This window comes from Streptomyces sp. NBC_00328 (assembly GCF_036139655.1).
Classification (GTDB): domain Bacteria; phylum Actinomycetota; class Actinomycetes; order Streptomycetales; family Streptomycetaceae; genus Streptomyces.
Genome location: NZ_CP108013.1, coordinates 3,853,704 through 3,910,797, shown reverse-complemented (window position 1 = coordinate 3,910,797; position 57,094 = coordinate 3,853,704). Strand labels below are relative to the sequence as shown.

The 57,094-nt window shown below is 71.9% G+C and carries 47 protein-coding genes and 2 pseudogenes (1 of these 49 running past the window's edge); 26 read left to right on the top strand and 23 right to left on the bottom strand.

Annotated features, from left to right (window positions below):
• Positions 1 to 184 precede the first annotated feature (184 nt).
• Both OG485_RS17080 and OG485_RS17075 read right to left on the bottom strand, forming a co-directional pair.
• Positions 185 to 1,120, bottom strand: coding sequence for a bifunctional helix-turn-helix transcriptional regulator/GNAT family N-acetyltransferase (locus OG485_RS17080; RefSeq protein ID WP_328669226.1), 936 nt, complete (start codon positions 1,118 to 1,120; stop codon positions 185 to 187).
• 541 nt (positions 1,121 to 1,661) lie between these two features.
• A complete protein-coding gene (locus tag OG485_RS17075; protein ID WP_328669225.1) occupies positions 1,662 to 2,711 on the bottom strand; it encodes a LacI family DNA-binding transcriptional regulator in 1,050 nt (349 codons plus the stop codon).
• Between the two features lie 319 nt (positions 2,712 to 3,030).
• Here OG485_RS17075 and OG485_RS17070 point away from each other — a divergent pair, with 319 nt between their 5' ends.
• Genes OG485_RS17070 through OG485_RS17060 form a run of 3 tightly spaced genes read left to right on the top strand, consistent with a single transcriptional unit; the run spans position 3,031 to position 6,166 of the window.
• Positions 3,031 to 4,182, top strand: coding sequence for a Gfo/Idh/MocA family protein (locus OG485_RS17070; protein WP_328669224.1), 1,152 nt, complete (start codon positions 3,031 to 3,033; stop codon positions 4,180 to 4,182).
• Positions 4,179 to 5,336, top strand: coding sequence for a dihydrodipicolinate synthase family protein (locus tag OG485_RS17065; protein ID WP_328669223.1), 1,158 nt, complete (start codon positions 4,179 to 4,181; stop codon positions 5,334 to 5,336). The genes OG485_RS17070 and OG485_RS17065 overlap by 4 nt, the downstream gene beginning before the upstream one ends.
• Positions 5,333 to 6,166, top strand: a complete 834-nt coding sequence (locus OG485_RS17060) for a sugar phosphate isomerase/epimerase family protein (protein WP_328669222.1) — start codon at positions 5,333 to 5,335, stop codon at positions 6,164 to 6,166. The genes OG485_RS17065 and OG485_RS17060 overlap by 4 nt, the downstream gene beginning before the upstream one ends.
• A 99-nt stretch (positions 6,167 to 6,265) precedes the next feature.
• On the opposite strand, the gene OG485_RS17055 is transcribed toward OG485_RS17060, so the two are convergent.
• Positions 6,266 to 7,486: an esterase/lipase family protein gene (locus tag OG485_RS17055; protein ID WP_328669221.1), complete on the bottom strand. Its 1,221-nt coding sequence runs from the start codon at positions 7,484 to 7,486 to the stop codon at positions 6,266 to 6,268.
• 465 nt (positions 7,487 to 7,951) lie between these two features.
• Between OG485_RS17055 and recD2 the strand changes: the two genes are divergently transcribed.
• Positions 7,952 to 10,207, top strand: coding sequence for an SF1B family DNA helicase RecD2 (gene recD2, locus OG485_RS17050; protein WP_328669220.1), 2,256 nt, complete (start codon positions 7,952 to 7,954; stop codon positions 10,205 to 10,207).
• A gap of 285 nt (positions 10,208 to 10,492) precedes the next feature.
• Positions 10,493 to 11,782: a citrate synthase gene (locus tag OG485_RS17045; RefSeq protein ID WP_328669219.1), complete on the top strand. Its 1,290-nt coding sequence runs from the start codon at positions 10,493 to 10,495 to the stop codon at positions 11,780 to 11,782.
• Positions 11,783 to 12,362: 580 nt separating this feature from the next.
• Here the strand turns inward: OG485_RS17045 and OG485_RS17040 are convergent.
• The 4 genes from OG485_RS17040 to OG485_RS17025 form a co-directional block, all read right to left on the bottom strand.
• Positions 12,363 to 14,606, bottom strand: coding sequence for a heavy metal translocating P-type ATPase (locus OG485_RS17040; RefSeq protein ID WP_328669218.1), 2,244 nt, complete (start codon positions 14,604 to 14,606; stop codon positions 12,363 to 12,365).
• Positions 14,607 to 14,696: 90 nt separating this feature from the next.
• On the bottom strand, positions 14,697 to 14,936 hold the full coding sequence (locus OG485_RS17035) for a heavy-metal-associated domain-containing protein (protein ID WP_328669217.1): 240 nt from the start codon (positions 14,934 to 14,936) through the stop codon (positions 14,697 to 14,699).
• Positions 14,937 to 15,031: 95 nt separating this feature from the next.
• Complete coding sequence (locus OG485_RS17030) at positions 15,032 to 15,982, bottom strand: PrsW family intramembrane metalloprotease (RefSeq protein ID WP_443048715.1); 951 nt, start codon at positions 15,980 to 15,982, stop codon at positions 15,032 to 15,034.
• Positions 15,983 to 16,185: 203 nt separating this feature from the next.
• Positions 16,186 to 16,860, bottom strand: coding sequence for a TetR/AcrR family transcriptional regulator (locus OG485_RS17025; RefSeq protein ID WP_328669215.1), 675 nt, complete (start codon positions 16,858 to 16,860; stop codon positions 16,186 to 16,188).
• Between the two features lie 165 nt (positions 16,861 to 17,025).
• Here OG485_RS17025 and OG485_RS17020 point away from each other — a divergent pair, with 165 nt between their 5' ends.
• Positions 17,026 to 19,395, top strand: coding sequence for an MMPL family transporter (locus tag OG485_RS17020; protein ID WP_328669214.1), 2,370 nt, complete (start codon positions 17,026 to 17,028; stop codon positions 19,393 to 19,395).
• A gap of 42 nt (positions 19,396 to 19,437) precedes the next feature.
• Positions 19,438 to 20,481 (top strand): zinc-dependent alcohol dehydrogenase family protein, encoded by a 1,044-nt coding sequence (locus tag OG485_RS17015; protein WP_328669213.1) that lies wholly within the window; start codon positions 19,438 to 19,440, stop codon positions 20,479 to 20,481.
• On the opposite strand, the gene OG485_RS17010 is transcribed toward OG485_RS17015, so the two are convergent.
• From OG485_RS17010 to OG485_RS17000, 3 genes are all read right to left on the bottom strand, one after another.
• Positions 20,462 to 21,055, bottom strand: a complete 594-nt coding sequence (locus OG485_RS17010; RefSeq protein WP_328669212.1) for a GNAT family N-acetyltransferase — start codon at positions 21,053 to 21,055, stop codon at positions 20,462 to 20,464. The genes OG485_RS17015 and OG485_RS17010 overlap by 20 nt on opposite strands.
• Positions 21,056 to 21,171: 116 nt before the next feature.
• Positions 21,172 to 21,372 (bottom strand): helix-turn-helix transcriptional regulator, encoded by a 201-nt coding sequence (locus OG485_RS17005; RefSeq protein ID WP_328669211.1) that lies wholly within the window; start codon positions 21,370 to 21,372, stop codon positions 21,172 to 21,174.
• 406 nt (positions 21,373 to 21,778) lie between these two features.
• Entirely contained in the window at positions 21,779 to 22,756 is a 978-nt protein-coding gene (locus OG485_RS17000) for a sugar phosphate isomerase/epimerase family protein (protein WP_328669210.1), read from the bottom strand.
• Positions 22,757 to 22,886: 130 nt separating this feature from the next.
• Between OG485_RS17000 and iolC the strand changes: the two genes are divergently transcribed.
• The 6 genes from iolC to OG485_RS16970 all read left to right on the top strand — a co-directional run bounded on the left by iolC (position 22,887) and on the right by OG485_RS16970 (position 30,914).
• On the top strand, positions 22,887 to 23,900 hold the full coding sequence (iolC, locus tag OG485_RS16995) for a 5-dehydro-2-deoxygluconokinase (RefSeq protein WP_328669209.1): 1,014 nt from the start codon (positions 22,887 to 22,889) through the stop codon (positions 23,898 to 23,900).
• 56 nt (positions 23,901 to 23,956) lie between these two features.
• Positions 23,957 to 24,838, top strand: coding sequence for a Cgl0159 family (beta/alpha)8-fold protein (locus tag OG485_RS16990; protein ID WP_328674505.1), 882 nt, complete (start codon positions 23,957 to 23,959; stop codon positions 24,836 to 24,838).
• 7 nt (positions 24,839 to 24,845) lie between these two features.
• The gene (iolB, locus tag OG485_RS16985; protein WP_328669208.1) at positions 24,846 to 25,688 is read left to right on the top strand and encodes a 5-deoxy-glucuronate isomerase; all 843 of its coding nucleotides are present in this window, start codon (positions 24,846 to 24,848) and stop codon (positions 25,686 to 25,688) included.
• Entirely contained in the window at positions 25,685 to 27,601 is a 1,917-nt protein-coding gene (iolD, locus tag OG485_RS16980) for a 3D-(3,5/4)-trihydroxycyclohexane-1,2-dione acylhydrolase (decyclizing) (protein ID WP_328669207.1), read from the top strand. The genes iolB and iolD overlap by 4 nt, the downstream gene beginning before the upstream one ends.
• A 14-nt stretch (positions 27,602 to 27,615) precedes the next feature.
• Positions 27,616 to 29,118: a CoA-acylating methylmalonate-semialdehyde dehydrogenase gene (mmsA, locus tag OG485_RS16975; protein WP_328669206.1), complete on the top strand. Its 1,503-nt coding sequence runs from the start codon at positions 27,616 to 27,618 to the stop codon at positions 29,116 to 29,118.
• Between the two features lie 386 nt (positions 29,119 to 29,504).
• Complete coding sequence (locus OG485_RS16970; protein WP_328669205.1) at positions 29,505 to 30,914, top strand: APC family permease; 1,410 nt, start codon at positions 29,505 to 29,507, stop codon at positions 30,912 to 30,914.
• A 58-nt stretch (positions 30,915 to 30,972) separates the two neighbouring features.
• On the opposite strand, the gene OG485_RS16965 is transcribed toward OG485_RS16970, so the two are convergent.
• The gene (locus tag OG485_RS16965) at positions 30,973 to 31,383 is read right to left on the bottom strand and encodes a GNAT family N-acetyltransferase (RefSeq protein ID WP_328669204.1); all 411 of its coding nucleotides are present in this window, start codon (positions 31,381 to 31,383) and stop codon (positions 30,973 to 30,975) included.
• Positions 31,384 to 31,499: 116 nt separating this feature from the next.
• Here OG485_RS16965 and OG485_RS16960 point away from each other — a divergent pair, with 116 nt between their 5' ends.
• From OG485_RS16960 to OG485_RS16940, 5 genes are all read left to right on the top strand, one after another.
• Positions 31,500 to 34,184: an alpha/beta fold hydrolase gene (locus OG485_RS16960; RefSeq protein WP_328669203.1), complete on the top strand. Its 2,685-nt coding sequence runs from the start codon at positions 31,500 to 31,502 to the stop codon at positions 34,182 to 34,184.
• Positions 34,181 to 35,044, top strand: coding sequence for an ABC transporter permease (locus OG485_RS16955; RefSeq protein WP_328669202.1), 864 nt, complete (start codon positions 34,181 to 34,183; stop codon positions 35,042 to 35,044). The genes OG485_RS16960 and OG485_RS16955 overlap by 4 nt, the downstream gene beginning before the upstream one ends.
• Before the next feature lie 153 nt (positions 35,045 to 35,197).
• Positions 35,198 to 36,826: a vWA domain-containing protein gene (locus OG485_RS16950; protein ID WP_328669201.1), complete on the top strand. Its 1,629-nt coding sequence runs from the start codon at positions 35,198 to 35,200 to the stop codon at positions 36,824 to 36,826.
• 419 nt (positions 36,827 to 37,245) lie between these two features.
• Positions 37,246 to 37,500, top strand: coding sequence for a chaplin (locus OG485_RS16945; RefSeq protein WP_328669200.1), 255 nt, complete (start codon positions 37,246 to 37,248; stop codon positions 37,498 to 37,500).
• A 160-nt stretch (positions 37,501 to 37,660) separates the two neighbouring features.
• Positions 37,661 to 38,608: a chaplin gene (locus OG485_RS16940; protein WP_328669199.1), complete on the top strand. Its 948-nt coding sequence runs from the start codon at positions 37,661 to 37,663 to the stop codon at positions 38,606 to 38,608.
• A 333-nt stretch (positions 38,609 to 38,941) separates the two neighbouring features.
• On the opposite strand, the pseudogene OG485_RS16935 reads toward OG485_RS16940, so the two are convergent.
• Positions 38,942 to 39,295 (bottom strand): annotated as a pseudogene (locus OG485_RS16935) (ATP-grasp domain-containing protein); the annotation flags it as partial.
• 130 nt (positions 39,296 to 39,425) lie between these two features.
• On the opposite strand from OG485_RS16935, the pseudogene OG485_RS16930 reads away from it, so the two are divergent.
• Positions 39,426 to 40,757: pseudogene (locus OG485_RS16930) on the top strand (glycosyl hydrolase); the annotation flags it as partial.
• Between the two features lie 403 nt (positions 40,758 to 41,160).
• On the opposite strand, the gene OG485_RS16925 reads toward OG485_RS16930, so the two are convergent.
• The 9 genes from OG485_RS16925 to OG485_RS16885 form a co-directional block, all read right to left on the bottom strand.
• Positions 41,161 to 42,291, bottom strand: a complete 1,131-nt coding sequence (locus tag OG485_RS16925) for a GNAT family N-acetyltransferase (protein WP_328669197.1) — start codon at positions 42,289 to 42,291, stop codon at positions 41,161 to 41,163.
• Complete coding sequence (locus OG485_RS16920) at positions 42,288 to 42,944, bottom strand: lipopolysaccharide biosynthesis protein (RefSeq protein WP_328669196.1); 657 nt, start codon at positions 42,942 to 42,944, stop codon at positions 42,288 to 42,290. The genes OG485_RS16925 and OG485_RS16920 overlap by 4 nt, the downstream gene beginning before the upstream one ends.
• A gap of 16 nt (positions 42,945 to 42,960) precedes the next feature.
• On the bottom strand, positions 42,961 to 44,073 hold the full coding sequence (locus OG485_RS16915; RefSeq protein WP_328669195.1) for a glycosyltransferase: 1,113 nt from the start codon (positions 44,071 to 44,073) through the stop codon (positions 42,961 to 42,963).
• Entirely contained in the window at positions 44,070 to 44,834 is a 765-nt protein-coding gene (locus OG485_RS16910) for a polysaccharide deacetylase family protein (protein WP_328669194.1), read from the bottom strand. The genes OG485_RS16915 and OG485_RS16910 overlap by 4 nt, the downstream gene beginning before the upstream one ends.
• Complete coding sequence (gene murJ, locus OG485_RS16905) at positions 44,818 to 46,584, bottom strand: murein biosynthesis integral membrane protein MurJ (protein WP_328669193.1); 1,767 nt, start codon at positions 46,582 to 46,584, stop codon at positions 44,818 to 44,820. Before murJ ends, OG485_RS16910 begins: the two co-directional genes overlap by 17 nt.
• 212 nt (positions 46,585 to 46,796) lie before the next feature.
• Complete coding sequence (locus OG485_RS16900; RefSeq protein ID WP_443048713.1) at positions 46,797 to 48,212, bottom strand: O-antigen ligase family protein; 1,416 nt, start codon at positions 48,210 to 48,212, stop codon at positions 46,797 to 46,799.
• 4 nt (positions 48,213 to 48,216) lie between these two features.
• Entirely contained in the window at positions 48,217 to 49,653 is a 1,437-nt protein-coding gene (locus OG485_RS16895; RefSeq protein ID WP_328669192.1) for an exopolysaccharide biosynthesis polyprenyl glycosylphosphotransferase, read from the bottom strand.
• A complete protein-coding gene (locus tag OG485_RS16890) occupies positions 49,650 to 50,849 on the bottom strand; it encodes a glycosyltransferase family 4 protein (RefSeq protein ID WP_328669191.1) in 1,200 nt (399 codons plus the stop codon). Before OG485_RS16890 ends, OG485_RS16895 begins: the two co-directional genes overlap by 4 nt.
• Positions 50,850 to 50,889: 40 nt before the next feature.
• Positions 50,890 to 51,501, bottom strand: a complete 612-nt coding sequence (locus OG485_RS16885; RefSeq protein WP_328669190.1) for a hypothetical protein — start codon at positions 51,499 to 51,501, stop codon at positions 50,890 to 50,892.
• Positions 51,502 to 51,824: 323 nt separating this feature from the next.
• Between OG485_RS16885 and chpG the strand changes: the two genes are divergently transcribed.
• The 7 genes from chpG (at position 51,825) to OG485_RS16850 (ending at position 55,763) form a co-directional block, all read left to right on the top strand.
• Entirely contained in the window at positions 51,825 to 52,064 is a 240-nt protein-coding gene (gene chpG / locus OG485_RS16880; RefSeq protein ID WP_328452311.1) for a chaplin ChpG, read from the top strand.
• Between the two features lie 250 nt (positions 52,065 to 52,314).
• Entirely contained in the window at positions 52,315 to 52,617 is a 303-nt protein-coding gene (locus OG485_RS16875) for a hypothetical protein (RefSeq protein WP_328669189.1), read from the top strand.
• A gap of 86 nt (positions 52,618 to 52,703) precedes the next feature.
• Complete coding sequence (locus tag OG485_RS16870) at positions 52,704 to 52,943, top strand: chaplin (protein WP_443048712.1); 240 nt, start codon at positions 52,704 to 52,706, stop codon at positions 52,941 to 52,943.
• Between the two features lie 165 nt (positions 52,944 to 53,108).
• The gene (locus OG485_RS16865) at positions 53,109 to 53,606 is read left to right on the top strand and encodes a DUF5949 family protein (RefSeq protein WP_328669188.1); all 498 of its coding nucleotides are present in this window, start codon (positions 53,109 to 53,111) and stop codon (positions 53,604 to 53,606) included.
• A complete protein-coding gene (locus tag OG485_RS16860; RefSeq protein WP_328669187.1) occupies positions 53,606 to 54,235 on the top strand; it encodes a vitamin K epoxide reductase family protein in 630 nt (209 codons plus the stop codon). The genes OG485_RS16865 and OG485_RS16860 overlap by 1 nt, the downstream gene beginning before the upstream one ends.
• Positions 54,236 to 54,349: 114 nt before the next feature.
• Positions 54,350 to 54,913 (top strand): tyrosinase family oxidase copper chaperone, encoded by a 564-nt coding sequence (locus OG485_RS16855; protein ID WP_328669186.1) that lies wholly within the window; start codon positions 54,350 to 54,352, stop codon positions 54,911 to 54,913.
• Positions 54,897 to 55,763, top strand: coding sequence for a tyrosinase family protein (locus tag OG485_RS16850; RefSeq protein WP_328669185.1), 867 nt, complete (start codon positions 54,897 to 54,899; stop codon positions 55,761 to 55,763). Before OG485_RS16855 ends, OG485_RS16850 begins: the two co-directional genes overlap by 17 nt.
• A gap of 118 nt (positions 55,764 to 55,881) precedes the next feature.
• Here the strand turns inward: OG485_RS16850 and OG485_RS16845 are convergent, their stop codons facing one another.
• Together OG485_RS16845 and OG485_RS16840 are read right to left on the bottom strand one after the other, a co-directional pair.
• Positions 55,882 to 56,220, bottom strand: coding sequence for a chaplin (locus tag OG485_RS16845; protein WP_328669184.1), 339 nt, complete (start codon positions 56,218 to 56,220; stop codon positions 55,882 to 55,884).
• 198 nt (positions 56,221 to 56,418) lie between these two features.
• Positions 56,419 to 57,094: the 3' portion of a D-2-hydroxyacid dehydrogenase family protein gene (locus OG485_RS16840; RefSeq protein ID WP_328669183.1), read on the bottom strand. Its footprint extends 284 nt past the window's final position; the window shows 676 of its 960 coding nt (coding positions 285-960); the start codon falls outside the window, past its right edge; it ends in the stop codon at positions 56,419 to 56,421.

Here is a 57,094-nt window from a genome sequence, read left to right as displayed (position 1 = left end):
ACGGTGGGTGGTTGCGTTAACTCCGCGATGCGGATCCGTTCAGCGGGCGGACGCGCTGTCCGCACTCCGGACACGGAGGCGCGCGTCCGGGCGGCGGGCGGCGGGGCCCGAGCGGCGGATCACGCCGGACAGGCCCCGGGCGCGCGCCCCCGACCGGCCCTGTGCGCACGCCACGCGGTCCGTGTCATTCCTGGCCGGCGCGCAGGTCCAGCCGCCAGTCCTGGCCCGTCAGATCCGCGCCGAAGGACCGGTGCGGCTTCTCGGCGACCAGGACGAAGCCGTGGCGCCGGTAGATCCGCCGGGCGGCGGCCAGGACGTCGTTGGTCCACAGGACGAGCTCGTGATAGCCGACCCCGCGCGCGAAGTCGGTGACGGCCCGGACGAGACGGTCGCCGATGCCGAGCCCCCGTGTCTCCGGCTCGACCAGCAGCAGCCGGAGGCGGGCGGTGCCGGGAGCGTCGTCCCGTACGCACATCACGCACCCGACGGGCCGCCCGTCGAGCTCGGCGATCCACACCCGCTCCAGGTGCGGGTCGTGGTCCTCGGCGAAGTCGGCGACGATCCTCGCGACCAGGCCCTCGTAGTCGGCGTTCCAGCCGTACTCGGCCGCGTACAGCGCCGCGTTGCGCTGCACGATCCAGCCGAGGTCGCCGGGTCCCGGCTCGCGCAGGAGGGCGTCCTCGGGGCCCGGCGCGGCCCGCCCGTCCCCCAGGAGGGTCCGTACCGTGCGCATCGCCTCCGCGAGTCGTGGCCGGTCGGCCGGCGGCACGGTCGCCAGCAGCGTGCCCACGCTCTGGCGTGCCCGTTCGTCCAGCAGAGCGGCGGCGTCCCGGCCGCGCGCGGTGAGCGTGATCCGGCGGCGCCGCGGGTCCTTCTCGGACGCGGCCCGCTCGACCAGCCCGTCCTGCTCGAACTTGTTCAGGATCCGGCTCAGGTAGCCGGAGTCCAAGGAGAGCCGGGTCCGGAGGTCGGCGGCGTCCGCCTGGGGCGTGTGCGCCAGTTCGTAGAGGACGCGGGACTCGGTCAGCGTGTACGGCGCGTAGAGATGGCGGCCGTAGTCGAGCGCGCCGATGACGTTCGTGTAGAAGCGGTTGAATGAGCGGACGTCCTGGACGGTCATGATCGGCCCCGAAGGTCGGCTTTACACGGTCACGGTCGGCCTGCTCCTCCTGGATGCGATGCCTGACCCAGTCAGAGGTAATCGCCACCCCGAGCATAGAACCGCCGGGACTCTCGGGCCTACCCTGCGGTGCCGGGTCGCTGCGCCGGCGTTCGCGGGTGTGGTGCGGCTCCGGTGGGTGGGTCGGGGCCGTGCCGGTACATCCGCCCGTCGCCGTTGGATCAGACGTGGGTTTGGGAGGGAGCCGCTGCTCGATCCGGGCGTAAGCGACGGGCATGTGATGTACCGGCACGGCCCCTCCGGCCGGATCCCGGCTGCGGGTGCGAGATCCAGTCTGTCCGGGCCACTTTTTTACTGCGGGGGCAAGATCCAGCCCCTCCGGCGTTTGAGGAGCGGGGTCTGGGGCGGAGCCCCAGGTACGGGTCGGGCAGGGGTGGAGGGGGCGAAGAAAGGCTGAGCCCCTGGGGGCCTGGGAACCCCGGGAACCCGGAGCCACCTCGCGGCAGTGGGTCCAGGCCCGGGGGAGTCCGGGAGGGAGAGGTCAGTCCCGGGGAACCCCGGCGGACCCCCGCACCATCAGCTCGCCGCGCACCGTGGCGATCCCGCCCGGCGGCGGCTCCTCGCGGCCCATGGCGATCCGCCCGGCACGGGCGCCCGCCTCGGAGAGCGGCAGCCGTACGGTCGTGAGGGCGGGCACCGCGTCGATGCTGAACGGCAGATCGTCGAAGCCCGCGACGGACACGTCGCCGGGGATGTCGAGACCGGAGTCGCGCAGCGCCGCGCAGGCGCCCAGCGCCACAGTGTCGTTCGCGGCGACGACCGCCGTCAACGACGGGTCACGGCGCAGGAGTTCCAGCGTCGCCTCGTAACCGGACCGGCGGTCGTAGCGGCCGTGCACGGTGCGCCGGGGGTCGTCCTCGATGCCGTGGGCGTCGAGCGCGGCGCGGTGACCCTCCAGCCGGTGGCGGGTCGTCGTGCGTTCCTCGGGTCCCGCGATGTATCCGAGCCGCCGGTGCCCGAGGCCGATCAGGTGCTCGGTGAGCTGTCTGCCGCCACCGCGGTTGTCGAAGGTGAGCGCGATCGCCCCGGGCGCCTCCGGCGCGGGCGGCCGCCCGCACAGCACGACCCGGGTGCCCGCTTCCGTCAGCTTGCGCAGCTTGGCCGCGACCGCGCCCGCGTGCGCGGTGTCCTCTATGGCGCCGCCGGTGAGCACGACCGCGGCGGCGCGCTGGCGCTGAAGGAGGGTGAGATAGGTGAGCTCGCGTTCCGGGGAGCCGCCGGTGTTGCAGACGACCCCGAGCCGTTCCCCGCCCGCGCGCCCCCCGGGCCCGCCGATCTCCGACTGGATGGCCGCGGCCATGATCCCGAAGAAGGGGTCGGCGATGTCGTTGACCAGGATGCCGACGAGGTCGGAGGTCGCCGCGGCCAGCGAGCTCGCCGGCCCGTTCAGTACGTAGTCCAGTTCGTCCACCGCCCGCAGGACCCGCTCACGCGTGGAGGTGGCCACGGGGTAGTTCCCGTTCAGCACGCGCGACACCGTCGCGGGAGAGACCTGTGCGCGGGCCGCCACGTCCGCCAGGGTCACCGTCATCTCGTCGTCCTCCGGTCGCGCGTTGTGTCGTGCCACTTCGTACGTCTCGTACGTCGTCGTGCCTGGTCTTGTCTCGTCGTACGGCGTCGTACGGCGTCGAACACGGAGCAGAAGGCCGGGTGCGCCGCTTCCTGTGGGCAGGGTCCGTGCAGACCATACGGCCAACGGCCCCCGTCGTTCGCCCCCTCGAACAACTCGACTTCGCGGTGGTCTTGTCCGGACCGCTGCACAGAGGCTAGCTTCTCAGCAGATAGAAAGCGCTTGCTAGCACGTTCACCTGTGAGCGTGCTCGGCGCCTGACGCGTACGAAGGGAATGACGTGACACGCAAGACGGTGCGGATCGCCATGAACGGCGTGACGGGACGCATGGGCTACCGCCAGCACCTTGTCCGCTCGATTCTCGCCCTGCGTGACCAGGGCGGCCTCGACCTCGGCGACGGCACCGTGCTGTGGCCCGAGCCCGTCCTCGTCGGCCGTCGCGAGCACGCCCTGAAGGCGCTCGCCGAGCGGCACGGCCTCGATCACTGGTCGACCGACCTGGACGCGGTGCTCGCCGATCCGTCCGTCGACCTCTACTTCGACGCCCAGGTGACGTCCGCCCGCGAGGAGGCCCTCAGGAAGGCCGTCGCCGCCGGCAAGCACATCTACACGGAGAAGCCCACCGCCACCGGGTTCGACGGAGCCCTCGAACTGGCCCGTCTCGCGCACGCCGCGGGCGTCAAGCACGGCGTCGTCCAGGACAAGCTCTTCCTCCCCGGCCTGCTCAAACTGAAGCGGCTCGTCGACGGCGGCTTCTTCGGGCGGATCCTGTCCGTCCGCGGGGAGTTCGGCTACTGGGTCTTCGAGGGCGACTGGCAGAGCGCCCAGCGGCCCTCCTGGAACTACCGCGCCGAGGACGGCGGCGGCATCGTCGTCGACATGTTCCCGCACTGGGAGTACGTCCTGCACGAGCTGTTCGGCCGCGTCACCTCGGTGCAGGCGCTGACCGCCACCCACGTCCCGCAGCGCTGGGACGAGCGGGGCAAGCCCTACGACGCCACGGCCGACGACGCCGCCTACGGCATCTTCGAGCTGGAGGGCGGCGCGGTCGCCCAGATCAACTCCTCCTGGGCCGTGCGCGTCAACCGTGACGAGCTCGTGGAGTTCCAGGTCGACGGCACGGAGGGGTCCGCCGTCGCGGGACTGCGCAACTGCCGCGTCCAGCACCGCGGTTCCACCCCCAAGCCGGTCTGGAACCCCGACATCCCGGCCACCTACTCCTTCCGTGACCAATGGCAGGAGGTCCCCGACAACGCCGAGTTCGACAACGGCTTCAAGGCCCAGTGGGAGCTGTTCCTGCGGCACGTCTACGCCGACGCCCCCTACCGCTGGGACCTCCTCGCCGGCGCCCGCGGCGTGCAACTCGCCGAACTGGGCCTGAGATCCTCGGCCGAGGGCCGCCGCATCGACGTTCCGGAGATCGCCCTGTGACCATCCGACTCCCGGGCGCCGGCGGCCGGTTGCGGACCTACGAGCCGCGCAGGGACCCCCTCGCCGTCCTTCCCGACGGCGCGCCCCTCGCCTCCCGTACGGTCTTCTCCGCCGCGCACGTCGTCGCCGATCCGTACGCGGACGTCTCGCCCGACGCGCCCGCCGCCGTCGACTGGGACGCCACGCTCGCCTTCCGGCGCCATCTGTGGTCGCACGGCCTCGGTGTCGCCGAAGCGATGGACACCGCCCAGCGCGGGATGGGCCTGGACTGGGCCGGGGCGGCCGAACTGATCCGGCGCTCCTCGGCCGAGGCCAGGGCCGTCGGCGGCAGGATCGCCTGCGGCGCCGGCACGGACCAGCTCACGGGCCCGGCCACGCTCCACGAGGTGCGGGCCGCGTACGAGGAACAGCTCGCCCTCGTCGAGGAGTCGGGTGCGCAGGCGATCCTGATGGCCTCCCGGGCGCTCGCCGCGACCGCCGCCGGACCCGAGGACTACCTCGACGTCTACGGCCGTCTGCTGCGCCAGGCCGCCGACCCGGTGATCCTGCACTGGCTGGGCCCGATGTTCGACCCGGCCCTGGAGGGCTACTGGGGCTCCGGCGACCTGGACGCGGCCACGGAGGTGTTCCTGGAGGTCATCGCCGCCCACCCGGACAAGGTGGACGGCGTCAAGGTCTCCCTGCTGGACGCCCGCCGGGAGGTCGAACTGCGCCGCCGCCTCCCGGACGGCGTCCGCTGCTACACCGGCGACGACTTCAACTACCCCGAGCTGATCGCGGGCGACGAGCGCGGCTTCAGTCACGCGCTGCTCGGCGTCTTCGACCCGCTCGGCCCCCTCGCCGCGCGGGCCGTACGGGTCCTGGACACCGGTGACGTCAAGGGCTTCCGTGAACTCCTCGACCCCACCGTCGAGTTGTCCCGGCACCTCTTCCAGCCCCCGACCCGCTTCTACAAGACCGGTGTCGTCCTGCTGGCCTGGCTCGCGGGCCACCAGGACCACTTCGCGATGGTGGGCGGCCTCCAGTCGGCCCGCTCCCTGCCGCACCTCGCCCACGCCTACGAACTGGCCGACGGGCTGGGCCTGTTCCCGGACCCAGGGCGCGCCGAGACCCGGATGAAGACCCTGCTCGCCCTGTACGGAGTGACCCCATGACCGACCTCGCCCGCTTCTCCGTCAACCAGATGACGGTCAGACAGCTCTCGATGCCCGAACTGGTCGCGGCCTGCCGGGAGACGGGCGTCCCGGGCGTCGGCCTGTGGCGCGAACCCGTGCGGTCGTACGGCCTCGACGCCACCGCGAAGCTCGTCCACGACGCCGGTCTGGCCGTCACCACCCTGTGCCGGGGCGGCTTCCTCACGGCGATCGACCCCGGGGAGCGGCGGCGCGCGCTGGACGACAACCGGGCCGCCGTCGACGAGGCCGCGGTCCTCGGCACCGACACCCTCGTCCTGGTCTCCGGCGGCCTGCCGTCCGGCTCGAAGGACCTGCGCGGCGCCCGCGAGCGCATCGCCGACGCGCTCGGCGAACTGGGCCCGTACGCCGCCTCCCGCGGCGTGCGCCTGGCCGTCGAACCGCTGCACCCGATGTACGCGGCCGACCGCTGTGTGGTGTCCACGCTCGCCCAGGCCCTGGACCTCGCGGAACGCTTCCCCGCCGAGCAGGTGGGCGTCACCGTCGACACGTACCACCTCTGGTGGGACGACACGGCGCCCGCCCAGATCGCCCGCGCGGGGGCGGGGGGCCGGATCCACAGCTTCCAGCTCGCCGACTGGACCACCCCGCTTCCCGAGGGTGTCCTCAACGGCCGCGGCCAGCTCGGCGACGGCTCGGTCGACTTCCGCGTGTGGCGCGGCCTGGTCGAGGCGGCGGGTTACACCGGACCCATCGAGGTCGAACTCTTCAACGAGGAGCTGTGGGCCAGGGACGGGCGCGAGGTGCTGGCGGAGACGGCGGCACGGTTCGTGGAGCACGTGGTCCGCTGACAGCGGGACCGGTCCCGGTCCCGCTGTCATGGGTACTAGGAGGTGATGGAGGAGGGGTCGTCGCCCGCCCGTGGGGGAGACGGGCGACGGGTATGACGGTCACTTCTCGAAGTGGTCCATCAGCCAGGTGCACAGCTCCTCGGTCGGGAGGGTGTGCGCCGTCGTCGTGGGGGAACAGAGGAACGCGTCCAGGCCGCTCGTCTCCGGGTCCAGGCTGTTGACCTCGGCATACAGGTCGGCCTGGTTCTCGAAGTCCAGGATGTCGACCGCGCTCACCGAGGGGACGAAGCACACCTCGGCGTGCCGCAGATCGGCCTCCCCGCCCGCCTCCGCGATCGACTGGGCGAGGATCCCGTACGTCGCGAGCGTGCCGCCCGGTGCGCCGTCCAGCTCGGGGAAGCCGTTGGTGGTGATGGTCTTCTCGGTCGCCGGGAACGTCCGCTTCAGATAGGCGACCGTCACGTCGTCACCCTGGGCCTGGGCGTAGAAGGTGGTGCCGGGGTAGCGGACGTCGAGCCGCAGCGTGACCTCGCCGGGCTCGATCTCGGGCAGCCCGACGCCGTCGCCGCGGCCGTTGGCGACGGCCACCTTGAGCGGGATCCGCGGCCACTGGCCGACCCGGTCGAGTTCGCTCAGCAGCGTCTCGCGCTCCGGGGCGACGCCGGTCTTCCCGGTCTTGTTGTCGTAGTGCTGCCACAGCATCTGCCGCGCGGCCGGGCTGTCCATCTGCTGGGTGAAGGGGTGCGGCTTGAGGTCGAGGCCCCGGGGGAGCAGGTAGGAGAACGCCTGGACCCCGATGGGGATCGAGGCGCCGCGGTGCGGGGTGTCGTAGGAGAAGTACACCCCTGTCTGGTGGTCCATGGCCCGGCTCTCCATCCTGGCCAGGGCGTAGCGGGTGACCAGCCCGCCCATGCTGAAGCCGCCCACGACCAGCCGGTGGCCGCCGACACGGTGGGCGATGGTCTCCAGGACGGTCGCCTCGACGGCCTCGGCGTTGTCCAGGACGGACGCCGTGCGGTTCTTGAAGCCCAGCAGGATCACGTCCATGCCGCGCCGGCGGAGCTCACCGAGGAAGCCGTACTGCTCGCCCTCCAGGAACTGGTAGAGCTTCTTGAGGTCGCTCTCGCCGGGGTTGAAGCCGTCGGCGATGATCACCGGGCGGGTGAGCTCCCTGTTGCCGTCGCCGCGGAAGACCCAGGTGAAGCCCTTGGGGACGGTCCACTCGTCGTCGCGGTCCGGTACCTCGATCGGGTTGCCGGGCGAGGCGAGCGGATCGCCGATCGTGAACGGGCCGATCTCGGGCTCGGTGCTCTCGGACATGGTTGCGCTCCTTGTGGGAGGAGTGGGGGGACGTCCACATTATTGGCGGCGATCCATCCCAAATACCCTTCTGACCTGCGGGTTTCACTACAAGTGATGCATTCCCCGCCGCAGGTGTTTAGTGCGTCTGGCATGTGCCAAAGGCCTGTTCGGTTCGTGTCGCGTCAGGTGACGGTTCACGTCGAAAGGGCCGCCGGAAAAAAAATCCGGAAGCCGTACAACCCTTCCGCGACTTCGCGGGTCGTACGTGGCATCAGGACCTTTGGAGGGGGATCCGGGGGGATCGCGGGGGGTTCTGATACGGAGGGGAAAACCGAGGGGCCCGGTCGACGGACCGGGCCCCTCGAAATTTCTCCGCCCCTCGAATTTTTCGCGACCGCGCTCGCGGCGTCCTCGGCGGCTCGCGATCGGGTGAGGTGTCCACAGCGCCCGAACACTGTCGGAGGCGGGCGGTACCGTCAGATCATGACCGATCAGGCGGGGGCCGCCCAGACAGGCGAGCGGCGACTGGCCACGCTGGAAGGCGTGCTCGAACGCATCACGTACGCCAACGAGGAGAACGGATACACGGTCGCCCGGGTCGACACCGGCCGGGGGGCGGGCGATCTGCTCACCGTCGTCGGCGCCCTGCTCGGCGCCCAGGTCGGCGAGTCCCTGCGCATGGAGGGCCGCTGGGGCTCCCACCCGCAGTACGGCAAGCAGTTCACCGTGGAGAACTACACGACGGTGCTCCCCGCCACCGTCCAGGGCATCCGCCGCTACCTCGGCTCAGGCCTGGTCAAGGGCATTGGCCCGGTCTTCGCCGACCGCATCACCCAGCACTTCGGACTCGACACCCTGCGGATCATCGAGGAGGAGCCGAAGCGGCTCATCGAGGTCCCGGGACTCGGCCCCAAGCGCACGGGGAGGATCGCCGACGCCTGGGAGGAGCAGAAGGCGATCAAGGAGGTCATGCTCTTCCTCCAGACCGTCGAGGTGTCCACCTCCATCGCGGTCCGCATCTACAAGAAGTACGGCGACGCGTCGATCTCTGTCGTGAAGAACCAGCCCTACCGCCTGGCGTCCGACGTCTGGGGCATCGGCTTCCTCACCGCCGACAAGATCGCCCAGTCCGTCGGCATCCCGCACGACAGCCCGGAGCGCGTCAAGGCCGGCCTTCAGTACGCCCTGTCGCAGTCCACCGACCAGGGCCACTGCTACCTCCCCGAGGAGCGGCTGATCGCGGACGCGGTGAAGCTGCTCCAGGTCGACACCGGCCTGGTCATCGAGTGCCTGGCCGAGCTGGCGGCCCCCGCCGAGGACGGCGAGGACCCCGGTGTCGTACGGGAGAAGGTGCCCGGCCCGGACGGAGGCGACCCGGTGACGGCCGTCTACCTGGTCCCCTTCCACCGTGCCGAACTCTCGCTGTCCGCGCAGCTGCTGCGCCTGCTGCGCGCCGACCGGGACCGGATGCCCGGCTTCCGCGACGTGGCCTGGGACAAGGCACTGACCTGGCTCAAGGTGCGTACGGGCGCGGACCTGGCCCCCGAGCAGGAGGCGGCGGTCCGGCTCGCGCTCACCGAGAAGGTCGCCGTGCTGACCGGAGGACCGGGCTGCGGCAAGTCCTTCACGGTCCGCTCGATCGTGGAGCTGGCCCGCGCCAAGGGGGCCAAGGTCGTTCTCGCGGCGCCCACCGGCCGCGCCGCCAAGCGCCTGGCGGAGCTGACCGGAGCCGAGGCCTCCACCGTGCACCGGCTCCTGGAGTTCAAGCCGGGCGGAGACGCGGCCTACGACAGGGACCGGCCGCTGGACGCCGACCTGGTGGTCGTGGACGAGGCCTCCATGCTCGACCTCCTGCTCGCCAACAAGCTGGTCAAGGCGGTGCCGCCAGGTGCCCATCTGCTCTTCGTCGGCGATGTCGACCAGCTTCCGAGCGTCGGCGCGGGCGAGGTGCTGCGCGACCTGCTCGCCGACCGGGGCCCGGTTCCCGCGGTGCGCCTCACCAAAGTCTTCCGCCAGGCCCAGCAGTCCGGTGTGGTGACCAACGCCCACCGGATCAACTCGGGGCAGCATCCGCTCACCGACGGCATGAAGGACTTCTTCCTGTTCGTCGAGGACGACACCGAGGAGGCCGGGCGGCTCACGGTGGACGTGGTGGCCCGGCGGATTCCGGCCAAATTCGGTCTCGACCCCCGCCGGGACATCCAGGTCCTCGCGCCCATGCACCGGGGTCCGGCCGGCGCGGGGCTTCTGAACGGACTGCTCCAGCAGGCCATCACCCCCGGCCGCCCGGACCTCGCCGAGAAGCGGATCGGCGGCCGTGTCTTCCGGGTCGGCGACAAGGTCACGCAGATCCGCAACAACTACGACAAGGGCGAGAACGGCGTCTTCAACGGCACCGTGGGTGTCGTCACCTCCCTGGATCCGGTCGAGCAGCGGCTGACGGTGCGCACCGACGAGGACGAGGAGGTGCCGTACGAATTCGACGAGCTCGACGAACTGGCCCACGCCTACGCGGTGACCATCCACCGTTCCCAGGGCAGCGAGTACCCGGCGGTGGTGATCCCCGTGACCACGGGCGCCTGGATGATGCTCCAGCGCAATCTGCTCTATACGGCGGTCACCCGGGCCAAGAAGCTCGTGGTTCTCGTCGGTTCGCGCAAGGCGATAGGCCAGGCGGTGCGTACGGTGTCCGCGGGACGCCGGTGCACGGCCCTGGACTTCCGGCTCTCCGGCTCGTGAACCACCGCCTCCCCGCGCGGCGGAAGGCCCCGCCCGGGCCCCGAACGGGGCCTTTCGGACACGATGCGAGGTCCATCACAAAAAATGATCGATCAAACGAGTCGTGAAGGTCACAGAGCACTTCCGGTTGCGGGGCGAACGCGGCAGGATGAGCAGGTTGGCGGCACTGAGTGCCGCCAATAGGCCCAATGGTCGACCCCGAGTGCACTCTCCAGGGCCAAATGGGGGATGGTAGAGACAGTCAGGGCACCTCGAAGAAGAGGCACAACGTCGGTGAGGGATGACGTGAGCGACAACTCTGTAGTACTGCGGTTCGGCGATGGCGAGTACACCTACCCGGTGATCGACAGCACTGTCGGCGACAAGGGCTTCGACATCGGCAAGCTCCGCGCCCAGACCGGTCTGGTGACGCTGGACAGTGGGTACGGCAATACAGCCGCCTACAAATCCGCGATCACCTATCTCGACGGTGAGCAGGGCATCCTCCGCTACCGCGGCTACCCGATCGAGCAGCTGGCCGAGCGTTCCACCTTCCTGGAGGTGGCCTACCTGCTGATCAACGGTGAGCTCCCGAACATCGACGAGCTCTCCACCTTCAAGAACGAGATCACGCAGCACACCCTGCTGCACGAGGACGTCAAGAACTTCTACCGGGGCTTCCCGCGTGACGCCCACCCGATGGCGATGCTCTCCTCGGTCGTCTCGGCGCTGTCGACCTTCTACCAGGACAGCCACAACCCGTTCGACGAGAAGCAGCGCAACCTCTCCACGATCCGGCTGCTCGCGAAGCTTCCGACGATCGCGGCGTACGCGTACAAGAAGTCGATCGGCCACCCCTTCGTCTACCCGCGCAACGACCTCGGGTACGTCGAGAACTTCCTGCGCATGACCTTCTCGGTCCCCGCGCAGGACTACGAGCTCGACCCGGTGGTCGTCTCCGCGCTCGACAAGCTGCTGATCCTGCACGCCGACCACGAGCAGAACTGTTCGACCTCCACCGTGCGTCTGGTCGGCTCCTCGCAGGCGAACATGTTCGCCTCGATCTCCGCCGGCATCTCCGCGCTGTGGGGCCCGCTGCACGGCGGCGCCAACCAGTCGGTCCTGGAGATGCTCGAGGGCATCCAGGCCAACGGCGGCGACGTCGACTCCTTCATCCGCAAGGTGAAGAACAAGGAGGACGGCGTCCGCCTGATGGGCTTCGGCCACCGGGTGTACAAGTCCTTCGACCCGCGCGCGAAGATCATCAAGGCCGCCGCGCACGACGTCCTGTCCGCTCTCGGCAAGTCCGACGAGCTGCTGGACATCGCGCTGAAGCTGGAGGAGCACGCGCTCTCCGACGACTACTTCGTCTCGCGCAACCTCTACCCGAACGTCGACTTCTACACCGGCCTGATCTACCGCGCCATGGGCTTCCCGACCGAGATGTTCACGGTCCTGTTCGCCCTCGGCCGGCTGCCGGGCTGGATCGCCCAGTGGCACGAGATGATCAAGGAGCCCGGCTCCCGCATCGGCCGCCCGCGTCAGATCTACACGGGCATCGTCGAGCGCGACTTCGTGCCGGTCGAGGCCCGCTGAGGCTCGTACACGACCACCGGGCTCCCGTGCGGGGCCCGGTGAACCCGTGAGTGACAACGAAAAAACGGAAAGCGCCCTGCTACTGGTCCCCCCACGGGCCGGCAGTCAGGGCGCTTTCCTTGTCCCGGTGCGGATTCCCCCCACGGGATCCGGCCGGGCGTCTGTGGACAGCGCCTGAATCGCTGTGTGCCGGCACGAGCCGGCGGTGAGCCGGGCGAGCGGTGCTCGCCGTACTGCGGTGGTGCGGTGCGATCTGCCGGGACGCGTACGGATCGGGAGGGCCGCTCAAAGCTCCCCGCTGTACGTGCCCCGGCGACGCAATTTCCGGGAACGTCCCCCAAGACATCCCCAGATGCCAGTCACGCCCCCCAAGACGCTTCTGACATCGCCAACTTAGACCGACGAACCCCTTCGGTGGTTACGTTCACATCACTGTGATCTGGATCTCTTGCATATGTCCTGAAGATAGGCAAGAGCCACGATATGGGAATCGAGGACCAATCGTAAGGAAGATGCGCGAGCCTTGTGAAGAGCTTATGTGAGGCTCTCGTTGGACTCTAGGGGGACTCGTGGTCTGTCGTCACGCGAATGCTCGCAGTCGAAGGCTGTTCGTGACCACGAAGACCGAGGAGAAGGCCATCGCCGCTCCCGCGATCATGGGGTTCAGCAGGCCGGCGGCGGCCAGCGGAAGCGCCGCCACGTTGTAGCCGAAGGCCCAGACCAGATTTCCCTTGATCGTCGACAGCGTGGCGCGGGCCAGCCGGATCGCGTCCGCGGCCACCCGCAGATCCCCGCGCACGAGCGTCAGATCGCTCGCCTCGATCGCCGCGTCCGTCCCCGTGCCCATCGCGAGGCCCAGATCGGCGGTGGCGAGCGCCGCCGCGTCGTTCACCCCGTCGCCGACCATCGCGACCGTCCGCCCCTCGCCCCGCAGCCGCTGGACCACGGCGACCTTGTCCTCGGGCAGCACCTCGGCGAACACGTCGGCCGGGGCGATGCCGACCTCCCGCGCCACGGCCTCGGCGACCGCCCGGTTGTCCCCGGTCAGCAGCATCGGCGTGAGACCGAGGTCCCGCAGTTCGCGTACGGCCTCGGCGCTGGTCTCCTTGACCGTGTCGGCGACGGCCAGCACGCCCGCCGCCGTGCCGTCCAGGGTGACCACGACGGCCGTACGGCCCGCCGCCTCGGCCGCGTTCTTCGCGTCCGCAAGCGTTGCCGGCAGCGTGCCCGGGAACCGGCCGACGGTGACGTCGCGGCCGTCCACCCGCCCGCGCACGCCTCGCCCCGGCACGTTCTCGAAGTGCTCGGGCGCCGGAAGGTCACCGACGCGCTCCTGAGCGCCTGTCGCGATCGCTCGGGCAACCGGATGCTCCGAGGCGTGTTCCAGGGCTCCCGCGAGCCGCAGGACGTCTTCCTCGGCCCGTTCCCCGGCGACGTACACCTCGTGCAGGCTCATGCGGCCCGTCGTCACCGTGCCGGTCTTGTCCAGCAGGACGGTGTCGACCCGGCGGGTGGACTCCAGGACCTCGGGCCCCTTGATCAGGATGCCGAGCTGGGCGCCGCGGCCGGTGCCGACCATCAGGGCGGTCGGGGTGGCCAGGCCGAGCGCGCACGGGCAGGCGATGATCAGCACCGCGACGGCGGCGGTGAAGGCCGCGACCGTGTCCCCGGTGACCGCGATCCAGGCCCAGAAGGTGCCGAGCGCGATGACCAGTACGACGGGCACGAAGACCCCGGAGATCCGGTCGGCGAGACGCTGCACCTCGGCCTTGCCGTTCTGCGCGTCCTCGACCAGCCGGGCCATCCGGGCGAGCTGGGTGTCCGCGCCGATCCGGCCGGCCTCGACGACGAGCCGGCCCCCGGCGTTCACGGTCGCACCGGTGACGGTGTCCCCGACGCCCACGTCCACCGGCACCGACTCCCCGGTCAGCATGGACGCGTCCACGGCCGACGTGCCCTCGACGACGGTCCCGTCGGTGGCGATCTTCTCGCCGGGCCGGACGACGAAGCGGTCGCCGACCGCCAGCCGCGCCACGGGGACGCGGACCTCACGGCCGTCCCGCAGGACACCGACGTCCTTGGCGCCGAGCTCCAGCAGCGCCCGCAGCGCCGCTCCGGCGCGCCGCTTGGAGCGGGCCTCCAGGAAACGGCCGAGCAGGATGAACGCGATGACGCCCGCGGCGACCTCCAGATAGAGCGTGGAGGCGCCGTCCGTACGGGAGACGGTGAACTCGAAGCCGTGCCGCATGCCCGGCATCCCCGCGTCGCCGAAGAAGAGCGCCCACAGGGACCAGCCGAACGCGGCGAGGGTGCCGACCGACACCAGGGTGTCCATGGTGGCCGCGCCGTGCCGCGCGTTCGTCACGGCGGCCCGGTGGAAGGGCAGCCCGCCCCAGACCACCACGGGCGCGGCGAGCGTCAGTGAGAGCCACTGCCAGTTCTCGAACTGGAGAGCCGGCACCATCGACATGAGGACGACGGGCAGGGCGAGCACCGCGGAGACGGTCAGCCGCTCGCGCAGGGAGGCCGTCTCGGGATCGTCGTCGGCGGGTGGCGCCTCCTGCTCGGGCGGCGCGGGCGGCGGGGGCTCCTCGGCGGTGTAGCCCGTCTTGACCACGGTGGCGATCAGATCGGCGACCCGTACCCCCTCGGGGTAGGAGACCTTGGCCTTCTCCGTCGCGAAGTTGACCGTGGCGGTGACGCCGTCCATGCGGTTGAGCTTCTTCTCGACGCGGGCCGCGCAGGAGGCGCAGGTCATCCCGCCGATGGAGAGCTCGATCTCCGAGGCCGTGCCTATCGGCGTCTCGGGTGCTGCGGTGGTCATGGTGCGGCTCCAGGAAGGGGCCGGGCCGCGCGGAGCCGGTATCGGCCGGTCGGCACGGCCCGGTACGGAGAGGAAGAGCTGCGGGCTCGCTCAGGCCTGGCCGACGAGCTCGAAGCCCGCCTCGTCGACCGCGGCGCGGACGGCGTTCTCGTCGAGCGCGGCCGCGGAGACGACGGTGACCTCGCCGGTCGAGGCGACGGCCTTCACCGAGCTCACGCCGGGGATCGCGGAGATCTCGCCGCTGACGGAGCCTTCACAGTGTCCGCAGCTCATGCCGCTCACCTGGTAGACGGTGGTGACGGAACCCGGGGTGCCGGTCTGGGCGGTCATGGCGTTACTCCTCGTCGAGGCGTTCTGGGGCGTGCGCGTACGGGAGGGATCCCTGGGAACCCAGGGTTCCCCTCGATGTTCACCACACTATACCCCTAGGGGGTATTTCTCCAAGCAGCGTCGCGGTGCGCCGGCGTGCGCGCCCAGGCCGGCCCCACGATCGCGACGAGGAACAGGCCGCCCACCGAGAACAGGGTGAAGAGGTGGTCCTGTCCGCCGGTGGACCGCGGCGGCCGGCCCGGGGCGAAACGCGTTCCGTCGAGTCCGGCGCGGGTGAGCCGGTCCACCAGCCACAGCGCGATCCCGTGCGTGGAGTCCCGCAGCGCGTGCAGCAGGGAGGCGCCGAGGCAGGCGCCGGCCAGGCGGGCGGTGAGGCGGAAGCGCCCGTCGGGGCGGCGCCGTGCCAGCAGGGCCGCGCCGGTGACCGCGGTCCACAGGCCGTGCCCGAACGGGGTGAGCACCTCGCGCAGGATCTCGGTCTCCAGGAGCGTGCGCAGGCCGACGCCCTGCAGGGACACGGCCGCGTCGAAGGCGTGGCCCGCGCTCTCCAGGGCCGCGAAGCCGAACCCGAGCGTCGCGCCGAGCACCAGTCCGGCCCGTGGTCCGCGGATCCGGGTGTGCCGGCGCAGCAGGAACACCAGCGCGCCGAGCTTCACGGCCTCCTCGGCGAGTCCGGTGCCCACGTACATCCACAGCGAAGGGCGGGTGAGCTGGTACTCCGTCACCGAGGCGCCGAGCACGCCCAGGGCGCCGCCGGCCAGGAAGCAGCCGAGGACCGCACTCGTGCCCAGGTCGCGGCCGTGCCGCTCGTACGCCCAGAGCGCGAAGGAGACGGGCACGAGAAAGCCGCCGAGCAGGATCAGGGTCGGCAGCGGCGTGACGTCGGCCGTGCCGTACGTGACGAACGCGGTCAGCGTCCAGAGGGCCAGGCCGATGCCCAGGCAGCGCTTCCAGAGGCCGGCGGGGATCCGGGGGTACGACGGCGGGGGCTGCTGCGGTCCGGGAACGCGGGCCCGGGGTGTGCCCGGTGGCTGATTCTGGGTCACGGCCATCCCTCTGTCCCCCGGGGGCGGCCCGCGGGCTCGGACGGGGGACCCGCGTTCCGGCGCGTCGGGGGCCCCTGGTGCGGGACGCGGGGGCGTGCGGACGGATCGATGCCGCGGATCGCTGATCGATTTGTCCGAACCTTATGACAGATGTCCCTGATGTCGCAGGCCGGAGCGCTGGTGCCGGCCCCGTCCGGCGCGGCTCAGTGTCCGGCGGGTGACCCGCTTGCGAGCAGCGGCTCCAGATAGCGGTGCATGACCGTCTTCAGCTCCGCGATGTAGGCGTCCCGTTCGGCGCCCTCGTGCGACATGACCAGGGTGAGGCCGGCCTTGAACAGGTGGACCGTCATGTTCGCCGTGAGGGTGCGCCCGTCGGAGGGCATGTCCGGCAGGCGGGCCGCGATCATCTCCTCGACGCGGGCGAGGAGGGTGCCGTGCAGGGTGCCGATCTCCTCGACGATCACCCCCGGGGTGTCGGCGCCGTGCATCAGGACGGCGAAGGCCGGGTTCTCGACGTTGAACGCGATCAGCGGGTCCAGGACCGCGTCGAGCATCCGGTCCAGCGGGAGGCCGGCGTTCTCGTGGGCGAGCGCCTGTCCGTGCGACCGGGCCCAGTGGTCGAGGAGCTGGTCGCTGAGGCCGACGGCGATGGCCTCCTTGTTCGGGAAGAACTGGTAGAGCGTGCCGGGTGAGACGCCGGCCTCGCGGGCGATGGCGTTGGTGCTCGCCGCGGTGTAGCCGGACCGGCAGAACACCGAGGCCGCCGCTTCCAGGAGCTGGGCGACGCGGCGCTCGCCGCGGGCCTGGCGGCGGCGCGGCTTGTCCTCGGCCGGCTGCGGGTGCTCCGGGGACTCCTCGGTCTGCTGATTCTCGGGCACGGGTCATCCCCAGCTTCTCGGGACACGATTGACAAACACGAGCGGTCACTCGCATTCTTGAAAAACGCGAGCGACGACTCGTGTTTGCCAGTCTATGGCAATGGGCGATCCATGATGCCTGCACGGATGCGGGTCATCGGGTCACGGTGAAGGGGACACCGCATCATGTCCGAAGTCGACGGCGCGGACGACGGGCCCGCGAAGAGGCACGGCAAGAACCCGGGCGGGGGCGGGAGAACGGGTACGGGTACGGGCGGTGCCACGGACTCGGGCGACGGTACGGGCGGGGGTGCCCGCCTCGGCGGCTGGACCCGGTTCGTCACCGCGCGGCCACGGCTCTCGCTGCTCGTCGCCCTCCTGCTGACCGCGCTCGCCGTGGTCGCCGGCAGCGGGGTCGCGGACCGGCTGGGCAGCGGCGGCTGGGAGGACCCCACCGCGCAGTCCACGTACGCGACCAAGGCGCTGGAACGGGAGTTCCCGGCCTCGCAGCCCAATCTGCTGCTCCTCATCGACGCGGGCGCGGGCTCGGTCGACGACCCCTCGGTCGCCGCGGAGGCGAAGCGGATCGCGGCACGTCTGGCCGCCGAGCCCGGCGTCACCGGCGTCGGTTCGTACTGGCAGTCCGGTTCACCCGCGCTCAAGGCGCGCGACGGCCACGAAGCGCTGATCGCCGCCCGGATCACCGGCGACGAGACGGCCGCGGCCGACACCCTGGACCGCCTCGCACCCTCCTACCGGGGAAAGAGCGGGCCCGTCGAGGTCGAGGTCGGCGGACCGGTCGCCGTACGGCACGAGATGCAGACGACCATCAAGGAGGACCTCACCCGGGCCGAGATGATCGCCCTCCCGGTGACCCTCCTGCTGCTGGTCATGGTCTTCGGCAGCGCCGTCGCGGCCCTGCTCCCGCTCGGGGTCGGGATCATCGCGATCCTCGGCACCAACGCCGTGCTGCGCGGACTCACCGAGGTCACGGACGTCTCGGTCTTCGCGATGAACCTGACGACGGCCCTCGGTCTCGGCCTCGCCATCGACTACGCCCTGTTCATCGTCCGCAGATTCCGCGAGGAGCTGGCCACCGGCGTCCCGCCGCGCGCCGCGGTCGGTGTCACCCTGCGCACCGCGGGCCGGACCGTTCTCTTCTCCTCCCTCACGGTCGCCGTGTCGCTGGCCGCGATGCTGGTCTTCCCGCAGTACTTCCTGCGCTCCTTCGCCTACGCGGGCATCGCCGTCGTGCTGCTCGCCGCGGCCGCCGCCCTGATCCTGCTCCCCGCCGCGCTCATGCTCCTCGGCGACCGGGTGAACTCACTGGACCTGCGGCGTCTGTTCCGTCGCGGAAGGCAGGACCCGGCCGACGGCGGGGCGGCGTGGGGTCGCATGGCCGCCCTCGTCATGCGCAGGGCACCGCTCTTCGCGGTGGCCACCACGGCCGGCCTCATCGTGCTCGGACTGCCCTTCCTGGGCGTGAAGTTCGGCACGGCCGACGACCGCCAGCTGCCCTCGGGCGCGGAGTCGCACGTCGTCCAGCAGCACATCCGCGACGGCTTCCCGGGCAGCCCCGGCGGCGCTCTGGAGGTCCTGGCCGAGGGGAGCGCCACGCGGACGGAGTACACCCGGTACCGGGAGCGGATCGCCGCGCTGCCCGAGGTGCTGCGTGTGGACGGCCCGCTGGTGAAGGGCGACGCCGCCTACTTCTCGGTGCTGCCCAAGGGCGAGGCCGTGGACGAGGGGGCCCAGCGGCTGGTGGGCGAACTCCGGGCGGCCGACGCTCCGTTCGACACCTCCGTGACCGGCACCGCGGCCGTTCTGGTCGACTCCAAGCATGCGATAGCCGACCGGCTCCCGTGGGCGGCCGCCTTCATCGCGATCGTCACCCTGCTCCTGGTGTTCCTGCTGACGGGCAGCGTGCTGATCCCGGTCCAGGCGGTCCTGCTCAACGCGCTGAGTCTGACCGCGATGTTCGGCGCGGTGGTCTGGGTCTTCCAGGACGGCCATCTCTCCGGCCTCCTCGACTTCACCAGCTCCGGGTCGATCGAGACGACCCTCCCGGTCCTGATGTTCTGCGTGGCCTTCGGTCTCTCCATGGACTACGGCGTCTTCCTCCTCTCCCGCATCAAGGAGGAGTACGACCACACCGGCGACCACCGGGAGGCGGTCCGCTTCGGACTCCAGCGCACCGGAGGACTCATCACCGCGGCCGCGGTCATCCTCGCGGTGGTGATGGTCGCCATCGGCACCTCCCGGGTGGCCAACACCAAGATGCTCGGACTGGGTGTCGCGCTGGCCGTCCTGATGGACGCGATGGTCGTCCGGAGCCTGCTGGTCCCGGCGGTCATGCGTCTGACGGGCACGGCCACCTGGTGGGCACCCGGACCCCTGCGGCGCTTTCACGACCGGTTCGGCCTCAGCGAGGCGGAGACACCGGCGTCGGCCGCCGAGCCGGTCGCGGACGCGGTGTCCAAGGCCGGGCCGGTCCCGGACGCGGTGCCGGAAGAGCCGGCGGAGTCCGGCCGGGACAGGGCGGAGGCACGCGGATAGCGTTTCCGCGGGAGCTGATCTCCGAGTGGAGGGCGGGAGCGGATGCGGGCAGTGGTGTTCGAGCGGTACGGGGAGCCGGCCGAGGTCCGGGAGGTGGCGGACCCGGCGCCCGCGGAGCACGGGGTGGTGGTGCGGGTCGAGGCCACGGGGCTGTGCCGCAGCGACTGGCACGGCTGGATGGGCCACGACCCGGACATCACACTGCCGCATGTGCCGGGCCATGAACTGGCCGGGGTGATCGAGGCGGTGGGCGCCGGGGTGAGCGGCCATCGCCCCGGCGACCGGGTCACCGTCCCGTTCGTCTGCGCCTGCGGAAGCTGCCCCGCCTGCGCGGCGGGCGACCAGCAGGTGTGCGAGCGCCAGACCCAGCCGGGGTTCACGCACTGGGGCTCCTTCGCCCAGTACGTGGCGCTCGACCACGCGCAGGTGAACCTGATCCCGCTGCCGCCGGAGCTGTCCTTCGCGACGGCGGCCTCGCTGGGATGCCGGTTCGCCACGGCGTTCCGGGCGGTGGTCGCACAGGGGAGGGCGGCCCCGGGGGAGTGGGTCGCGGTGTACGGCTGCGGCGGCGTGGGCCTTTCGGCGGTGATGATCGCGGCGGCCTCCGGGGCGCGGGTCGTGGCCGTGGACGTGTCCTCCGCGGCGCTCGGTCTGGCGCGGCGGTTCGGGGCGGAGGAGTGCGTGGACGCCTCCGCCGTGTCCGACCCGGCGCGGGCGGTCCGTGAACTGACCGGCGGTGGCGCGCATGTGTCGCTGGACGCCCTCGGATCGCCCGGCACCTGTGCGGCCTCGGTTGAAGGCCTGCGCCGCCGCGGCCGGCATGTCCAGGTCGGCCTGCTGCCCTCACCGACCGGTGTCACCCCGGTCCCGATGGCCCGGGTGATCGCCCTCGAACTCGAACTCCTCGGCAGCCACGGGATGGCGGCCCACGCCTACCCGCCGCTGCTGGAGTCGGTCCGCGCCGGGACCCTGCGGCCCGACCTCCTGGTGACGTCCACCATCACCCTGGACGCGGCACCGGCGGCACTGGCGGCGATGGGATCGGCACCGGGATCGGGGGTGACGGTCATCGAGCCGTGGAGCTGACCGCCGTCGGACCGGTGGGATGTCCCCGGTGGGCGGCCCACTCGTGGGCCAGGACCGACATCCGTACGGCGTCGATCCACTCGCCGCCCTGGAGCAGCGTCTGGCGTTCGACCCCCTCGGCCACGAAGCCGGCCTTCTCGTAGGCGCGGCGGGCGCGGTGGTTGAAGGCGAAGACGTACAGCGAGACGCGGTGCAGGGCCAGTTGCCCGAAGGCGTGTCCGACGATGAGCCGGGTCGCCTCGGTGCCGAGCCCCCGGTCCCGGCCGCGCGGCCCGATGAGGATGCGGAACACGCAGTTGTGGTTGTGCCGGTCCCACTCGTGGAGGACGACCTCGCCGACCAGTTCACCGGTGGCGCGGTCCACCACGCCGAGGTCCAGCCGGTCCGGCTGGTCGTTGCGCGTCCCGTACCAGGAGCGCAGCCGCTCCGGCCCCAACTCCTCGTCGGGGCTGCCGGTGAGCCGCAGGACCTCGGGGTCGGCGAGGATCTCGGTCATCACGGGGACGTCGTCGGGCGTGAACGGTCGAAGCAGGGTCTTCTCGCCGCTGAGGACGGGTTTCTCGGAGAAGCTCATCGGTGGATCATCGAGGGGCGGCCGGCACGACGGCAATCGAATTCGGGGCGGCACCCCACCGGAGGTGAGGCGCCGCCAGGAGAGGTGCCCGACGCCCGGGAACCCCGTGCGCAGGGTCACCTGTTGCTGCGGCCCCGGTTTCCCGGGCGGGCGGCGACCCAGGCACGGACGGTGTCGGCGTACCAGTAGGGCTTTCCGGATTCGACGTGGTCGGGCGGCGGCAGCAGCCCGTGCTTGCGGTAGGACCGGACGGTGTCCGGCTGCACCTTGATGTGCGCGGCGATCTCCTTGTACGACCAGAGCGTGCGGTCGGTCATGAGTGGTACCTCCCCGCGCGCGCCGCGGCGGCGGCCTGGGACGGTCGTCGGGGGAGCCGGGCGCTGCGCTGGTGATCACAAAGCGTTTGCCCGGTGAACGACGCAGCGTGAGCGCCGGGCTGTGACTGTCGACCGGGTGTGACCCAAGACCCGCGTAAACGCGACATGTGTGACACAGGGGTGTTCTTTGTGACACGAGTGACGCATTGGCGGTAGCGGGCTGGAGAGGGTGGAGGCGGTGGAGCGGGCGGAGTGGGGCGGAGGCGCCGGGGCTTTTCGGCCGCCGCCCGGCGGGGCGGCCGGGTGGCACCGGTAGCCCGCCAGCCCGAGCACCCGTCGGCCCCGAGCACCCGGCGGCCCCGAGCACCCGGCGGGCCGGGGGTCCGGGTGCCCCGGGAGGCGGGCGTCAGGCCCCGCAGGACCGCAGGAACGCCCGGGTGCGCCGGGCGATGGGCAGCGGCTTGTCCGGCGGGCACGGGTACATGTCCTGCTCGACGATCGCGAAGAGCTCGACGCCGAGGTCCTGCGCGGCGGCGAGGACGGGTTCCAGCGCCGGTACGCCGGAGGGCGGTTCGCACATCACCCCGCGGGCGACGGCGGGCCCGAACGGCAGCTCCTCGGCCCGCACCCCGGCCAGCACCTGCGGGTCCACCTGCTTGAGGTGGAGGTAGCCGACGCGTTCGCCGTACGTCTCGATGAGCTTGACGCTGTCGCCGCCGCAGTAGGCGTAGTGGCCCGTGTCCAGACAGAGCGACACCAGCGAGGAGTCGGTCGCGTCGAGGAAACGGGTGACGTTCTCCTCGCTGTCGATGTGCGTGTCGGCGTGCGGATGGACGACGACACGCAGCCCGTAGCGCTCGCGCACCTCGTGGGCGAGCCGCTCGGTCTGGGCGGTCAGATCGCGCCACTGGGCCGGCGTCAGCACGCTGTCCTCCAGCACCGCGCCGGTCTTGTCGTCCCGCCAGAAGGCCGGGATGACCACGAGATGCCCGGCGCCCATCGCCTGGGCGAGCGCCGCGATGTCCGAGACGTGCGCCCAGGTGGACTCCCACACGTCGGGACCCCGGTGCAGCCCGGTGAAGACGGTGCCCGCCGAGACGCTGAGCCCGCGCCGGGCGGTCTCCTCCCGCAGGACGTCCGGATCGGTGGGCAGATAGCCGTACGGGCCGAGCTCGATCCACTCGTAGCCGGATCCGGAGACCTCGTCCAGGAAGCGCTGCCAGGGCACCTGCCCGGGGTCGTCGGGGAACCAGACGCCCCAGGAGTCGGGAGCCGAACCGATCCGGATGCGCGACAGTGAGGAGGGAGGTGACGACCGCGGTGACGACCTCGGTGAGGGGCCGGGGGGTGGCTGCGGCGATGACTGCGGCGGCAACGACGTCATGGGCGTCAGCTTCCGGCGGCTCCCGGGAGGTGTCAAGCCCTGGTCCGAATGTCTGGACAAAACGTTGACAGGGTCCCCTCGCGGGACTAGACCTGGGGGCAGCCGCAGGGACCGCGGAGAAGGGAACTCGATGGCGTACGAGCTGATCACCATGGGGCGGATCGGTGTGGACCTCTACCCGTTGCAGACGGGTGTCCCGCTGTCCCGGGTGACCTCCTTCGGCAAGTTCCTCGGCGGCTCGGCGACCAACGTCGCGGTGGCGGCCGCGCGGCTCGGACGGCGTACGGCCGTCGTCACCCGAACGGGTGCGGATCCCTTCGGAACCTATCTGCGCGAGGCGCTGCGCGACTTCGGTGTCGACGACCGCTGGGTCACCGCGGTCCCGGGACTGCCGACCCCGGTCACCTTCTGCGAGATCTTCCCGCCGGACGACTTCCCGCTGTACTTCTACCGCGAGCCCAAGGCCCCCGACCTGGAGATCCGGGTCGGCGAACTCGACCTCGACGCCGTGCGCGACGCCCGTGTCTTCTGGATGACGGGCACGGGCCTGAGCGCGGAGCCCAGCCGCACGGCCACCCTCGCCGCCCTGGCCCACCGGGCCCGCTCCGGTACGACGGTCTTCGACCTCGACTGGCGCCCCATGTTCTGGACAGACACGGCCCGGACAGGCACAGCCCTGGAGAACCCGGCCCTGGAGAACCCGGCCCCGGACGACCCGGCCTCCTCCGCGCGCCCCTTCTACGCGGAGGCCCTGCGCCATGCCACCGTCGCCGTCGGCAACCTCGACGAGGTCGAGATCGCCACGGGAGAACGCGAGCCGCACGCCGCTGCCGCCGCACTCCTCGAAGCCGGTGCCGAGCTCGCCGTGGTGAAACAGGGCCCGAAGGGCGTCCTCGCCGTCCACCGCGACGGCACCACCGCCGAGGTCCCGCCCCTCCCGGTCGAGGTCCTCAACGGCCTCGGTGCCGGCGATGCGTTCGGCGGCTCCCTCTGTCACGGACTGCTCGCCGGCTGGGACCTGGAGAAGACCATGCGCCACGCGAACGCGGCGGGCGCCATCGTCGCCTCCCGGCTGGAGTGCTCCTCCGCGATGCCCACCCCGCGCGAGATCGAACAGGCCCTCGCCGCCGGAGCGGTGCGGTGAGGGCCGGTCACGTCGGGGGAGCCCGCCCCGAACAGGGCGGCGACGGGCCCGCGTCCGTGCGCGTCGACGTCTCCGCCCTCGCCCGGGCCCGTGCCCGCCACCCCGAGGCCATCGCGGAGGCCGCCGCCCGGCGGGTGCGGCGGCCGCTGGTCGACGGCTCCGGGCGGCTGATGATCGTCGCCGCGGACCATCCGGCACGCGGCATGCTGGCCGTCGGCGACCGGAAGCTGGCCATGGCGGGGCGCGCCGGTCTGCTGGAGCGCCTGTGCGTCGCGCTCTCGCGCCCCGGGGTCGACGGGGTGCTCGCCACCGCCGACATACTGGACGACCTGCTGCTGCTCGGCGTGCTCGACGGCAAGGTGGTCATCGGCTCGATGAACCGGGGCGGACTCGCGGGCTCCGCCTTCGAGATGGACGACCGGTTCACCGGCCACCGTCCGAGGGACATCGAACGGTTCGGTTTCGACGCAGGCAAACTGCTGCTGCGCGTCGACTACGACGATCCCGGGTCGCTGCGCACCCTGGAGTCCGCCGCCCGCGTGATCGACGACATGGCCGAACGGCGGCTTCCGGTCTTCGTCGAACCGTTCCTCTGCCGTCGCCGGGACGACGGTTCCCTGCGCAACGATCTGAGCGCCGAGGCCGTGACCAAGTCCATCGCCATCGCCGGCGGCCTGGGCGGCAGTTCGGCGTACACCTGGCTGAAGGTCCCCGTCACCGAGAACCCCGACGACATGGCCCGGGTCATGGAGACCTCCACGCTGCCCGCCGTCCTGCTCGGCGGCGATGTCGGCGAGGACCAGGAGGGTGCGTACGAGAAATGGCGCGGGGCGCTCCAACTCCCCACCGTGCAGGGCCTGGTGGTGGGCCGCTCGCTGCTGTACCCGGCAGACGGCGATGTCGCCGCGGCCGTGGACACCGCCGTAGGACTTCTGTGAGGGCCGCATGAGTCGTCCGAGCAACGAGCTGTACGTGCCCGCGGGCACCGCCGCCGACGCCCACTACGCCCTCGACATCGACCCCGAACGGGCCGGCTGGACCCACAGCAGCCTGCGGATCGTGGAGCTGGCACCCGGCGGCACCCATACGTTCACCACCGGGGACAGCGAGTGGATCGTGCTCCCGCTCGACGGCGGCTGCACGGTGCGCAGCAAAGACGGTACGGACGAGAAGGAGTTCCAACTCCTGGGCAGGCGGAGCGTGTTCGACGGAGTCTCCGACTTCGCGTACGTTCCCCGTGAAGCCCGGGCCCAGATCGCCTCCGGCGCGGGAGGCCGCTTCGCCCTGGCAGGAGCGAAGTGCGAGCGCCGACTCCCCGCCCGCTACGGCCCCGCGCCGGAGGTTCCCGTCGAAGACCGCGGCAGCGGCAACTGCGCCCGCCAGGTGCGCAACTTCGCCGCAGCGGACGTCTTCGCGTGCGACCGGCTCATCGCCGTGGAGGTGATCACCCCCGGCGGCAACTGGTCCTCGTATCCGCCGCACAAGCACGACGAGCACCTGCCCGGCGTCGAGTCCCTGCTGGAGGAGATCTACTACTTCGAGATCGAGGGACCGGACGGTTTCGGCTATCAACGCGTATTCCCCTCCCGCGAGGGGGGTTCGGACGTCCTCGCCGAGGTCCGCACCGGCGATGCCGTCCTCGTCCCCGACGGATGGCACGGCCCGTCCATCGCCCAGCCCGGTCACACCATGTACTACCTGAACGTCATGGCGGGTCCGGGCGGGGACAGGGAGTGGCGGATCCGCTTCCACCCGGGACACGCGAAGGGCACAGGGGGATACCGATGACCTCGACGACGAGGCTGACGGTCGCGCAGGCGCTGGTGCGGTTCCTGGCCGCGCAGTACACGGAACGGGACGGGGAGCGCCGTCGGCTGATCGGCGCCACCTGGGGCATCTTCGGACACGGGAACGTCGCCGGGATCGGCCAGGCGCTCGTCGAGTACGCCACGGTGCCCGGCGGGGGGACACCCTCCGCACCCCCCGTGATGCCGTTCCACCAGGGGCGCAACGAACAGGCCATGGTGCACGCGGCCGTCGGCTACGCCCGTCAGTGCGGCCGGCTGTCGGCGCACGCCGTGACCACCTCCATCGGGCCCGGCGCCACCAACCTCGTCACCGGCGCCGCGCTCGCCACCGTCAACCACCTGCCGGTGCTGCTCCTGCCCGGCGACGTCTTCGCGGCCCGCCCCGCCGACCCGGTGCTCCAGCAGCTGGAGGTCCCCTTCGCCGGGGACGTCTCGGTCAACGACTGTCTGCGCCCGGTGTCGAAGTACTTCGACCGGATCACCCGCCCCGAGGCCCTGATCCCGGCGGCCCTCCAGGCGATGCGCGTGCTCACCGACCCCGTCGACACCGGCGCCGTCACGCTCGCGCTGCCCCAGGACGTACAGGCGGAGGCGTACGACTGGCCCGGGGAGTTCTTCGCCGAGCGGACCTGGACCGTACGGCGCCAGGCGCCCGACGCCGTGGAGCTGGCCCGGGCCGTCGAGGCGGTCCGCGGCGCCCGGCGTCCGCTGATCGTCGCGGGCGGCGGCGTCCACCACAGCCGTGCCGAGGAGGCGCTCGCCGCGTTCGCCTCGGCCACCGGCATTCCCGTCGCCTCCACCCAGGCGGGCAAGGGCTCGCTGTGCTGGGACCACCCCCAGGACGTCGGCGGCATCGGGCACACCGGCACGGCGACCGCCGACGAGCTCGCCCGCACCGCCGACCTGGTGATCGGGGTCGGCACCCGCTACACCGACTTCACCACCGCCTCGGGCACGCTGTTCACGGCCTCGGGCGTCCGCTTCCTCAACCTCAACATCGCTCCGTACGACGGTCACAAACTCGCCGGCTCTCCGCTGATCGCCGACGCACGCGCCGGTCTGGAAGCGCTCACCGAGGCGCTGGGGCCGCACCGCCACCGCGCGGAGCCCGCGTACGTCACCGAGTACACGGACGACAAGGAGCGCTGGGAGTACCGCGTCGACGCGGCCTACGAGGCCGAGGACATCGACATCCGGCCCACCCAGCCGCAGGTCCTCGGCGTCCTCGACGAGCTGGTCACCGAGGACGACATCCTGATCAACGCGGCCGGCTCGCTCCCCGGCGACCTGCACAAACTGTGGCGGGCGCGGTCGCGGGACCAGTACCACGTCGAGTACGGCTATTCGTGCATGGGCTACGAGATCCCGGCCGCGATCGGGGTGCGGATGGCGGCCCCGGACCGGCCGGTGTGGGCGTTGGTCGGCGACGGCACGTATCTGATGATGCCGACCGAGATCGTCACCGCGGTCCAGGAGGGCGTCGCGATCAAGGTGGTCATCCTCCAGAACCACGGGTACGCCTCGATCGGCGGGCTCTCGGAGGCCGTGGGCGGCGAGCGCCTGGGCACGGCGTACCGCGCCCTGGCCGCGGACCGTACGTACACGGGGGCGCCGCTGCCCGTGGACCTCGCGGCCAACGCGGCCAGTCTGGGTATGCGGGTCCTGCGCGCGGGGACCGTGCGTGACCTGCGGGCGGCCCTGGCCGAGGCGCGCGAGGCGGACACTCCCACTTGTGTCTACGTGGAGACCGAAACGGCAGACACAGTGTCGGGCGCGCCCCCGGCCCAGGCCTGGTGGGATGTACCTGTGGCCGAGACCGCGACCCGACCGTCGGCGGTCAAGGCACGTGAGGAGTACGACCGGCACGTCGCCGCCCGACGCCGCCATCTGTGAAGGAGTGCATGGCCATGACGAAGACCGTCGACCACTGGATCGGTGGCAAGACCGTCGAGGGTGCGTCGGGTACGTACGGGCCGGTCACCGACCCGGCGACCGGCGCCGTGACCACGAAGGTCGCCTTCGCGACCGTCGAGGAGGTCGACGCCGCGGTCGCCGCCGCGAAGGACGCCTACGCGACCTGGGGCCAGTCCTCGCTGGCCAAGCGGTCCACGATCCTGTTCAGGTTCCGCGCGCTGCTCGACGCCAACCGGGACGCGATCGCCGAACTGATCACCGCCGAGCACGGCAAGGTGCACTCGGACGCGCTCGGCGAGGTCGCGCGCGGTCTGGAGATCGTCGAGCTGGCCTGCGGGATCACCGTGCAGCTGAAGGGCGAGCTGTCGACCGAGGTGGCCTCGAAGGTCGACGTGGCGTCGATCCGGCAGCCGCTCGGTGTCGTCGCGGGCATCACGCCGTTCAACTTCCCGGCCATGGTGCCGATGTGGATGTTCCCGCTCGCCATCGCGTGCGGCAACACCTTCGTCCTCAAGCCCTCGGAGAAGGACCCGTCGGCCGCCATGAAGCTCGCCGAGCTGCTGGCCGAGGCCGGCCTGCCCGACGGTGTCTTCAACGTCGTGCACGGCGACAAGGTGGCCGTCGACCGTCTCCTGGAGCACCCGGACGTCAAGGCGGTGTCCTTCGTCGGCTCGACCCCGATCGCCCGCTACATCCACACCACCGCCGCCGCGAACCACAAGCGCGTCCAGGCCCTGGGCGGCGCCAAGAACCACATGCTGGTCCTGCCGGACGCCGACCTGGACGCCGCGGCCGACGCCGCCGTCTCGGCCGCTTACGGCTCCGCCGGCGAGCGCTGCATGGCGATCTCCGCCGTCGTGGCGGTCGGTTCCGTCGGCGACGAGCTGGTGGCCAAGATCCGCGAGCGCGCCGAGAAGATCAAGATCGGCCCGGGGAACGACCCGGCGTCCGAGATGGGCCCGCTCATCACGGCCGCCCACCGCGACAAGGTGGCGTCGTACGTGAAGGGCGCCGCCGACCAGGGCTGCGAGGTCGTCCTCGACGGCACGGGCCACACGGTCGAGGGGCACGAGGACGGCCACTGGATCGGCCTCTCGCTCCTGGACCGCGTACCGGTGACGGCGGACGCGTACAAGGACGAGATCTTCGGCCCGGTGCTGTGCGTGCTGCGCGTGGACACCTACGACGAGGGCGTGGCGCTGATCAACGCGTCCCCCTTCGGCAACGGCACCGCGATCTTCACCCGGGACGGCGGCGCCGCCCGCCGCTTCCAGCTGGAGATCGAGGCGGGCATGGTCGGCGTGAACGTGCCGATCCCGGTGCCGGTGGGCTACCACTCCTTCGGCGGCTGGAAGGACTCCCTCTTCGGGGACCACCACATCTACGGCAACGACGGCACGCACTTCTACACCCGCGGCAAGGTCGTCACCACCCGCTGGCCGGACCCGTCGGAGGCCCCGGCGGGCGTCGACCTGGGCTTCCCGCGCAACCACTGAGGTCCCGCCGGACCCCTCCTGACCCACCTCGTCAAGCCGTCCGCTATGCGGACGGCTTGACGTTTTTTTGACGGCACCGCAACGATTCCCGTTCATGCGGATGAACCGGGTGATGCAGGCGAGTTGATTGTTTGGCCTTCGAAAGCAAGGTCGCCTTTCGCAAAGCTTTGATGATTGCAACATGAGGGCGCTGTCGCCTGAGAATGCGATGTGACGTGCGCCGCTTCGCTCCTGCGGATTCCGTAGGTGAACGGCCATTGACGCAACGGTTTCCGTCAAGGTTCCATCGGCGCGGGAGCGGACAAGAACGAGAACGACGCGAGCCGCCGGAGGCGATATCGCTCCCGCCCGAACCACCTGACGCACGAGTCGATCGGAACCGCTTGATGACCGACACGCTCCGCCCCGCAGAGACCGCCGTCCTGGACGCCGCCCCCGCGGAGACCGGGAACCCGAAGACACTCAAGCGTTCCATAGGCGTCGTCGGCGGCACCCTGCTGACGCTGTCCTGCGTGACCCCGGCCTCGACGCTGTTCGTGGTCATCCCGGACCTCTTCGGCTCGCTCGGCACCGCGACCGCCCTCACGATCGCGATCGGCTCGCTCCTCTGCGTCGCCGTGGCGTTCTGCTACTCGGAGCTGGGCACCCTCATCCCCAGCGCCGGTGGCGAGTACGCCATGGTCTCCACGATGGCCGGACGGCTCGCGGGCTGGCTCGTCTTCGTGATGTCCCTGCTCGTGGTCATGATCGTGCCGCCGGTGATCGCCATCGGCACCGCCGACTACCTCGCCCCGCTGGTGCACCTCGACCCGGCGATGACCGGCGCCGGCGTGATGCTGCTGGCCACCCTCGCCGGACTGCTCGACCTGCGCGCCAACGCCTGGATCACCGGCATCTTCCTGGTCCTCGAAGTCGTCGCCGCCGGTGTCGTGGCCCTGCTGGGCTTCACGCACAGCCACCGCGGCCTGGGCAGCCTGACCTCCATGCAGGTCGCCGGGACCGGCGGACACACCGACGCGGTGACGGCCATGCTCGTCATCTCCGGGCTCGCCATCGCCCTCTTCGCCACCCAGGGCTTCTCGACCGCCGTCTACCTCTCCGAGGAGCTGGAGAACCCGCGCCGCAACGTCGCCCGCACGGTGCTGGCCACCCTCGCCATCTCCACGGTCGTCATCCTGGTCCCGGTCGTCGCCATCACCATGGGCGCCTCCGACATCGAGGAGCTCACCGGCGGCGACATCAGCAGCATGGTCACCGCCTGGTCCAACTCGGCCGTCGGCACCTTCGTCAGCCTCTGCGTCGCCCTCGCGATCATCAACGCGGGCATCGTCATGGTCATCCAGAACTCGCGCGTCCTGTTCGCCTCGGCCCGCGACAAGGCCTGGCCCGAGCCGGTTAACAACGGCCTGTCCAGGCTCGGCCGGTTCGGCTCCCCCTGGGTCGCCACCCTGCTCGTGGGCGTCCCCGGCGCCGCCCTCTGCTTCGTCGACCTCGACACCCTGTACGGCGTCACGGGCGTGTCGGTGACCGCCATGTACCTGCTCGTCGCGGTCGCCGCCCTGCTCGCCCGGCGCGGCCACCACCGCCACACCCCCGCCTGGCGGATGCCGCTGTGGCCCGCGATGCCGATCCTGCTGATCGTCGTCCTCGCCTACGTCCTCACCCAGCAGGAGACGCAGTACCTGCTGTGGACCGGCGGCATCACCGCCGTCGCCACCCTGTACTGGGCCTTCTACCTGCGCCCGCGCCGCGACACCCGCTGGCTGGTGTCGATCCCGGAGGACGTGCAGGCGTAACCGCGACGGTCCGCCCGCCCGGCTTTTCCGAGCCGGGACCCGGCGGCCCGCGGGAACCTCAGCCGAACTCCCACGTCACCACCGTGCACATCCCGTCGTCCTCGCCACCCGCGCTGCGGTACGTGGCGAGGGCGACGTCGTTTCCGGCGTCCACCGCCACCCACATCCCGTAACAGCCGCGTTCCCGGGCCAGGGCGGCGAGTTCGCGGACCAGCGCCCGCCCCGTGCCCCGCCGCCGGAAGGGCTCCGCCACCGCCAGCTCGTACAGGAACATCTCGGCGCCCTTGTCCGGATGGACCGTCTCGACCCCGCTGACGAAGCCGACCGGCACCTCGCCCTCGTAGGCCAGGTAGAGGTGATGGCCCTGGGCGTCCAGGAACCGCCGGGCCCACTCGGGACGCACGGGATGGTCGAAGAGGTACTCGGCGGCGGTCAGTTCCAGGACGGTGGCGGCGCGGCGCAGCTCCATGGCCCGTTCGTACCACGGACGCGGTACACGCGGCCCCCGCCGTACTTCCCCGGGAGGGGTGCCGGTTCAACCCGGCGGCTGTCCCTGTCGCCGGTGCGCGCCCGTACCGTTGAGCCATGGATCTTCGACTGCCCCGGCCGCGCGGGCCGCGCCGGGGACACCCCTCCGGCCGCACGACGGCCCGAGCCCGCGGGCGATGGGCGGCCGCCGCCGCTGCCCTCGTGGTGCTCGCCGGCGCGGGCACCTGGACGGCCGTCGCCTCCGACGGCGCGCCCGCCGTCCACCGCTCCGACCGCGTCATGGCCATGGACGGCGGAGCGCGGCTCGACACCTCGTACTTCACCGCGGGACCGTCCTCGCCCCGCCGTCCCGCCGTCCTCCTCGCGCACGGCTTCGGCGGCAGCAAGGCGGACGTACGCGCCGAGGCGGAGAAGCTCGCCCGGGACGGATACGCGGTCCTGACCTGGTCGGCGCGCGGCTTCGGCAGGTCCACCGGAAAGATCGGGCTGAACGACCCCAAGGCCGAGGTCGCCGACGTCTCCCGGCTCGTCGACTGGCTCGCCCGGCGCCCCGAGGTCCGGCTCGACGGCAACGGCGACCCGCGCGTGGGCGTGGCGGGCGCCTCGTACGGCGGGGCGATCTCCCTGCTGGCCGCCGCGAACGACCGGCGCGTCGACGCCATCGCCCCGTCGATCACGTACTGGAACCTCGCGGACGCCCTGTTCCCGAACGGCGTGTTCAAGAAGCTCTGGGCGGGCATCTTCATCAACTCCGGCGGCGGCTGCGCCCGCTTCGAGCCCGAGCTGTGCGCGATGTACGACCGGGTCGCGGAGTCCGGGAAGCCGGACGCGGCGGCGACGAAACTGCTCCAGGAACGCAGCCCCTCCGCCGTCGGCGACCGCATCAAGGTCCCCACCCTCATCACCCAGGGTCAGTCCGACTCCCTCTTCACGCTCGGCCAGGCCGACGCCATGGCCAGGGCCGTCAAGGCCAACGGCGCTCCCGTCGACGTCGACTGGATCGCGGGCGGACACGACGGCGGCGACATGGAGACGGACCGCGTCACCTCCCGCGTCGTCTCCTGGTTCGACCGCTACCTGAAGGACGACAAGGGCGCCGGCACCGGCCCCGCCTTCCGCGTCACCCGCACCGGAGGCGTCGACTCCACCGACGGCGCCGCCCTGCTGCGCGGCGCGAGCTCGGACACCTACCCCGGACTGGACAGCGGCCGCCGCACGATCGGGCTGACCGGTCGTGAACAGCGCTTCCAGAACCCGGCGGGCGCCAGTCCGCCCGCCATCTCGGCCCTGCCGGGACTCGGCGGCTCCGGCGGCCTCGCCCAGCTCTCCACCCTCGGCCTCGGGGTCTCCCTGGACTTCCCCGGCCAGTACGCCCGCTTCGAGTCCGCTCCCTTCCGGGACGACCTGCGGATCACCGGCTCACCGACCGTCACCGTGCACGTCGGGTCGAGCACCGACGACGCGGTCCTCTTCGGCAAGGTGTACGACGTCGGTCCCGGCGGCACCCAGCAGGTACTGCCCTCCCAGCTCGTCACCCCGGTCCGCGTCGAGGGCGCGAGGAACGGCAAGGACGTGTCCCTGACCCTTCCCGCCGTCGACCACGCGGTCCGCAAGGGCCACCGGCTGCGCCTGGTCCTCGCCTCGACCGACCTCGGCTACGCCTCTCCGGCGGCCCCCGCCACGTACACGGTGTCCCTCAAGAGCGCCCTCCAGGTGCCGACGGCCCCCGCGGTGAAGACCGCCGCGGCGGCGCTGCCCTCCTGGGTGTGGTGGCTGCCGCTCGCCGGCGCGCTCGCCGCCCTGGCCCTGCTGGTGACCGGCCGCCGCCGTACGAACGCCCCGGCACCCGACCCCGAACTGGCCGAAGTCCCGCTCCAGATCACCGGCCTGAGCAAGCGCTACGCCAAGTCCGCCGACCGGTACGCCGTACGGGACCTGTCGTTCCGCGTGGAGAAGGGCCAGGTCCTCGGCCTGCTCGGGCCGAACGGCGCGGGCAAGACCACCACCCTGCGCATGCTCATGGGCCTCATCAAGCCCGACGACGGCGAGATCCACGTCTTCGGGCACGCGATCCGCCCCGGCGCGCCGGTCCTCTCCCGGGTCGGAGCGTTCGTCGAGGGCGCGGGCTTCCTCCCGCACCTGACCGGCCGCGAGAACCTGGAGCTGTACTGGCAGGCCACCGGCCGTCCCCGCGAGGACGCCCACCTGGAAGAGGCCCTGGAGATCGCCGGACTCGGCGACGCCCTCGCCCGCGCGGTGCGCACCTACTCCCAGGGCATGCGCCAGCGCCTCGCCATCGCCCAGGCCATGCTCGGCCTCCCGGACCTGCTGATCCTGGACGAACCCACCAACGGCCTCGACCCGCCGCAGATCCGCGAGATGCGCCAGGTGATGATCCGCTACGCCGCCGCGGGCCGCACGGTCATCGTCTCCAGCCATCTCCTCGCCGAGGTCGAGCAGTCCTGCACCCACCTCGTGGTCATGGACCGCGGCCGGCTCGTCCAGGCCGGCCAGGTGTCCGAGATCATCGGCTCCGGCGACACCCTGCTCGTCGGCACGGGGACACCCGTCGACGCGCCGGTCGTGGAGAAGGTCGGCGCACTGCCGGGCGTCCTCTCGGCCGTCGCGACCGAGGACGGCCTGCTGGTCCGCCTCGACCCCGGCGGCAGCGCACAACGCCTGGTTGTCGAACTCGTACGCCTCGAAGTACCGGTGGCGTCGGTGGGACCCCACCGCCGTCTGGAAGACGCGTTCCTCACCCTGATCGGAGGCTCCGCATGAGCACGCTCCTCGAGCGGACCGAGACGGCGGACGGGTACCGGGCGAGCCGCACCCTGCCGCTGCGCGTCGAGCTCGTCCGCCAGCTCAAGCGCCGCCGCACCCTGGTGATGGGGGCGGTCCTCGGGGCCCTGCCCCTCGTCCTGCTCGTCGCGTTCGCGATCGGCGGCCAACCGGGCGCGCGCAACGGCCGGATCACCCTGCTGGACACCGCCACCGCCTCCGGCGCGAACTTCGCCGCGGTGAACCTGTTCGTCTCGGCGGGCTTCCTCCTGGTGATCCCGGTCGCGCTGTTCTGCGGGGACACCGTCGCCTCCGAGGCGAGCTGGTCCTCCCTGCGCTACCTGCTGGCGGCGCCCGTGCCCAGAGCCCGGCTGCTGTGGTCCAAGCTCACCGTCGCCCTCGGGCTCAGCCTCGCGGCGATGGTCCTGCTGCCCGTCGTCGCGCTGGCCGTGGGCACCGCCGCCTACGGCTGGGGCCCGCTGGAGATCCCCACCGGCGGCGCGCTCTCCGCGGGCACCGCCGCCCAGCGGCTGTTCGCGGTGATCGCGTACATCTTCGTGTCCCAGCTGGTCACCGCCGGGCTCGCGTTCTGGCTGTCGACGAAGACGGACGCCCCGCTCGGCGCGGTCGGCGGCGCGGTCGGCCTGACCATCGTGGGCAACGTCCTGGACGCGGTCACCGCACTCGGCCACTGGCGCGACTTCCTGCCCGCCCACTGGCAGTTCGCCTGGGCCGACGCCATCCAGCCGACACCGGAGTGGGGAGGCATGATCCAGGGCGCGGCGATCTCCGTGACGTACGCCCTCGTCCTGTTCGCCCTGGCCTTCCGCGGCTTCCGGCACAAGGACATCGTGTCGTAGGTCTCCGGAAGATCACCTACCGGTCTCGGCGGCCCGCCGTCGTGGCCGCTTCGAGATCCTTCCGCAACGCATCCGAGCGCTCGTCCCGGCCCCCTCGGCCGTCACAGTCACACAGGTCGGCCCACACAAGGGCCGTACGCCGAGGGGGCACAGATGGGGATCAAGCACGTACGGACGGCGGCCGCCGCGGGCCGCCCACACAGCGGCGCACGGAGGGCGAGCCGTCGAAGGCTGGCCGGCACACTGCTCGCCCTGCCCCTGGCGGGCGCACTGCTGCTCACCGGATGCGGCGCGGGCGACGGCAGCAACTCCACGGACGGTCCGGACAAGTCCGGCGGCCGCAACAACCTCCCGCTGCCGGGCCCCGCGCAGCCGACCGGCGGCGCGGCCGAGCGCGACGCCGAGGGCGAGCAGTCGGCCGCCCCGGACGTCGAGCCGTCGCCCGACTACCTCTCCACGTTCGCCCTCGACGTCGACACCGCGTCGTACGGCTACGCCCGCCGCACTCTCGCGGACGGCCGCGCCCCCGACCCCTCGACGGTCCGCCCCGAGGAGTTCGTCAACAGCTTCCGCCAGGACTACGAACGGCCCGACGGCAACGGCTTCTCCCTGTCCGTCGACGGAGCCCGCACCGACGACGGACGCTGGTCCCTCGTCCGGGTCGGGCTCGCCACCCGGCCCGCCGACAGCGAGCGCGAACGCCCGCCCGCCGCCCTCACCTTCGTCATCGACATCTCGGGTTCCATGGCGGAGCCGGGCCGCCTCGACCTGGCCAGGGAATCCCTCGACGTGATGACGGACCGGCTGCGCGACGACGACTCGGTCGCCCTGGTCACCTTCAGCGACGAAGCCGAGACCGTGCTGCCGATGACCCGGCTCGGCGGCCACCGCGCCCGCGTCCACCGGGCGATCGGCAGTCTGGAGCCGACCGACTCGACCAACCTCGGCGCGGGCGTGCGGACCGGGTACGCGACGGCCGTCGACGGGCTGCGCGAGGGGGCCACCAACCGGGTCGTCCTGATCTCCGACGCCCTCGCCAACACCGGCGACACGGACGCGGACGACATCCTCGAACGGATCTCCTCGGCCCGCCGACAGCACGGCATCACGCTCTTCGGCGTGGGTGTCGGCAGCGACTACGGCGACGCCCTCATGGAACGCCTCGCCGACAAGGGCGACGGCCACACGACGTACGTCTCCGATCGCGACGACGCCCTCACCGTGTTCTGCGACCAGCTTCCGCGGAACATCGACCTCACGGCACGCGACGCCAAGGCGCAGGTCGCCTTCGACCCCGAGACGGTCGAGCGGTTCCGGCTGATCGGCTACGACGACCGGAAGGTCGCCGACGAGGACTTCCGCGACGACCGGGTGGACGGCGGCGAGGTGGGCCCCGGTCACACGGTCACCGCCCTCTACGCCGTCCGCACCCGCCCCGGCGCCTCCGGGCATCTGGCCACCGCGACCGTCCGCTGGCTCGACCCCGGCTCCCGCGCCCCGCACGAGGAGTCCGGCAGCCTGGAGACCGGCGGTCTGCGCGAGGGTGTCTGGACCTCGCCGTACTCCTTCCAGGTCACCGCCGTGGCCGCCTACTTCGCCGACGACCTGCGCTCCGGCGACGCTCGCTGGAGCTCCCTGCCCGGTGTCCCGTCCCTCGGAGAACTCGCCTCGCGGGCCCGCTCCCTGGCGAACGTGACCGAGGACAAGGACGTCGCGTCGCTCGCCACCGCGATCGGGCAGGCCGACGAACTGGACATCTGCGCCGAGGACTGCGCCCGGTAGCGCGACCCGACGAATCGTGTGCGGCCCCTTGAAATCCCTTTATGCACAGGTAAGTTGACTCGGCGGTAAAAACCCCGCGACCGGGCCCGCTGTCCGTGGTGCCGAGGTGATCAGCTGTCGGGCAACGGTGCCGTCGGCAGCTGACCTCCGCCCGGGCTCCGACGCGCCTTCCCGTCGTATATATGAATTCCGTTTCTGTCGTGTTGGCATTCCCGCTCCGGGGGAAACGCTTCTCCATGGGGAGGAGCGTTTCCCCCGCTGTGAAACTTCCGTGTCCATTCCGGGCGGGGCGATTCGAGTGAATTCCCCACGGGTTCAGGTTCCGCAGTTTCCTCGGTGGTCCGTCCCTCGTTTACAGCCCGCAGGTCATGATGCGAGCCGCCCAGGTGTGCTCGCTCGGTTTCGGCCGACAAAGGGGCATGACCGCAGAGAAGGGAAAGCACGTGAAGCTCAGGAAGAGCGCTGCCGTCGTCGGCGCGATCATGGCTCTGGGCATGGCTGCCCCCGCCTTCGCGGACTCGGGCGCCGAGGGCATCGCCGCCAACTCTCCCGGCGTCCTCTCGGGCAACGTGGTCCAGGTCCCGATCCACATCCCCGTCAACGTGTGCGGCAACTCGGTCAACGTGATCGCCCTGCTGAACCCGACGATCGGCAACGTCTGCGCCAACTACTGACGTTTCGGCACTTCAGCCGCCTCCGGCTGTGCCACGGCCGGCTTTGGACCGCCTCGCGGACCCCAAGGCCGGCTTCCTCACTTCTCCCAGCAGGAAGACAACAAGAGTGCGACAGAACCTGAGTAGGGGAGTGGTCCTGGCCGCGGCTGCGACAGGCATCATGTCCCTGTACGCCAGTCCGGCCTTCGCGGACTCGAACGCGACCGCGACCGCTTCGGACTCACCCGGCGTGGCGTCGGGAAACAACGTCCAGGTTCCGGTGAACGTGCCGCTGAACATCTGCGGCAACACGGTCGACGTCGTCGCCGCCCTCAACCCGGCGTTCGGCAACTCCTGTGCCAGTGGCCCGGTTTCGCAGGGCAGGCACGCGGCGCCGCATCACCCCGCGCAGGGCCACGGCGGCCACGCCGGTGGTCACCGTGCCGAGCCCGGCGGCTACGGCAGTCACGGCACCGAGCACGCCGGATACGGAGGTCACCGGGCCGGTGGCCACGCCCGCGAGCACGGTGGCCAGAGTGGCTACGGCGGTGAGCAGAGTGGCTACGGCGACCCGGGCTACGGCGACTCCCGACACGGCCAGTCCGGCTACGGCGACTCGGGCCACGGCGACTCCCGGCACGGGCAATCCGGTCACATGAGCCCGGGGTACGGTGACTCGGGTGCCCACCAAGGCGGTTGGAGCGGCGCCTCGTCGTACGGCGGGACGCACGGATCGCCCGGTGTCCTCTCGGGCAACCACCTGGCGGCCCCCGTGGACCTCCCGGTCGAGCTCTGCGGCAACACGCTGGACGTGATCGGCATCGCGAACCCCGTGTCCGGCAACTCGTGCGCCCACCACCACGCGCCGGAGGGCCACGCGAGGACCCCGCACCACTGCACGCCGCCGGCGACGCCCCCGCGGACGGTTCCGCAGCCGCCGAAGACGCCCGTCGTGCACACCCCGCCCGTGACGGTCCACGAGCAGCCCCCGGTGCCGCGTCAGTACACCCCGCCCACGCTGGCGGAGACCGGCGGCCAGGGAGTGCTCGCCAATGCCGCGATCAGTGTCGCCCTGATGACGGGCGGCGCCCTGCTGTACCGGCGCAGCCGGGCCCAGTCCCGCCCGTGACGCCCCGCTCCGGGTGCCGCTCGCGTTCTCGCGCCCGGCACCCGGAGCCGGTCCGCGCGCCCGATCGGCGCCGGGCCGGAGCCGGGCCGCCCGGTGCGGCTGGTCCGCCCGGAGCCGGGCGCCCGGTGCGCGGTCGGCGTCGGAGCCCGGCGCCGAGCTCCAGGTCCGATCCCCGCCGACGGTCTTCCCCGGGCGCCGGGATCCGCCCGCACCCGTGCGCAGCAGCAGCCGCCGCACGCCGCGCACCAGCATGCCCGCCGTGAAGCCGGCGCCTTGCACGAAGCGCATGGCCGGGCCGAAGGCGGAGGCGGTGATCAGACCCGCCATGAAGGTGAGCTCCTCGCCCGGAGCGCTCACCGCGAGGGCGCTCACGTCATCCAACGGGACCAGTACGACGGGCCGGGAAACCCGGGCGGCCACTTGGCGCAACACCGCGGCGATGTCCGCGGGCGGCGAACCGGGTGGGGGCGGAGGATGCGTCTCGCTGGCAAAGCGCGATCTGCGGACGGGAATTCCCTCGGAATCCGCGACCGGGTGCACCTCCGCACCGGCTCTGCCGAGTGAGCGCACGGCTCCCGGCGTTCCTTGGTGAAAGGGATTCCGGTCGATGCGCAGCAGCACGGCGGGGACTCGGCTCTCGAGATTCTGAACGGGCTTCTCCTTCGGAATGGAGAGGGGCGGGGGCACCGGGCATTCACCCGTGCGAGTGATCACCAAAACGGGAGGCCGGAAGCCCGGTTGGCTGAATACGCATTCATATGACTGAGTGTCAGTAATCGGAAGGGAAATCCGAGGATCAAGAGGGAGAGGAGCAGGCATGGCCCCACAGCGGCAGCGGCAGCGACCCCGGAGCGGAAGACTGGCGTTCATCGCGGCCGGCATCGTCACGTCGGTCGCGCTCGCGTCCGGCCCGGTGTACGCCGTGGGCGCCGGGGCGGTGCGGGTAGGCGACCCACCGGCTCCGACACCCACGACGGCGGAACCACCCCTGAACCTCCCGGCCGGCGGTGGCGTTCCGGCCGCGGGGTCGGCCTCGGTTCCCACCGGGACGCCGCGCCCGGCCGACGGCGTACCCACGGCGGCGGTCACGGACGGCGTGAAGCCCGCCCGGCCGGGCGCGGCCGGGCTGCCTGCCTTCGGTGCCTACCTCGACTTCGGCCCTGAGGGCGTCGCCCGTATCGAGCAGCTCAGCCGGTGGCTCGGTGGCACCGAACTGCGGGTCGGACACACGTATCTGCCCGGCGACCGCTGGAGCAACATCGAGGGTGCGCCCGGATTCCTGGATGCCTGGGCGGACTGGCGCCGCCGCCAGGACGACCGGATGCTCGTCCTCAACGTCCCGATGATGGAGCGCAACGAGGAAGGTCTCTCCGACGGCCAGGTCCGTCGGCTGCTGCGCGAGGCCGAGACCGGAGCCTTCGACCACCATTTCCGCGCGCTCGCCGAGCGGCTCGTCGAGCTGAAGGTGCCCGACACCGTCATCGTGCTCGGCTGGGAGATGAACGGCATCACGTACTCCCATCGCTGCGGTCCCGACCCGGAGGCATGGAAGACGTACTGGAACAGAATCGTCACCGCCATGCGGTCGGTGCCGGGACAGAGGTTCCGGTTCGATTTCGCCCCGAACCGCGGCCAGGACGCCATTCCCTGGACCGAGTGCTATCCCGGTGACGACACGGTCGACATCATCGGCATGGACGCGTACGACCAGCCGTCGGGAGCCTCGTTCGACGAGCAGGTGAAGGAGCCGTACGGGCTTCAGGAGCAGGTGGATTTCGCCAAGGCCCACGGCAAGTCCATTTCCTATCCGGAGTGGGGCCTTTATCGCAACGGCGACAACGTGACGTACATGAAGGACATGCTCGCGTGGATCGACGAGCACAAGCCGCTGTACAACACGCTCACCGACTACTGCCCGCACGGTGTGTGGCAGTGCCAGGACAACCCGTCGGCGGCCGAGGTCTTCCGGGCCGCAATGTCCACCTTGGACGATCCGCTGCCCACGGCTCCGGCCGCGACCCCGACGTCCGATCCGGCGTCGACGCCGACATCCGCGGCGACCTCCACGCCCGTACCGGCTTCGACACCGACGACCGAGCCCGCCTCCACGCCGAAGCCGACCCCGACGCCGGAACCTGAGTCGACACCGGAGCCGGTCTCCACGCCGACCGTGACGCCCGAGCCGGTGCTGACGCCGGCCAAGACGCCGGTGCCGAAGCCGGTCCCGACGCCGGTCGAGACCCCGGTGTCCGAGCCGGTCTCCACGCCGACCGTGACGCCCGAGCCGGTGCCGACACCGGTCAAGACGCCGGTGCCGAAGCCGGTCGAGACCCCGGTGCCGGAGCCGGCATCCACGCCGACCCCGACCCCGACACCGCCCCCTGCGCGCGAGCCCGTGCCGCACGCGACGCCGGACCCGGCCACCTGTGCGCCGCTGGAGCTCGGTGACTGGGTCGAGTACTGGCTAGGCGGGAAGCCGTGCGTGCGGCTCGACTGGTCGCCGGACGAGTGGTGGTCGAGCGGCTGGTGACCCTCGGGTGGCGGCGGGTCGGTCAGGGCCTGCCGCCACCGCGTTCCTTCCAGCTCCGCAGCAATTCCTTGCCCCGCCGGCGCGCGGCGACGTCGCAGATCACCGTCGACATCAGCAGCGCCGTACGCCGACGGGCCAGGAGCAGCCGTTGGTTGACGACCGGGTCCGGGCGCCAGTGGTGCTTGTACGGTTCGTCGCCGCGCAGCAGGCTCAGCGTCCAGCGGTCGCCGCCCTCGGTGTGCCGGGAGCAGGCGTCGAGCAGTATCACCGCCACGTCCGCCTTGCGTTCGCGCAACCGCGGATGGGCGCCGTACAGATAGCCGCCCGCCAGGCGCCGGGACAGCAGCGTGAGGTCCACGGCCATCACGGTGCCGTCGAGCCGGAACTCGGTGACCACCGCGTCCCCGGACCGCACCATCGGGCCGACCGAGCGGACCAGATGCTCCGAGAACCGTTCGTGGAGGTGCTCGGAGGTCACCTTCCGGCCCTCCCACTGCAACCGGTGCAGTTCGAGCAGCCGGCCGAGGGCCGCGTCCACCTCGTCGTGGCCCACCACCCGCTGTTCGACCCCGAGCGCGGTGAGTTTGCGCAGCTTGGCCCGGACGCGCTGGGCCTTGGACGAGGGGAGGCGGCCGACCAGCTCGTCCATCGAGGTGGCCGGGAGCTCCAGGCACAGGGAGTCCCCGACCCGGCGGCGCGGTCCGCTCCAGTGCTCGTAGATCCGCTCCATCGCGCCGCCGGGGCGGACCTCGCGGAAGTCGATCAGCGCGGTGCGGGCCGCGGCCGACAGCCCCTCGGCGAGCAGGGCCGCCGCGCGGTCGGCGTGCTCGTCGTCGAGGAGCACGTCCGCGTAGTCGGAGATCGGCCCGCCGAGCGGCACGAGCGTCGGCAGCGGGCGGCGGGCCCGCATCAGCGGCGCGACCGCGAGCAGTTCACCGCCCTCGCGCACGACCATCAGACGCAGCCGCCCCGGTGTGCCGTACGAGAGCCACCAGGAGTGCAGCCAGGCGTGGCTCTGGAACGCGGTGGCCGCGCCGCACCGGCGGTACAGGCGCCCCCAGGCCTCCGCCAGTTCGGCGAACTCCCGTTCCTCGGTGACGAGTTCGGCCGGAGCGGTGTCGCGTACACCGGCCCGGAGTGTCGTCGCGCTCACAGCTGGCCGTGCACATCGGCGGCGGTGGCCGGGCCCGGTACCGAGGCCGGGCGGACCGTGTCGGCGGTCCGCCGGGGACGGACCAGCAGCACGAGGCCGCCGAGCAGTCCGCCCGCGCTCGCGCCGACCAGGCCCGTCACCGTCGGGGACGGGGAGGACGCCGATGTCGGCTTCATCGCGCGGGAGAACGACAGAAGCTGGACGTGGGTGCTCTTCTGGCTCGCGTTGGCGTGCTGGGTCAGGGAGCGGGTGACCGCGTTGGCCATGTCGGCGGCCCGGCCGGAGCGTGAGGAGGTCGCGGAGACGGCGATCATCGGCGCGTCCGGGGAGGTCGCCGTCCGCACGTCGGCCTCCAGCGTCTTCACCGGCACACCGGCCCACACCTGCGCGTCCCCGAGCACCGCGAGCTGTGTGGCGACCCGGCCGTAGGCCTGGGCGAAGCCGAGCGCGGCGGACGGATCACCCTTGTCCGTCGGAACGGCGATGACGTAGCTCGTGGCCGTGTAGGCCGGCGGCTTCATCACGCCGTACGCGCCGCCGAGCGCGCCGCCGAGCACGGTCGTGGCCGCGAGCAGCGACCACGCCGGGATGGTTCTCGCCCGGGAAAGGGACGAACCCGAGGGGCGGTGGCCCCTGGTGAGGTTTTCGGACATGTGGAACTCACTCCAGTCAGGTGCGCGAGACAGCGGCCGCGTACACGTCCATGAGCTGTGCGGCGCTGCGGGTGATGCAGTAGTGGCGGGCCGCCTCCGGGGCCGAGCGGGGGGCGGGGCCCCCGGCACGGACGCCGGCCAGCGCGCGGGCTAAGGAATCCGCACCGCCCGCCACCCGGGTGGCGCCGCGCGCCACCCCGGGCGGGAGGTCCTCGACGGCCGGGCAGGAGACGTACAGCACCGGCAGTCCGGCCGCCAGCGCCTCCACGACGGCCAGCCCGAACGCCTCCTCGGGACTGGGCGAGGCGAGGACGTCCATGGCCCCCATCAGGGACGGCAGATCGGCGCCGGGAGAGCCGCCCGCGGGGCGTTCCCCGGCGAACAGGACCCGGTCCGCGACCCTGGCGTCGTGCGCAGCGCGCCGCAGCGCGGTCTCCTCCGTGCCGCCGCCGACCAGCAACAGCCGGCAGTCCCCGGGCAGCTCGGCCATCGCGCGGATCAGGACGTCGAACCGCTTGCCGGGCGCGAGCCGGCCGACGCCGCCGACGACGTACGCGTCCTGGGGGAGCCCGAGCCGGCGGCGGGTGCCTTCGCGCAGGTCCGGGGCGAAGCGGAAGCGGGTGATGTCGACGCCGTTCGGCACGACCTCGATGCGTGGTGCGGGCACACCCCAGCGCCGCAGCCGTTCGGCGACCGTGGGCGAGACGGCGACGGTGGAACGGCCGAGCCGCTCGCTGGCCAGATACAGGGCGCGTACGCCCGGGCCGAGCCGGCGGCCCTCCATCTGCGAGTGGCCGAGCGAGTGCTCGGTGGCCACGACCCCTTTGACCCCGGCCAGCCGGGCGGCGAGCCTTCCGTACACGCAGGCCCGGTAGAGGTGGGTGTGCACGAGGTCGTAGCGGCCCGCGCGGATCACCTTCACCAGGCGGGGGAGCGCGGCGAGGTCGCGGTTGCCGGACATGCCGAGGTGGATCACGCGCACGCCGTCGGCGGCGAGCCCCTCGGCGACGGCGCCCGGATTGGTCAGCGTCACGACGTCGCAGGCGACGGGCAGGTGCCGCAGCAGCAGCCGCAGCTGCTGCTCGGCGCCACCGACACCGAGGCCGGTGATGATGTGCAGCACCTTCACCGGACCGCCTCGACGGGGCGCCGGCGCAGCCGGTGAAGGCGGTGCTTCAGGAACAGGCGTACGGAGGTGTCGTTCTCGCCGATGTGCACACGGGGGAGGGCGTACGGGCCGGTCAGCGGGCCGGGGTCGATCCCGCAGCCGTAGCCGTATCCGGCCTCGCGGACGGCGTCGACGACCCGGCGGTCGACGGTCCCGTACGGGTAGCAGAAGCCTTCGACGTGAGCACCGATCAGCTCCGAGAGCACCGCTCTGCTCTCCGCGACCTCGGCGCGCAGCACGGCGTCGTCGGCCTTAGTCAGGTCGACATGGGTGAGTCCGTGCGAGCCGACCTCCATGCCCTCGGAGGCGGCGGTGAGCCGGATGCCCTGCTTGCCCAGCAGCGGTTTGCGCGGGCCCAGCGGATCCCAGACGTTGTCGCCGTCGAGCCGGCCGGGCAGCACGAACAGGGTGGCGCCGAACCCGTGGCGCCGCAGGAGGGGGAGCGCGGTCTCGACGAAGTCGGCGTACCCGTCGTCGAAGGTCAGGCCCACCAGATCCCGCCCCTGGCCGCAGGCACGGGCCGCCAGCAGGTCCGCGACGCACACCCCGCGCAGACCGCGCCGGCTCAGCCAGCCGAGCTGTCGGCCGAGGCGGTCCGGGGAGACCGTGACACGGTACGGGTCGTCGGAACAGTCTCCGACGGAGTGGTACATCGCCACCCAGGGCGGCGCGTCGAGGGAGCTCGTACCGGTACGTCTGCTGGTGTCAGCGGAAACGGGCATTCTGAACCCTTCGTGTGACGGAACGGAGTGCGGGGACGAACCCCTCGACCCGGAAGGCCCAGGCCAGCAGGGCGAAGACGAGGGTCACGACCGTGCAGCCGACGACGAGTCCGAGCAGCGGGGAATCCACGCCCCTCGCGCACAGACCACCGGTCACCGCCGCGGTCAGGGCGGCCCGCAGCGGTTTGCCGATCTCGGCCACCACCGCGCGGGTGCGGATCGGCACACTGCGCGGACCCATGCCGTACAGCAGGAGCACGGCGGTGAGGGTGACGCCGGCCGCGTTGGCCGCGGCGATCCCGCGGACCCCCCACGGGCCGACGGCCAGGGCCCCGGCCCAGCCGGTCGCGACGACCCCGGCGGTCATCGCGAACAGCGGGTACCAGGTCGGCCGCCCCGAGCAGAAGTACGAGCGCACGAGCGCGCCGACCAGGGTGTGACCCAGCAGTCCGAGGGCGTACACCCGTATGACCGCCGCCGTCGCCGCCGTGTCCTGGGCGGTGAACGCGCCGCGCTGGAAGAGCAGCTGGATGATCTGCGGGGCGCACGCCACGACCACGGCCGTGCCGAGGAGCACCGTGCAGGCGACGAGGGTCAGATCGCGCTCCACCCGGTCGCGGGCCCGCTCGGTGTCGCCCTCGGCGATGGCCTGCGCGACCACCGGGAAGGTGACCGTGCAGAGCATCAGCGAGAGCACCATCGGCATCTGGGCCACTTTCTGGGCGTAGTTCAGATGCGAGATGGCCCCGGCGGGCAGCGAGGAGGCGAGGAAGCGCTCGATGAGGACCTGGGACTGCCGGCACAGCGCGAAGAGCAGGACCGTACCGATGAGGGTCAGGTCCATCGGGCGGGCCGGCTCACCGTCCGGGGTCCCGGTCGCCGGCCGCCCGCGCCGCAGCTGCCGCCACAGCGACGGTGCCTGCGCCAGCACCATGAGCGCGCCGCCGACCGCGACACCGAGGGCCGCCGACCGAACGCCCCAGCGGGCGCCAAGGACGAACATCGCCCCGATGATCGCGGTGTTGTACGCGATGTAGATCGCCGCCGGTGCAACGAAGCGCCGGTGCGCCCGCAGGGCCGCGCTGCAGTACCCGGCGAGCCCGAAGGAGAACACACAGGTCGCGGTCAGCCGGGTGCAGTCCACCGCGAGCCGGGGGTCGGGCAGGCCGGGCGCGAGTGCCTCGACCAGGTACGGCGCCCCCGCGACGAGCAGCGCGCCGAAGGCCGCGAAGGCGAACGCCAGCCGGGGCAGGGTGGCGGCGACCAGGGCGCGTACGGGATCACCGGCGGCTCCCCGGGCACGCCGCGTCACGGCCATGCTGAACGCCGGGATCAGCACGAAGGCCAGCCCGTCCTCGATCAGCAGCGTCGCCGCGAACTCCGGCACCGTCCACGCGACGAGGAACGCGTCCGTGTCCGATCCCGCTCCGAACAGATGTGCCAGCGCCTGGTCCCGGCCGAGGCCCAGCAGGGCTCCGGCGATCGAGAGGGCGACGGTGACGAAAGCGGCCTTGGCGAGGAACCGGTCGGAGGCGGCTCCGGGCCGGTCCGCCTTCTTCCGGTCCGCCTTCTTCCGGCCCTTCCGGGAACCGGGGGTCCTCACGGCGACGGACGCGGGCTGTGGACCGTCGGGAGGGCCGGAGACGCGGGCGGGTGGCAACGGGAAGGACGGCTCGGCGCCGGTTCCCGCGGCGGCACCCGCCCCCGAGCCGACGCCCGCCCCCGTCTCCGATTCCGTCTCCGTGCTCATCCCCACGCCCCCCACACCCATACCGCCCCTCGCACGGGTCCCCGTGCCTGTGCCGGTCTCCGTGCCGTCTCCCGAACCGGTGCGCGCACCCGAACCTGTCCCCGCCCCCGTGCCCGCTCCCGGACCGGTCCGCGCGCCTGTGTCCGTCGCCCTGCCCATCCCGAAGTCCGGGGTGGTGTCCGGGCCTTCCCCCGCCCTGGGCGGCGTCACCGTCATCGCGCCGCGGCCTCTTCCCGTACGGCGGCGGCGGGGGCCGCGGCCCCGGTGCCGGGCGTGGCCGACGGATCCATCAGGGCCCACCAGCCGATGACGCCGAAGACGACGGCCGTCAGGACCGTGGAGGGGCCGCCGATGTCCGCGTACACGAAGTCGACGAGCTGCCAGACGAGCAGCCCGCACGCGACGAGCGCGCAGTCCGTGCCGTGCGGGGTACGGCCCGCCGCCGCGAGGCCGGGGCCCGGGGCGTGCCGTGCCGTGCGGCGTAGGCGGAAGAGTCCGCGCAGCGCGCACACCAGCAGTGCCAGCCAGCTGCCCGCCAGCGCGAGCAGTCCGACGAGACCCTGCTCGCTGAGCACGAGGAGATACATGTTGTGCGGCGAGAGCAGCGCCTGCTTGTGAAAGGCGGTTCCCGCGCCCGCGATGTCGCTGCCCGAGGAGAGCGCGAGCGAGGCGTGACCGTCCCGGTACTCGGGGAAGCCCTTCAGCCCGACGCCCGTCAGCGGGTGTTCGCGCCACATGTCGGTGGCCGCCGCCCACATCGTGTACCGGTCGGTCACCGACTGGTCCGGCGCGTCGGTGACCTGCGTGATGCTGGTGACGCGCTCCTGGAGCATCGCGCTGCCGAGGCCCAGCCCGCCCACCAGGATCATCCCGGCCGCGGCCAGCGCGGCGACCGCCTTCACCGCGCGCCGCAGCCCCGCCAGCACGAGCTGCGCGCCGCAGGCCACGGCCGTGGCGATCCACGCGCCCCGGCTGAACGACAGCGCGAGCGGCGGCAGCAGGGCCAGCGCGCACAGCACGGCGACGGAGCGCTGCCGTGCCTCACCGGCTCCCAGGGCCAGCGCCACCGCGCACACCACCCCGAACGCGACCACCGTCGCCATGCCCATCACGTCGGTCGGCCCGAAGGTGCCGACCGCCCGGACGTCCTCGCCCTGGTACGAGGCGCCGGTCCCGGTGACGTACTGCCGCACCCCGATCGCCCCCTGCCACAGCGCCAGCGCCACGAACGACCAGGCCAGCAGCCTGAGGTCGCGCCGGTCGCGGACGAGCAGCAGGACCGCGGCCGGCACCAGCACGAAGACCTGGAGATAGCGGGTGAGCCCGGTGATCCCCGTGCCCGGGTCCGCCGCCCCGGCCGCCGCGACCGAGATGCCGACCACAGGGAGACCGAGAACCAGGGCGGCGGTCGCGGACAGGGGGCGCCGGCGGGTCCGTACGAGACGGATCGCGCAGCAGAGCACCACGAGACCGGACATGGCGTCCGCGATGTTCGCGCCGCCCTTGCCGTTCGGCGCGATCGGCAGCCCGAGCAGCGCGATCACCGCGAGGACGGGCAGGACCGGCAGCGCGCGCCGCAGGGCGGCGGTCACGCTGTCCAGGGGGGTGACGGGCAGGGCCTGGCTCACCGGCTCAGCTCCCCGTCGGGCGCACGAGCGCCGCGGCCGTGCGCAGCAGGATGCAGATGTCCTGCCACATCGACCAGTTGTCGATGTACGCGTTGTCGAACCGGCACCGGTCCTCGATCGAGGTGTCGCCGCGCAGCCCGTGCACCTGGGCGAGTCCGGTGATGCCGGTCTGCATCCGGTGCCGGGCCGCGTAGCCCGGGTAGGTCTGGCTGAACTTGGCCACGAAGTAGGGCCGCTCGGGGCGCGGTCCGACCAGGCTCATGTCGCCCCACAGGACGTTCAGGAGCTGGAGCAGCTCATCGAGCGAGGTGCGTCTGAGGAACGCGCAGAAGCGGCTCATCTCCTGTTCGCCCGCCACACTCCAGCGGGTCGCGGCCTCGTGCGCGTCGACCGGGCGGTGGGTGCGGAACTTCAGCAGCGTGAACGGCCGTCCGTCCTTGCCGATGCGCTCCTGCCGGAACACCACACCGGGCCCGTCGGTCAGCCGCAGGACGGCCGCGAACACCAGCAGCAGCGGACTGACCAGCAGCAACAGCGTGCCGGAGACGGCGACATCGAGGAACCGCTTCCCGAACGCGGCGCGCCGGGCGCCGATCGACAGGGGGCGGCAGGCGAAGCCGGCCAGCGTGTGCCGGCCCGTGCGGTCGTACGACGGGGAGTCCGGGTCGACCTCCCACAGCTCGCAGCCCGCGACGGCCAGCGCCCGCAGCATCGGCCCGCGTCTGACCGGCGGCTCCACCACCAGCACGGCCCGCACCCCGTTCTGGATGAGCGCCCGCTGCACCTCCTCGCCGGTGGTGAGCACCGGCAGTCCGTCGGGGCCGGTCGGCCGGTCGGCGACGACGCCGACCGGCCGTACCCCGCAGTTCGGGTGGCGCAGGAAGGCCGCGGCCACCCGCTGCGCGGTCCCGGCGGGACCGATCACCAGGGCGGCGCCGGGGTGCCGCGTGAGGGCCCGGCGACGCCGCCAGTGCACGGTGCCCCGGCCGGCGCAGCTGATCACCGACTGCGCGGCGCATCCCAGGGCCAGCGTCCGGGTCGTCAGCGCGTCGTCCGGGGCGAACGCGGCGAAGACGGCGGCCAGGGCGCACCAGGTGACCGCGATCCGCGCGCAGACGGCGGGCAGTTCGTCGAGCAGGGCGGGCAGCGGCGCCGGCCGGTACAGGGAAGCCCGGGCGTTCAGCAGGACCACGACCAGCAGCAGCGCGACGACGGACAGCGGGTGCCGCTGGATCTCCGTGAGCGCCTGTGCGGCCGTCAGCGCCGCGACGGCGTCCACGGCGGCCAGCGGCAGCCAGGAGACGCGCCGGACCGTGTTCCGCTGTCCGGCCGGGAACCTGAAACCGCCGTCGCTCTCGCGCGACGACATGACCGAGACGGGTGAGAATCCGTACTCCCAGGGCTGTCCGCCGGGGGTGGGAACGGTGCTTTCCGCAGTCACGAGTGGATGGACTCCCTGCACTCGGTGTGGTCCGCGCACATGACCTTTCCGGCGTGCTGCGGCTCTCGGCCGGCCAGCAGTTCGCGGTACACCCCCGCGACCGCGTCGGCCGTGAGGCGCACGTCGTGCGTGGTCAGTACGTGGCGGCGCCCCTGGCGGCCGAGCGAGGCGCGCAGCGGGGGATCGGCCAGCAGCGCGCCGATCGCCTCCGCCAGCGGCGCCGGTTCCGGCGCGGCCACCAGACAGCGGGCGTCGTGCCCCGGCGGCAGGCTCTCGCGGGCGCCGTCCACGTCCGTCATGACGACCGGACGCCCGCAGGCCATGGCCTCCAGCGGGGCCAGCGCCATGCCTTCCCAGCGGGACGGCAGCACCACCAGATCGGCGGCCTGGTACCAGGGCACCGCGTCGGCGGCGGCCCCGGCGAACAGCACGTCACGCGGTGCCACGGCGCGCAGCCGCGCCGAGTCCGGTCCGTCCCCGACGAGCACGAGCCGCGCCGCGGGCATCCGCCGCAGCACCGAGGGCCACGCGTCGAGGAGGATGTCCTGCCCCTTCTGCCGGCACAGCCGTCCCACGCACACCACCAGGGGAGCGGCCGGACCGACCTCCGCGAGCAGCGGCAACCCGGCTCGTACGGCGTCCGCGTCGGCGGGGTGGAACCGCCCGGGGTCGACGCCGTTGGGGATCACCCTCCACGGGGCGCGCACTCCGGCTCGTACGCCGGTCGCGCGCTCCGCCTCGCTGACGCACACCACCCGGGACGCCCAGCGCGCCCCCCACCGCTCCCAGCGCAGCGCGAGCGCCGCGGCGGCACCGTCGACGGCCTCGAACGACCAGGCGTGCGGCTGGAACACCGTCGGTACCCGTCCACGCAGCGCGAGCCGGGCCGCGAGCCCCGCCTTCGCGCTGTGCGCGTGCACCACGTCCGGCCGTACCCGCGCCAGGACCCGGCCGAGCCGCCGTACCTCCTGAGCGAGCTGAGGCCCCGGCGCCCGCGTCGCGTGCCAGGACCGTACGTCCGCGCCGAGCGCCCGCAGCTCCCGGGCGAAGCCGTTGCCGTCCGGGCAGGCGACGGTCACCCGCGTTCCGGCGGCGATCTGGGCACGGACGAGGTCGGTGACCACGCGTGCGACACCGCCGTCGACCGGCTGCGTGACATGAAGGACCCGCGGCGGAGGGTCTGTTGGCAGATGCATGCGCGGTTCCTTGCTCACGGGCGGCGCACCGGGGCGCGCGTCACTGCTTCGCGTCGACGGCGGCGAAAAGTGCTCCGATCCAGGCCGCGTCCCGCTGCGAAACGATCCGGAAGGCCAACTGGTCACCCCCGCCGCGGATCCCCTCGCCGAGTTCGAGGATCTCCGAGTCGCAGCCGAGGGTGTTCGCGTACGAGGGCACCCGCCTCGGGGCACCGGGTCCGGGCCCGCCGATCGTGGAATTCGGCACGTCGTCCCGGGGGTCGGCCAGGTCGCCCGGCGACGTCGGCGTACCGCGGCCCGTCGAGACGGACAGTGAGCCGCCCCCGCCTCCGCGGTCGCCGTTGTACGCGACCGGGCCCCGGCCCCGTACGTGTCCGGGGAGCTCGATCCGGTCCAGCCGGACCACGCGCTCCTCGCCGGAGCCGAGTGTCCCGGCCGAACTCCGGCAGCAGATCGAGGAGTTGACGGTCCGTACGACTCCGCCGTGCTGGAGCGCGTGGTACCGCTGGGTGAACGGGAGCGTCTGTGCCCGCGCCGCGGGCGGCCTGTCGGCAGGCGGCTCCGCGGACGCGGGGCCGCCGGGCGCCCAGGCGGCGAGGGCGGAGCCGCCCACGATCGCACGGCGCAGCGGCAGGCCCGGGGAAGTACGCATGACCGGCGGTGCCCTTTCGGGGAAAAGGTTCTGGACGAGAGGACGGGCGGAAATCCGAGAATCGGATGAATCAGGCGTGTGCGCGTCGGCTCCCCGCGAGCCCCCGGCGCCCCTGGACGCCTGCTTCCAGCCGTCCTTGGAGAGCCTGACTCTAGCTGGTGTCCACCTTTGTCATCGAAAACTGTGATGTGTGTCGGAACGGTCAAGTCCAGCCGTCCGAGACATCACCCCTTTGGAGGCACAACCCGCGTGAGCCTCACGCGTTGCACCAGAGCCGGGCATTCCGCCCGGATGTTGTGTCGATTTCCAAGGAGCACTTCCCCATGTCGCGTATCGCGAAGGGCCTGGCCCTGACCTCCGTTGCCGCCGCCGCCGTAGCCGGCACCGCCGGCATCGCCGCCGCCGACAGCGGCGCGCACGGCGCGGCCGCCCACTCCCCGGGCGTCCTGTCGGGCAACGTCCTGCAGGTTCCCGTTCACGTCCCGGTCAACGTCTGCGGCAACACCGTGAACGTCATCGGTCTGCTGAACCCCGCGGTCGGGAACACCTGCGTCAACGGCTGACGCCGTCGCGGACCCTTCCGGCCGGCCGTCCTCCCGAAACGGAGGGCGGCCGGTCCGCGTCGGCGCGCCCGGCGCCGGCCGTTCGCGCGAAAGCCCGGCACGGGCTGGTGCCGTCCGGCGTGACGCGCCGGGGCTCCCGGCGGGGCGCAGGAATTCTCCGCACGCGGAGTTTCCGTTGCGTTCGGGGCTCGTTAGGCAGCGCACAGAGGAATTCCCTCCGGTGACATCCGTCGCCGAAGAAAGGAACACGATGAAGTCTCTCAAGGCCGCCGCGGTGGTCGCCGGGTCCCTGGTCGTCGCCGGCGCCGCCGCGCCCGCGTTCGCCGCCGGAGCCTCCGACCTCGCGCCCTCCAGCCTCAACGGCGCCCTGGAGACCGTCACCAGCCAGCGTTCGCTCAGCGTGCAGGACGTCTTCCCTCTCCAGCACCAGTCCAACGCGCTCGACACCGAGAACAAGGACTCCGCGCTGAGCGGAGTGAACAGCGCGGCGAAGACGCTGAACACGACGGCCTCCCCCGCGCAGCTCCTCGGCGGGCTTCCCCCTCAGGGTTAGTCGTATCCCTTGCGTGCGTGTCTTTCCGCAATGCCTTCGGGCATTTCCCTAGGCTCTGGAGAAAATCTCCGATGAAAGGGCTCACAATGAACACTGCCAAGAAGGCCGCTCTTATTTTCGCCACCGTCGGAATGGCCGCGGGTGCCGCCGCGGGGAGTGCCGCCGCGGACTCCGGGGCCGAGGGTGCCGCGGTCAATTCCCCGGGCGTTCTGTCGGGCAATGTCGTCCAGGTCCCCGTTCACGTCCCGGTCAATGTCTGCGGCAACACGGTCGACGTTATCGGTCTGCTGAACCCGGCTTTCGGCAACGTCTGCCTCAACGACTGACATCGCGCGGCCGATGTGGTGACAAGGGCCGATTCCCCAGGTGCGGAATCGGTCCTTCGCGCTGTTCGAGCCGCGTACCTCGTTCGTGTGGTCACACTCCCTGACATCCCCCGGTCGGGTGATATCGGGTCAGAACCCGAACGGGCGCATCGATAAGGTTCCGCGGTGACCTCAACCTCAAGCGAAAAGCGCTCACTTCGGAGCGCCGATCTCGGCACGCTCGCCGTCATGGCATTCAGCGGAGAGGCTCCCGACGGCGACATGCCCTATCTCCTCGCCTACTCGCTGGGAGACGGCGAAGGGGGCCCCGAGGGCTCCGCCGCGGCCATCCGGCAGCTGCTCATCGACAACGGACTGCCCGTGGGCGACAAGCTCATCGACGGATCCCGGCAGCCGAGCCTGCCGCTCACCCTGCTCGTCGAGGCCGGCCAGGCCGTCGTCAGCATGCCGTACCTCAATGCCCGGTGCGTGGCGCCGCCGGAGTGGCTCGAGGCGGTCGGGGAACGCGGCTACGCCTACTTCCTGTTCGCCACCCGTGCCTGGCCCGTGGCCCAGCCCGGCAAGCCCGTCGCGCCCGAGGACCTGACGGCCTTCGCGGGCGACGAGGAGACTCTGCTCAGCGCGTCCCACGTGCTGCTGCCCGCGCGCAGGCTGCGCGGCTGATGGCGGCCGCCGCGGGATCGGGGGCGAGCGGCGGCGACGGTCCGCGCGGCCACACCGCCGGCAGCGGCCGGGCCCTGGCCGTGCTGCTGGTGATCACCGGGGCGGCCGGTCTTCTCGCCGCGTGGGTCATCACGATCGACAAGTTCAAGCTGCTGGAGAACCCGAACTTCGTTCCGGGGTGCAGCCTGAACCCGGTGGTCTCGTGCGGCAGCGTCATGAAGAGCGAGCAGGCGTCGGCCTTCGGGTTCCCCAACCCGATGCTGGGCCTGGTGGCGTACAGCGTGGTGATCTGTGTCGGCGTGAGTCTGCTGACCGGTGCGGGATTCCCGCGGTGGTACTGGCTGACCTTCAACGCGGGCATGTTGTTCGGAGTCGGATTCTGCAGCTGGCTCCAGTTCCAGTCGTTCTACCGGATCAACGCACTGTGTCTGTGGTGCTGTCTGGCGTGGGCCGCCACGATCATCATGTTCTGGTACGTGACATCCTTCAATGTGCGGAACGCATTTCTGCCCGCCCCGGAATGGCTGAAGGTATTTCTCGCGGAGTTCACCTGGGTCGTTCCGGTGCTGCACATCGGCATCATCGGAATGCTGATCCTCACCCGCTGGTGGGATTTCTGGACGAGCTGAGGTCTCCCTATCGGACGACTAATGAGTCCGTCGGGGGAATCTTGATCTGATGACGTTCCCGGAATCGTTACGTGATACCGACCGAAACAGCATCGATTCGCCGAGGAGAGAAGCATGTTCGCCAGCTGGATGCCGGGCAGAGTACCGAGGCGCGGGCGGGGCGGCCGGGTGCCGGGCGACCCGGCGCGCGGCCGCGGGACGGAACGCGTGGCGGGCGGGCTGGCGCTGACCCGGCGCGGTGCGATGCGGGGACTGCTCGTGTCGGCCGTCGGCGTGGCGCTGGCCCCCGTCGTCGCGGCCTCACGGCCGCCGCGCCGCCGCCCCCGGGACCTCTCGTTCGACGAGGTGTACCGAGGCCGGCACATCCTCGGCACGCAGAGCCGCTCGGACGGCAGGGCCGCGTTCGCGGGCGGCGAGTGGCAGGTCACGGTGGACGGCCGGCCGCTCCATCTGATGCGCCGCGCGGACGGCAGCTATCTCAGCATGGTGGACCACTACGAGTCGTATCCGACACCGCTGGCGGCGGTCCGCGCGGCCGTCGAGCAGCTGGGCCCGGCCGAGCAGCTCAGGCGCATGGATGGCATGGACGGCATGGCGGCCGGCGTGGGCGGGCGGGGGATCGGCACAGGGAAGAACGGTACGGAGGGGAGCGGCCACCACCATGGTGTACACGCGTAAGAACGTCAGCACCCTCACGAGCGCGGAGCGGCGCCGTTTCGTCACCGCGATGCTGGAGGTCAAGCGCCGCGGAGAATACGACGAGTTCGTCCGCAGGCACATCGACTACTACGTCTCCGACGGCGACGGCGGACTGCGCGCGGCCCACATGGCGCCCTCGTTCCTGCCCTGGCACCGCTGCTTCCTGCTGGACCTGGAGCAGGCGCTCAGGCGCGTGGACTCCGGTGTGAGCGTGCCGTACTGGGACTGGACGCGGGACCGCACGCCGGCCTCCGCCCCGTGGACCAAGGACCTGCTCGGCGGCGACGGGCGGCGTTCCGACCGGCAGGTCATGACCGGACCCTTCGCCTACGCGCAGGGCAAGTGGACGATCAAGGAAGGGGTGACCGACGGCGCGTTCCTCATGCGTGAGTTCGGCCGCCCGCGCAAGCCGATCCAACTGCCCACACGGGCCGCGCTGAACGCGGCCCTGAACGACCCCGTCTACGACACGGCGCCCTTCGACTCGACGACCACGCGCGGCTTCCGGAACCGGCTGGAGGGGTGGGGGCACGGGACCGGGAACGCCACCTGGGAGAACCACAACCGTGTCCACCGCTGGGTCGGCGGCCACATGCTGGGCGGCGCCTCGGTCAACGACCCCGCCTTCTGGCTGCACCACGCCTTCGTCGACCTTCAGTGGTCCCGCTGGCAGAAGCTGCACAAGGGTGCCCGCTATCTGCCCGAGCGGCCCCCGGGTTCACGTGACTCCCAGTACCGGCGCATCGTCGCCCGGCGCGAGAAGATGCCCCCGTGGGGCGTGACGCCGGAATCGATGGAGGACCACAGCCACATCTACCGGTACGCGTAGCCACAGCCACAGCCACAGCCACAGCCACAGCCACAGCCACAGGCAACGGCAACGGCGAGGCCCCCGACGGTGACGTCCCGCCGGGGGCCTCGCGCGTGCAGGGCTCGGTGTGCTGGGCTCAGTTGCCGTAGCCGCGGGCCTCGTGGTGCTTCTTGACCTCGTGGTGCTTCTTGGCCCCGTGGTGCTTCTTGCCCGCCTTGTGCTCCTTGAAGTGGGCGTCACCGTTCACGCAGGTGTTGCCGAAGGCCGGGTTCAGCAGACCGATGACGTTGATCGTGTTGCCGCACAGGTTGACCGGAATGTGGATCGGGGCCTGGATGACGTTGCCCGACAGGACACCGGGCGAGCCGACGGCCCCGCCCTGGGCGCCGGCGTCAGCCATGGCCATTCCGGCCCCGCTGAGGGCAACGGCACCCGTGCCCACGACGACTGCGGCGGCCTTCGCGATGCGAGACATCACGTTCTCCTTCGACTCGATGAGTGCGATGGCTCGGACGCGACCGCACTTCCCGTTCAACGCGTCCGTCCGCACCTGGTCACGGGCGTTCTGCCAGGGGATCATTGTTCGAACAGGAGCCGGACGGGCGGCCGTTCGTCCGGCTCCTGTGATCGGGCGGACCTGTGATCGGCCGAGCCGGTGATCGGGCGGGCGCGGTCAGCCGAGGCGGCGCAGGGGTGTGCCCGCCAGGAACGCCTGGATGTTCTCGACGGCCGCCCCGTAGTACGTCTCGTAGTTGGACCGCGACACATAGCCGAGGTGCGGGGTGGCGAGCAGGCGAGGGGCCGAGCGCATCGGATGGCCGGCGGGCAGCGGCTCGGCGTCGAACACGTCGACGCCCGCCCCGGCGATACGCCCCGCGTGCAGCGCGGCCAGCAGGGCGTCCTGGTCGACGATCGCCGAGCGCGAGGTGTTGACGAGGTAGGCGGTCGGCTTGAGCAGGGCCAGTTCGGCGGCGCCGACGAGCCCCCGGGTGCGGTCGCCGAGCGCGAGGTGGACGGAGACGAAGTCGCTGTCCGCCAGCAGCTCTTCCTTGGAGGCCGCGAGGTCCACCCCCACCTCCTCGGCCCGTTCCGTGGTGAGGTTCTGGCTCCACGCGCCGACCCGCATGCCGAAGGCGAGCCCCACCTGGGCCACCCGGCCGCCGATCTTGCCCAGCCCGAGCAGGCCGAGCCGCCGGCCGTGCAGATCGGCGCCGACGGTGCTCTGCCAAGGACCGCCCGCCCGCAGGGCGTTGTTCTCCGTGACGATCCCCCGTGCGAGGCCGAGCAGCAGGGCCCAGGTCAGCTCGACCGGCGGCGTCGAGGAACTCGGCGTGCCGCACACGGTCACC

What these genes read in the sequence shown, in the direction of transcription:
- OG485_RS16860 (WP_328669187.1), top strand. Translation starts at nt 53,606, where the DNA reads ATGGCGGCCGCCGCGGGATCGGGGGCGAGCGGCGGCGACGGTCCGCGC.
- recD2 (WP_328669220.1), top strand. Translation starts at nt 7,952, where the DNA reads ATGACCGATCAGGCGGGGGCCGCCCAGACAGGCGAGCGGCGACTGGCC.
- OG485_RS17080 (WP_328669226.1), bottom strand. Translation starts at nt 1,120, where the DNA reads ATGACCGTCCAGGACGTCCGCTCATTCAACCGCTTCTACACGAACGTC.
- OG485_RS17020 (WP_328669214.1), top strand. Translation starts at nt 17,026, where the DNA reads ATGTCCGAAGTCGACGGCGCGGACGACGGGCCCGCGAAGAGGCACGGC.
- OG485_RS17035 (WP_328669217.1), bottom strand. Translation starts at nt 14,936, where the DNA reads ATGACCGCCCAGACCGGCACCCCGGGTTCCGTCACCACCGTCTACCAG.
- OG485_RS16885 (WP_328669190.1), bottom strand. Translation starts at nt 51,501, where the DNA reads ATGCGTACTTCCCCGGGCCTGCCGCTGCGCCGTGCGATCGTGGGCGGC.
- murJ (WP_328669193.1), bottom strand. Translation starts at nt 46,584, where the DNA reads ATGAGCACGGAGACGGAATCGGAGACGGGGGCGGGCGTCGGCTCGGGG.
- iolD (WP_328669207.1), top strand. Translation starts at nt 25,685, where the DNA reads ATGACCTCGACGACGAGGCTGACGGTCGCGCAGGCGCTGGTGCGGTTC.
- OG485_RS17060 (WP_328669222.1), top strand. Translation starts at nt 5,333, where the DNA reads ATGACCGACCTCGCCCGCTTCTCCGTCAACCAGATGACGGTCAGACAG.
- OG485_RS16965 (WP_328669204.1), bottom strand. Translation starts at nt 31,383, where the DNA reads ATGGAGCTGCGCCGCGCCGCCACCGTCCTGGAACTGACCGCCGCCGAG.
- iolB (WP_328669208.1), top strand. Translation starts at nt 24,846, where the DNA reads ATGAGTCGTCCGAGCAACGAGCTGTACGTGCCCGCGGGCACCGCCGCC.
- OG485_RS17010 (WP_328669212.1), bottom strand. Translation starts at nt 21,055, where the DNA reads ATGAGCTTCTCCGAGAAACCCGTCCTCAGCGGCGAGAAGACCCTGCTT.
- OG485_RS16920 (WP_328669196.1), bottom strand. Translation starts at nt 42,944, where the DNA reads ATGTCCGAAAACCTCACCAGGGGCCACCGCCCCTCGGGTTCGTCCCTT.
- OG485_RS16870 (WP_443048712.1), top strand. Translation starts at nt 52,704, where the DNA reads ATGAACACTGCCAAGAAGGCCGCTCTTATTTTCGCCACCGTCGGAATG.
- OG485_RS16955 (WP_328669202.1), top strand. Translation starts at nt 34,181, where the DNA reads ATGAGCACGCTCCTCGAGCGGACCGAGACGGCGGACGGGTACCGGGCG.
- OG485_RS16950 (WP_328669201.1), top strand. Translation starts at nt 35,198, where the DNA reads ATGGGGATCAAGCACGTACGGACGGCGGCCGCCGCGGGCCGCCCACAC.
- mmsA (WP_328669206.1), top strand. Translation starts at nt 27,616, where the DNA reads ATGACGAAGACCGTCGACCACTGGATCGGTGGCAAGACCGTCGAGGGT.
- OG485_RS17055 (WP_328669221.1), bottom strand. Translation starts at nt 7,486, where the DNA reads ATGTCCGAGAGCACCGAGCCCGAGATCGGCCCGTTCACGATCGGCGAT.
- iolC (WP_328669209.1), top strand. Translation starts at nt 22,887, where the DNA reads ATGGCGTACGAGCTGATCACCATGGGGCGGATCGGTGTGGACCTCTAC.
- OG485_RS17000 (WP_328669210.1), bottom strand. Translation starts at nt 22,756, where the DNA reads ATGACGTCGTTGCCGCCGCAGTCATCGCCGCAGCCACCCCCCGGCCCC.
- chpG (WP_328452311.1), top strand. Translation starts at nt 51,825, where the DNA reads ATGTCGCGTATCGCGAAGGGCCTGGCCCTGACCTCCGTTGCCGCCGCC.
- OG485_RS17005 (WP_328669211.1), bottom strand. Translation starts at nt 21,372, where the DNA reads ATGACCGACCGCACGCTCTGGTCGTACAAGGAGATCGCCGCGCACATC.
- OG485_RS16890 (WP_328669191.1), bottom strand. Translation starts at nt 50,849, where the DNA reads ATGCATCTGCCAACAGACCCTCCGCCGCGGGTCCTTCATGTCACGCAG.
- OG485_RS16845 (WP_328669184.1), bottom strand. Translation starts at nt 56,220, where the DNA reads ATGTCTCGCATCGCGAAGGCCGCCGCAGTCGTCGTGGGCACGGGTGCC.
- OG485_RS16960 (WP_328669203.1), top strand. Translation starts at nt 31,500, where the DNA reads ATGGATCTTCGACTGCCCCGGCCGCGCGGGCCGCGCCGGGGACACCCC.
- OG485_RS17015 (WP_328669213.1), top strand. Translation starts at nt 19,438, where the DNA reads ATGCGGGCAGTGGTGTTCGAGCGGTACGGGGAGCCGGCCGAGGTCCGG.
- OG485_RS16910 (WP_328669194.1), bottom strand. Translation starts at nt 44,834, where the DNA reads ATGCCCGTTTCCGCTGACACCAGCAGACGTACCGGTACGAGCTCCCTC.
- OG485_RS16875 (WP_328669189.1), top strand. Translation starts at nt 52,315, where the DNA reads ATGAAGTCTCTCAAGGCCGCCGCGGTGGTCGCCGGGTCCCTGGTCGTC.
- OG485_RS16940 (WP_328669199.1), top strand. Translation starts at nt 37,661, where the DNA reads ATGTCCCTGTACGCCAGTCCGGCCTTCGCGGACTCGAACGCGACCGCG.
- OG485_RS16855 (WP_328669186.1), top strand. Translation starts at nt 54,350, where the DNA reads ATGTTCGCCAGCTGGATGCCGGGCAGAGTACCGAGGCGCGGGCGGGGC.
- OG485_RS16945 (WP_328669200.1), top strand. Translation starts at nt 37,246, where the DNA reads ATGACCGCAGAGAAGGGAAAGCACGTGAAGCTCAGGAAGAGCGCTGCC.
- OG485_RS17075 (WP_328669225.1), bottom strand. Translation starts at nt 2,711, where the DNA reads ATGACGGTGACCCTGGCGGACGTGGCGGCCCGCGCACAGGTCTCTCCC.
- OG485_RS16850 (WP_328669185.1), top strand. Translation starts at nt 54,897, where the DNA reads ATGGTGTACACGCGTAAGAACGTCAGCACCCTCACGAGCGCGGAGCGG.
- OG485_RS16970 (WP_328669205.1), top strand. Translation starts at nt 29,505, where the DNA reads ATGACCGACACGCTCCGCCCCGCAGAGACCGCCGTCCTGGACGCCGCC.
- OG485_RS17040 (WP_328669218.1), bottom strand. Translation starts at nt 14,606, where the DNA reads ATGACCACCGCAGCACCCGAGACGCCGATAGGCACGGCCTCGGAGATC.